We start from the raw sequence: 57,207 nt of genomic DNA, 5'->3' as shown, positions 1-57,207 counted from the left end.
TTAACGCCTCGTTTATTGAGCAGGTAGAAGGTTTTAAAGTAATAGGCTGGGCGAGGAACGGGGAGGAAGCGATTGAAAAGATCAGACGACTGGCGCCGAACCTTGTTATTCTTGATTTATACATGCCAGGCAAAGGCGGACTGGAAACGCTGCGCATTATTCGCCAGGAGGAGTTTGACTTGGACGTTATTGCGGTAACGGCGGCTAACGATCGGGACACTGTGCTGCGTGTCATGCGTCTTGGTGCCGTTGATTATATTTTTAAGCCTTTCCAGTTTTCACGAATCAAGGAAGCGCTTTTGCGTTATAAAGAGCATTTTCTCCGTAATCAGTCAGCCGTATTTTCGCAGACAATATTCGATGGCGCCCGCACATTGGCCATTGCGGGCAAAAAGCAGTCTACAAAAGAAGAAACGAACTATCCAAAAGGGATCCAAGCGTTTACGCTTCAGCAAGTATCCAACTGCCTTCGGGAAGCGGAAACGGATTTGTCTGCAGAAGACATCGGACAGATCATCGGCATGTCCCGCGTCACGGTGCGCCGCTATCTCGAATATCTGGAATCGGTTGGCAAGGCGAAATCGCATATGGTATACGGCACGGTAGGACGCCCGATGAAAATGTATACGTGGGTTGATGAACAAAAAGAACAAAATGTTTAATAAATACGAAAACTTCTTCCTTTCCTTTGCAAACGTTATCATAAAACTATCAGACAAGATAAATAATTAGCAAAGGGAAGGGTTTGATGAAGATTCAAAAAAAACGGACGGTTTCAGTTCTTATTGCAATCGCAACCGTTAACGTTTTTGAACTTCATCACTTCCTTCCTTTCGCTTCAGCGGAGCGTAACCGTGAGTAAATGAAAGGGAGGATAGGATGAAAAAGAAAATGAGGCTAAATTTCAGAAATCTTACCGTGCAGGTAATATGCGCCATTATTTTAGGGATTTTAGTTGGACAATTTTTCCCTGACTTTGGCTCGCAATTGAAGGTTTTGGCGGATATTTTTATTAAGCTGGTTAAAATGGTGATCGCCCCCATCGTGTTCCTTACGATTGTAGTCGGAATTGCAGGGATGGGCGATTTAAAGAAAGTTGGCCGCATTGGGGGAAAAGCGCTCATCTACTTTGAGATCGTAAGTACAATTGCTTTGGCTATCGGAATTATTGTCGTTAATATAATTAAGCCGGGACAAGGTATGGATAAAGCTGCGGCCACAGGCGATATAACGAAATATACGAAACAGGCTGCTGAAACGAGCCACGGTATAATAGACTTTTTAATGAGCATTATTCCAGAGAACATTTTTGGAGCTTTAGCGAACGGCGAACTCCTGCCGATTCTTTTTGTTGCTGTTTTGTTCGGCATATCGCTGACGGCGATGGGAGAACGTGCAAAATCGGTGCTTGATTTATTTGAAAAGTTAACAGAAGGCATGTTTGGTATTGTAAATATGGTCATGAAAGTTTCCCCGATTGCAGCGTTCGGCGCGATGTCTTATACAATTAGCAATTTTGGGATTGAAGTTTTGCACAATTTGGGAAAACTAATGGGTTCCGTTTATATTACAATGTTTTTGTTTATTATTCTTGTACTTGGTTTAATAGCTAGAATATATGGATTTAGCATCTTTGGCTTTCTTAAATACATCAAAGAAGAGATTCTTCTCGTATTAGGTACTTCTTCTTCTGAAGCTGCCTTTCCAAAAATGATAGAAAAGCTGGAAAAGTACGGATGTTCAAAATCTGTTGTTGGACTTGTGCTTCCTACCGGTTATTCATTTAACTTGGATGGTACAGCCATTTACTTATCTATGGCCGCCATCTTTATCGCTCAGGCTTATGGGGTTGATTTGACTCTTACCCAGGAAATCACGCTTCTCGCTATTTTGATGCTCACTTCAAAAGGAGCAGCTGGTGTTACGGGCTCGGGTTTCGTAACTTTGGCGGCAACATTGGCTGTATTCCCGACGATTCCGGTTGAAGGTATGGCGCTTCTTCTCGGTGTGGACCGCTTTATGTCAGAAGCGCGGGCGATTACGAACCTTATTGGTAATGGGGTTGCTACTGTGGTAGTTGCGAAGATGGAAGATGAATTCCGTACAGAGACAGAGAGCAAAAACGGCTCGTATAATGAACAAGTTTCCGCTTAATTGGCGGTTTGTTTTAGCAACAATTTGCGCGTCGGCTAGAATATAGCCGACGCTTTTTTGATGGAAAGAAAAAGGACGAGCGTGCAATATCTGCGAGTTTTTCTTATGCTATGATAGGAATACGAAAGCAGGAAAAGGAGAATGTAACGTGAAATCCCTTGGGTGGTTGATTGTATTTCTGCTTGCAGGATTAGCCATTTCGATTGCTGTCGGTTTCGGCTTCAGCGCGAAAGAGCCTGTACATTATGATGCTGAACAGGAAGGGTTGGACAAAAAAGTTATCATTCGCTTCAGCCATGTGGTAGCAGAAAATACGCCGAAAGGCTTAGCTGTTTCTAGGTTCGCTCAGCTTGTTCGGGAAAAAACGGACGGTATGGTGGAAATCCGAGTGTATCCTAACGCTACACTATTTGATGACGAAAAAGAGTTTCAGGCCTTGCAGACAGGCAAAGTCGAAATGATTGCGCCTGCCACCTCTAAGCTGTCCTCGCGCTATCCGGCTTGGATGATTATGGACTTGCCATATGCGTTCAAAAACGAAAGCGAAGTAAAAGAAGCGATGGACGGGCGGCTTGGCCAATTGTTATTTAAGGCCATCAATGACGAAAATATTAAAGGCCTGGCGCTTTGGGATAATGGCTTTAAGCAGATGACCGCCAATCGGCCGCTCATTGATCCAGAGGATTTTAAGCAGATGAAATTTCGGATTATGGCAAGCCCGATTCTTCAAGCACAATTCAGGGCGCTGGGCGCGAAAGCGGAAAGCTATTCTTTTAATGATTTGTACCGGCAATTGCAGTTCAAAAACGTGGAGGGAGAAGAAAATACGCTATCCAATATTTACAGCAAACGTTTATACCAGGTACAGCGGCATATGACAGTTAGTAATCATGGCTATCTTGGGTATATTGTATTAATAAATAAAACGACGTGGGATAAGTTGTCCCCAAAGCAACGGGCGGCAATTGAATCGGCAATGGCGGAAACGACGGCCTGGATTCGCCAGTACGCGAAAAAAATGAACGACAGGGCGCTCGCGGAAATGAAAGCAAAAAATTTGATTCATATTCATATGCAGACAAATAAGGAGAAAGAAGCATGGAAAAAACGCCTGGCGCCTGTCTATTATCAGTTTAAAGATACCATCGGAACACAAGTTTTGGAAGAATGGAAAAAACTAGGGGCAGACGAGCGGGCTTTACAGAAGAGGAGCGGTGGCTACGAATAAATATGCTAAAAAAAGTGGTAAAGGGCAGGCAGAGTGAGATAAACTTTTGAAAAAGGATGCTTTTGCAAGGAGGAATGTTGAATGGCAAAGGAGGTTTCAGCAGGAGGCGTTGTATATAGGAGAACAAAAGACAACAAGATCGAACTCATGATTATTGAAGACAGGTATTTAAAAGCGTCTCTGCCGAAGGGAAAGCAGGAAGAGGGCGAGACGATGGAGGAGACCGCGCTTAGAGAGATCAAAGAGGAGACAGGAATTGAAGGAAAGGTTGTCCAGCCGCTGGAAACGATTTATTATAACTATTACCATCCGAAAGTTGGGGCCGTGAAAAAAGAAGTTCATTACTATCTTGTGGAAGCGATGTCGGGAACGCTTGCGCCGCAACTTGAAGAAATAAACACAGCAGTATGGATGTCGCCAGAAGCGGCATGGGAGAAACAAACGAAACATGGGTACCAGAATAATATTTCCGTTCTGGCAAAAGCCTATCAACTGTTAGGACTTAGTACGCGAAAGGGGCAAACATCATGACAATGGAACCGGGCAAGCTTGCAACTTATATCGATCATACGTTGCTCAAGCCGGAAACGACAGCTGGGATGATCGATAAACTATGCCAGGAAGCGAAAGAACATCGATTTTTCGCTGTTTGCATTAATCCTTATTGGGTTGAACGCGCAAAGCAGAATCTTGTAGGCAGCGATATAAAAGTCGCCACCGTAATCGGATTTCCACTCGGTGCAAGCATCGCTGAAGTCAAAGCATTTGAAGCAGCGAGAGCGATTAAGGACGGAGCAGACGAGATCGATATGGTTATCAATATCGGCGCGCTGAAATCGGGCGATGATGAAGCGGTGTTACAGGATATCGCAGGGGTTGTGGCGGTAGCTGGTGACGATGCGCTGGTTAAAGTAATTATTGAAACCGGTTTGTTGACGGAAGAGGAAAAAGTGAGGGCTTGCCGCCTGAGTAAAGAGGCGGGCGCGCACTTTGTCAAAACTTCGACTGGATTCTTAGGCGGCGGTGCGACGGTGGAAGATGTGGCATTGATGCGAAAAACGGTTGGCGAAGAGATGGGTGTTAAAGCGTCCGGTGGTGTACGTACCTTTGAAGATGCGGAAGCGATGATTCAAGCCGGCGCGACCCGTATTGGTACGAGTGGTGGCGTCGCTATCGTTCAGGGTGGCACAAACGCTGAGCAATATTAATATGCTAAGGAGCTAGGATAAAAAATATGCCCTTTCTTCCTGCGCTTGTGTTATCTTTCTACAAAGTTACCATTTTATCGTACGTCCATGTCAAAAGCTGCATCCCCAAAACATTTGAGTAAATTCGAAGAGTGGGACACTCGTGTTTGCTGTTTCACCTTTGTATGGTTCGATGTGGAGTGGAAAGTGAAAAGGCGCGAAGGAAGAAGGGGCGTATTATTCATTATCTTACTCTCTTAGTGCAGATAGAGAAAATTCGCGAGGTATAAAATCGTGAGTTTTTCTTATTTTTTAATGAAAAATTGCGCTGCCTTTGCGATCGGATGCGCAAACGGGAGCGCTAGGAGCGAACAAATGACATTGAACAGCGTTTGCGCGTGGGCGATTTGTACCGCGGGATCGCTTGTCAGTAATGATACTAGCGTCCCAAGTTGCGAAATGAACGGCAGAAACAGAAGAACGCCCGCAATATTCAAGAATACGTGAACCCAAGCGACTTGCTTCGCTGCCGCATTGCCGCCGATCGCTGCCAGTACTGCCGTTATGCACGTGCCGATATTGCTGCCGAGAATAATGGCGATTCCCATGCCAAGAGAAAGGATGTTTTCATTCATAAATCCCATGGTAATGGCTGTTACCGCCGAACTGCTGTGCAAAAGCGCCGTGAAGATGGTACCGATGAAAATTCCGTTGAAGTAACTTGCTTCTGGGCGCGCCAGCATTGACAGAAAGAACGGTGTATGTTGCAATGGCACAGCAATCATCTGCATCATCTGGATTCCAAGAAATACGCAACCAAAGCCGGATATGGATATGCCGATCGCCCGTATGATGGGGGAGCGGAACCAGAGAATGGAACAGCCGATGAGGAACATGGGAAGGGCCCATTTTTGTGGATTAAGCGCGATGAGCTGTGTGGTGAAGGTCGTCCCAATATTCGTCCCAAGGATAATTCCTACCGTTTGTGGAAACGAAAGCAGGTTAGCGTTTACAAGTCCGATGGTTACAATGGCTACCGCGCTGCTGCTTTGGATAATCATTGTCACGATGGTTCCTGTGATGAGCCCGCGCGTTGGCGTTTTTGTAAAGCGCGTGAGCCAGCCTTGCAGGCTTTTGCCCGCGAGCGCAAAAAGTCCGAGTCGCATGAGATGCATGCCGCCCATGAAAAGTCCAAGCCCCGCAAGTAGAGGAAACGCGAGAGTGAGCATTTTTTTTCTCCTTCCGTCTGCATCTATCCCATTTGTATGCGGAATACGAGACAGGCATGACAGACCCGGATAAACAAGGATGGACCCGAAGGAGATAACGGGTCTATAGCCATACATATGTCCAGCGGTACAGGCAGGTGCGTATAAAATAGACGCAAACCTAGTATGACGTATCGAAGGGAAAGGAAGATAATATGGAGCAAAAATCAACCTGCAATCTTGATCATTCGCTTGAAGATATACGTAAAAAACTGGAAGTCATCGCACCGCATTTGCCGGATCGCATTGTTGCGGTGCTGCCCACGTACTTGGAAAGTGGACGCACGCAGGAAGAGTTGAATTACGTATTTCATTTGCTGAAAAAATATGATTTGGCAGACGAAATGGAAAGAGTACATCGCAATAAGGAATTTATCCGCTTATTGAAGCTGTAAAGCTGTAACAGCGATTCCCCATTTGTATGATAGACGGGGCCCTTTCTTATTTATGTCGAAAAATGCGACAGAAAAAATATCCTCTCTGCGAAAGTTATGACAGTACAGGCGAAACATCATCATGAAAAGGAGAGAATGGCATGAATAAGAAAATTGTAAGCAGTTTGCTGGCGGCAACTTTGCTTGCGGGAGGGACTTCCGTGTTCGCACAAACGGCGGATGCTACAGCCAAGCCGCAGAAACAGGAATCAACCACGAAGAAAACTGGCCTTGAAAACGCTTTGGAGCACGTAAAAAACGAAACGGCGAGACAGCATATTATGGATAACATTGAAAAGCAATGGAAAGCAACGACAGGAGATTCGGTTACGGTAACGACGGGGGATTCTGTCACGGTCACTCCTGGAAAAGAGGACAAGCCTAAAGAAGAGGCGAAAAAGCCGAGTGTAATCGTAATTAAAATAAATGGCAAAATTATGATTACAAACCAGAAGCCGATTATCATCAATAATCGCACAGTTGTTCCGCTGCGCAGCATCTTCGAAGCACTGGGAGCCGAAATCAAGTGGGATGCCAAGAAACAAACTGTGTATGCGACGAAAGGAAACCGGAAAGTGATGATTAAAATCGGTGACCAAAATGCTGTGGTGAACGGCAAGAAAGTAAAGCTGAACCAAAAAGCTACTATCGTTAACAATCGTACAATGGTGCCGTTGCGTTTCGTAAGCGAAGCGTTAGGTGCAAGTGTGGAATGGGATGCGAAAAACGCGACCGTCCATATCAAGACAACGATTAAAACAAACTAATTTTGGTTTCATGTAAAGGGCGGATGTCCGGCTTTTAACCGGGCACCCGCCCTTCTGTTCATTTTGCCTCGTTTTTCTGGACGATTTTTGGTAATATATTTGGCATCACAGCAAGAAAAAAGGATGGATAGAATGACAGCGTTACCTGAACGTTTTGTGCAACGGATAAAGCAGATGATTGGTGAACAGGAGGCGGCAGCATTTCTCGCGAGTTATACCGGGAGCGCAGCGCATGGATTGCGTCTGAATCCGGCGAAAGTACCGCTGGATGAATTCATCGTAAAGATGCCGTTTTCCTTGACGCCGGTTTCGTGGTGCCCGCTCGGGTTTTATTATCATGAAAAGGATAGACCTGGAAAGCATCCGTACCATGCAGCAGGTCTATATTATATTCAAGAACCAAGCGCAATGGCGGTGGTGGAAGCGCTCAAGCCAGAGCCAGGAGATATTGTGCTTGATTTATGCGCAGCACCAGGTGGAAAATCAACCCATATTTCCAGCTATCTTGGAAATAGCGGCTTGCTGGTAGCGAATGAAATCCACCCAACCCGCGTAAAAGTGCTTTCAGAAAATCTGGAGCGCTGGGGGGCGCGTAATATTTTAGTGGTGAATGAAACGCCGGAACGTATGGCCGAACGGTTCCGCGGTTTCTTTGACAAGATTGTGGTGGATGCCCCGTGCTCGGGCGAGGGGATGTTCCGCAAGCTGCCGGAAGCGTGCGATGATTGGTCGGAAGAGAAGATAGGGCATTGTGCATTCATGCAGGCGGATATTTTGGAATCGGCTTCCATCATGCTGAAGCCAGGCGGCGTGATGGTATATTCCACCTGTACATTTTCGGAAGAAGAAAATGAATGGCAGATTGAAAGGTTTCTTTTATCACACCCTGAATTTTCCCTGGAGCCGGTGGCGCAGGGAGAATGTTTCTTTGAGCGTGGGAAACTGGCGAATACATACCGCCTTTGGCCCCACAAATTGAGCGGAGAGGGACATTTTCTCGCCCGCCTGCGCAAGAGCGCTAGCACTGGGGAGCGATCAGAAAAACCGGGGGCAGGAAAGGTAAAGCCGATTCCCGCAGCTACGCGCAAATTATTTGAAGCATTCTGTCGCGAAACGCTGACATTTATCCCCGAAGGACAGTATGCGTTGTTCGGTGAACAACTCTACCTTTTGGCGGATGGTCTGCCAAGTTTGAAAGGACTCAAGATCGCGCGGGCGGGCTGGCATATGGGAACCGTTAAGAAGGATCGGTTTGAACCTTCACACGCACTGGCGCTGGCACTGAAGCCCGGAGAATGGAAGCGGAATGTCAACTTTTCCACTGACAGCGATGAAGTGTACCGGTATTTAAAAGGGGAAAGCCTGTTTGTGCAGAAGACTGGAAAGGGTTGGGACGTGGTGACGGTGGATGGCTATCCGCTAGGCTGGGGCAAGCTGGTGCAGGGACAGTTAAAGAACCATTATCCCAAAGGATTGCGCTGGGTGTGAGTGTATGAAACATAGTCATAAACCCCTTATTAATTAAGGGGTTTTTCTATATTACAGGTTGTCTTTTATAAGAGGGGAATTGGGGACAATTTGTAGACAAGCGCAGCGTTATATCATCTAACAAGAGCAAATTCTATGAAGTACTGACCAGATGATTGTTGGTTACCTTTTTCATTGCTCAGCATATTTGCCAGTACATCTGAATCTCCTCTTCTCGTACTGCTTGTAGCAGAGCCGTTACCTGTTCTTTGGTGTATACGTTCCTTGCTTCTGTTTTTGTTTTCATTGGCTCGCTGTATCCAAACCTATTGTTTTAATGAAATCCCTAACTCTTTAGCAGCTTGATTGAGATTGTCGCGATTTATTTTAATCATATTTAACGTTTTGGTTTTATCCTTATTCTTAATAGCGTCTTCTAAAGCATCAAATTTACCATGCATATCCTCAGCTAATTTTGCGTTTTTGGCTTTTACTGAAGGGAGTATAGCAGAATGATACTCTTCATGAATTTGGTCAAATAATGTACTAGCGCTTTGGAAATCATTTTTATTAACATTGCTTTCAATGGTAGCGAGTCCTTGTATTTCATCTTTGATTGCTTTCTCTACTTGAGTATTATTAGGACTCGTTGTATCTCCACCTTCATGCTGATGAGGTTGTCCTTCTTCATGATGAACATGATCTTGTGCTGGTTGTTGAGATGAAGAGCTACACCCAGTTAGTCCTAAACCAAATAACAAAACAAGTGAAGCAAATATAACGTTTTTGGTTCTCATTCATCATTTCCCCTTTTTAAACGTGTATCTACAGGTTTCATCTTGCGATCTCCTTTAAACCACATCCATATTCCTGTCATACTTAACACAATCATACAAATCGCTCCTACATCAGTAAGCCATACAATAGACATTTTCCCTATTGTTCCAGAGTGAAGGCCAAATATAAATTTCTGTAGCTTCATTTCCATTTCTGAACTATAGCCAATGAATGATCGATGATTTAGTAACAATCCTGTGATTGCCATAATCAGCATGAGAATGGCCCCGATTATTCCTGCTATGCGATGAATCAGTCTTGTGATACGGTACATGAGTAACTCCTACAGCACACAGTATTTACATCAATGGCATCCTCTATCCAATCCATTGCTTTATTGCCGGCATTCTTTTAATTACGAGCCAATCTAAGGCTAACACAATTAATAGAGATATTTCAACTAACGGAAAAATGACACCAAAAACAATGATAATAAAAGCGGCTCCTTTTTGTATTTTAAAATCTTTTGGCAAGGATGGAGTGCCGAATTTTCCAGTTAGTTTCCGTTTCCACCACATGATCACACCGCTTATTGTAATTCCTATAAGACCAAGACAGATAATTAGATCAAGCAATTGATTAGCTAGCCCAAAATAATGACCTTCGTGTAAAGCAACTCCAATGGAAATAGCTTTCGCTAATGGACCATAATCTTGAAAACGTAAGTCTGCTAGTATTTTTCCGCTATATTAGTCAATATGCAGCATGGAAAACTTCTTCAGCCATTTCAAGTCAGAGTGTTTCAATCTGTACTCTTTCCGCACGGTTGAAGAGGTGAAAGATGCCGTACACAAATATATTCGTTTTTATAACCATCAACATTTCCAAAAGAAATTAAATAACCTGAGTCCTTATGAATATAGGACTCAGGCTGCTTAAAAGTGCTTTTTTATTCCTGTCTACTTGACAGGGGGTCATTCTCTATGGTGCAGCACTTTTTTGTGCTGCATGGATGGCTAACGGGCAGAATAGCGGAATAACTTGCAGAATCTTAGAACTCCTGAAAGGGTGTTTTTTGTCGATGTCATATCCATATTTTGGTTGTGAATGGTTTAATTATTTTTTTTTAAACTGGGAACCTATTTCTGCTTTTTTGCATAATACAGGTGAAAGGATGGTGAGGATAAAATTGGAGCGTGAAAAACGACTAGAAACATGGATGGATTTGTACACTCAGCGTTTAGTTCGCCTTGCGTATACATACGTTCGTGAGTGGGGAACAGCAGAGGATAAGGTACAGGATGCTTTTGTTAAGGTGTACGAAAAAATGGATCAATTCAAGGAAGAGCATGACCCATTCCCTTGGCTTGCTAAAATTGTCATTAACGAGTGTAGAATGGCACAAAGGAAAGGGTGGAGGGAAATCATATCCGCACTATTGCCTGAGCGTGCTGATATTAGCTCGGAAGATACCTTTTTAGCAATGGAGTCTAATCAAAAAATGTACGAGGTTGTTCTAAAACTTCTGGAACCTTATCGTACCCCCATAATTCTGTATTACTTTGAAGAGTTATCGTTAAAACAAATTTCCGAAATACTTGGGATAAATGAAGGAACAGTGAAGTCTAGACTAGCACGAGGCAGAGAACGATTAAGAAAAGTATGGGAGGAGGAATATCATGAGTTTGGACAAGCAAATCAAAGCTGCTAAACTTTATCACGAAAATCATACTGTAAATGTTGAGAATTTCAAAAAACGTGTGTTTCAAAAATTAGAGGAACAAAAAGAATTGAAAACTAGACAATCGTGGCCCATACTCCAAAAATCGGTAACTACTTCTATTGCGTATGGGAGAAGGGAAATTTTCAAAAAAACGGGCGTTCTCATAACAGCTGCCGCAGCGTCGCTAGTGTTGGTAATAGGAGTCGGTGTTACATACCCCGGTTTTGCCCAAACTCTAAAACAGATGCCTCTAATTCAATCGGTATTTAGTATTGTGGGTGGTGACGGACTCAAAAAGGCCCAAGAAAAAGGTTTAGTCACTAATATACAGAAAGTCGCGACTGACAAGGATATCACGGTTACCATCACGGAAGTCTTTTATGACGGCTCACAGGTCTCCGTTGGATATATACTGGAGTCTCCTGATAAATTGCCTGACAGGGTTTATCAAGAAAAAGCTATAAAAATAAATGGAAACTTACCTGAGAAATGGGGGGCTGGCGGGGCGAGCCATCGTATTGATGACCATCATACTGTGGGCGTCATTAACTTTAGCACAAGTGAACCATTACCCGACAAATTTAAGTTCGATCTTGCTATTACACAGATTGGAGATATAAAGGGGGATTGGTCTTTTTCCTTCCCAGTTGTGAAGAATGACACTTCAAATAAACAAATTGTACCAATGTTAACAAAAACGTATAAAGACATGACCGTAATACTTGAAAAGGTCACATTCTCAGTCAACTCAACTGAATTAGTGGGGCAATTGATCCAACCAAGCGGAGCACTTTCGACGATTTTTGAAGTAATTGATGATAAAGGAAATAAAATAGGACTTCTTAGTTCATCAGCTGAGGAAAATAAAATAGATAGGGAGAAAGAAACCGTTCGTTGGAAAGCGATCTACCAACCTTTTCAAGAACCACCCAAATCTTTAACTGTACGTCCTATTACTCAAGATCAAAATGCTCTTCCTTCAGATGTAGTCAAGGGACTAGAGATAACTATTCCCATTCGTTGATCATTTTCTTTGCTTGTAAACCTGAACAATGAAAAGATTTATCAGAATTTGAGCAACTGATGGGAATCAATAGTTGAATAAAAGCAAGAATATTATGGGGACAGCATTGGGGACAATATGGCAACAAAGTTAACACATTTTAAAGCAACAAAACACAACAAAAAACGTTAATCCCCTGATTTAAAAGGATGTAACGCAATAGTACAGAACGCCATAAATGGGGTTAAACCATTATCCCAAAGAATTGCGCTGGGTATGATTGTATGAATTTAGATTGAAGACAAATTCCCCTTGCAGAAAGGGAGTTTGTCTTCAATCTGATGCATCGCAGGACGCGGTGCAGAAGGTGACGGAGCGCTTATTTTCGAATCAGAGCGGTTCATAGACGTGTTCCGAGAAAATCAAAGACTTAAGGCTTCACAGACTGTTACCCTATTAATTTGTCAATAATCTAGTGGTAAGAACCCTTTTTAGCAATTTTTGTTTTTCAATAACCCGATTCCTGAGAGAAGAAGTAAAAAAGCTATGCTTAACCATGCCCAGGTATATCCTTTTACATCCACAATGAATCCAAAAATAGGCGGGGCTGAAATGATAGCGAATTGATTTAAAGTAAGTGCAAAACTGACAGTTACACCAACTGAATCTTCTGATGATTTTTCAGCAACTTCAACGATAAAAAGGCTATACCAACCTATACCGAAGAAACCTAACCAACCGCTAAGCAAAAATAAACTCCAAAGCGGTAAAGTATGTATATTCATTGTGAAGATTAATACGGAAGCAAAAGCTGCTAGAACAGAAAATAAAAGCGGTTTCCTGCGATTTCCTCTGTAAAAATAATCGCTAATCGATGCCAAAATAATCCGCCCTACCATTCCCAAAAACAACGAAACCGAAAAGATTTGTCCCGCCAGCATCGGCGATAATGATTCGGTGTTGGTAAGAAAAATCGTCAAATGTCCAACAATTACCATTTGTAATGAGATCATGCAAATTCCGGTAAAGAAAACAGGATATAAAGCTTTGTTTTTTATGATTTCTTGAAGCTGTTTTTGAAACGGCTTTACCTGTTGTTTAGGTGAAAAGAAAATGCGACTTGAACGGGAAAAATCGTTGCCCAAAGAGCGCCGCCGGAAGATTGAAGAATAGCAAGAGAAGAAATAAGAAGAATGGGGAGACGTGTTTTTGCGAACGCCTCCCTTTTTGTGTTTACTCCCTTTTTCCTTCTATGGATGTCTCAGAGTCCTCATTCGCTTTATCCAGCAGATCGAGCACCCAGCGGCACCAGATAATCTCTTCTTCTTCCTGTCTTAGCTTTCGTTTAAATAATAGATACCGCCCAAAGTGGCGGGATGTAAAATTTGTAATGGTTTCCCCGTACTCTTCCTCCATTTTTTTGATTTCTTCTTTGCGGTGTGTAACTTTTTCTTCAAATGTTGAAATACGTTCCCAAAACAGCTTTTTCGCCGTATTTTTATCTGTCAGCCAGATGGAATATACCTTAATCAAAAATTCATCCCGTATCACTGGAGCGGCCGGTGTTTGAGCAATCCACTTTTGCAGCAATTTTTTTCCCTTATCGGTAATTGAGTAAATCTTCTTATCCGGTTTTCCTGTTTGTTCAACATGTTCAAATGTAACATATTGTTCTTGCTCCAGTTTGGCCAGCAGAGGATACACCTGGCTGTGTTTTGCCCGCCAGAATACTTCGAGCAACTGGGTTAGCTCATATCCAGAACAAGGCTTGCGCATCAGCATACCAAGCAAAGCATATCCTAAAGCGTTCATATGGTTCCCTCCGGTTTATGGTCAGAATATATGTAAAAAATTATATATATAAATATTGACGTCTGCAAATAGATGGCAGTATACTGTTTCATGTCTTTTATATATAAAAAATGACATATAAATTGCTTTTCAAAGCGGCTGTTGGTAAGCTGCTTTGCTACGCATCGCCAGGGGATTGCGTTGTGTGAAAGAATAACATAAAGGAGTGAGAGGATGATGGAAAACAAAAGACGAAGGGCAAGAATCATTACCATGTTTGCCACATTTCTCGCATTTATGGGAATTGGGGTGGTGGATCCGATTCTGCCTTCGATCGCTGAGCAAATCGGGGCTACGCACTGGCAAGTTGAAATGCTGTTTACGTCTTATATTTTTACAATGGCGATTATGATGTTGCCTGCGGGTTTGCTGGCCGGGAAATTCGGAGATAAGCCGATGATGGTAGCCGGTCTTATCATTGTTACTATTTTTGCTTTGCTGTGCGGATTTTCCAATACGATTGCTGAACTGTCAAGCTTTCGGGCCGGCTGGGGTCTTGGCAACTCTTTCTTTTTTGCCACGGCGATGACCTTGTTGATTGCCCTGTCGAAAGAGGTAAGTTCAGCAGTTGGATTGTATGAAGCGGCCATTGGCTTGGGAATGGCCGGTGGTCCCTTGGTTGGTGGTATTTTGGGCGGCTATACGTGGCGTTATCCGTTTATTTCCACAGGTTTACTCATTTTTATTGCCTTTATTTTGGTGTGTTTCTTTGTTAAGGTACCTGGGCAGCGACCAAAAAGAAAAACGGCAGGATTCAAAGAAATGGGGCACCTGTTCTCCTATTCACCGTTTTTGCGCGGAGCGCTTGCAGGTATGTTTTATAACTACGGATTTTTCACTGTGTTGGCGTATTCGCCGCTGGTGATGAATTTACCCACTATTCAATTGGGGCTCATTTTTTTCGGTTGGGGACTTTGCCTTGCCTATGGTTCGGCTGTTTTATCACACAAGCTGGAAAAAAAGTATGATGTAAAAAAACTTTTGCGCTGGGGATTGTTGCTTTTCTCTTTGTTTTTGTTCGCTCTGTATTTTGTTAAACTAACGTGGTTGCAAATCGTATTGGTCATACTGTCCGGTCTTTTCTCAGGATTAAACAACGCCCTGTTTACGACTCATGTGATGGAATCTTCGCCGTATGAGCGCAGCATAACGTCAGGAGTTTACAATTTTGTGCGTTGGCTAGGAGCGGGAGTAGCTCCGATTTTATCCGGGGTGCTTGGCCATAAGCTCTTCCCGCAAGCTCCGTTTGGCATCTCTGGCTTCATCGTACTTGTCGGATTTCTATTGATGCTTCTACCGGTGCGGGAGCCAAGAAGGAGAGAAGAGGAACGGAGAATTCACTTGCATAAAAAAATGGGTATTTATTAAAAAATATAGGGGAATGACAAGGAGGGATGAAAATGGGCGAAAAGAACATACTTGCATATTTTAAAAGTCCGGAAGAAGCTGAAAAAGCGGCATCAGAGTTACAGACGCTTGGTGTGGTAGATATGCAAATCGACCGTATTTCCCGGTTTCCTGGAGATGGAGTAGGGCGTATCATGAATCCAATTACTGGTAATATGTCTTCGCTGGCTGATGTAACGTTAGGCGCTGATGTTTCGAACCGAGATGCAGGGGTGTTATTGGCAGCAGATGTAGGTGCCAGCGGAATGAGCGATGGAGGACAGGACGATACAATAGGACGTGATATACTGTTGACTATAGTAGTTGAAGAGGAAAAACATCATTCGGCACTTCAAATTGTAGAAAAGAACGGTGGAATACAGTAAAGGAAACCTTCCCGGCCAAATGGTTGCTGGGAAGGTTTTTAATATCATACATTAAATGATTGTTTATTCATTTTCATTTTTGTTCATTTCAGTATAAAATTAATATAATTCTAAAAAATAGGGAGGGAAATGATGAACAGGAAAGTAGCGATCGTTACCGGAGGTTCCAGCGGGATGGGGAAGGCGATGGCAAAGAAATTTGCGAAGAAAGGGGCGTTTGTCGTCATTACAGGGCGCAATGCAGACAATTTGGAAAAAACGAGGCAGGAAATTGAGCAGACGGATGGACAAGTGTTATGTGTGCAGATGGATGTGCGCAATCCGGAAGACGTCCAACGCATGGTGGATGAAACAAAACAGACATTCGGCAAAATCGATTTTCTTGTGAATAACGCCGCAGGAAATTTTATTTGTCCGGCCGAGGAGCTTTCGATTAACGGTTGGAATGCGGTAATTAATATTGTACTTAATGGAACATGGTATTGTTCGCAGGCGGTCGGCAAAGAATGGATTGCTACCGGACATAAAGGTAGTATTCTAAACATGTTGGCCACGTACGCCTGGCTGGCGGGGGAAGGTGTTATCCATTCAGCTTCGGCCAAAGCAGGAGTTATGGCTATGACAAGAACGCTTGCTGTCGAATGGGGCAAAAAGTATGGCATTCGTGTCAATGCGATTGCGCCGGGACCGATTGACAATACCGGGGGTGCAGCGCGACTGTGGGAATCGGAAGAAGCTGCGCGCAGAACACTGGAAAGCGTACCGCTCAGACGTCTGGGACAGCCAGAGGAAATTGCGAATCTTGCGTATTTTCTTTTGTCACCGGAAGCAGAATATATAAATGGTGAATGTATCACGATGGATGGCGGCCAGTGGTTGAACCGCCCTCCGTTTTAGGTATAACTGGCTGATTTCGCTCAATAGAGCGAAGTCGGCTTTTTTCATGTGTAAGAAACACTTTAGCCATCATTCCGTTCATGCCCATAGAGAAAATTGTTGTAAGCTTGTGTGCCGTTTGTGGTAAGCTTGATATGAAAACTGCCAGTAAAACAGTAAAGAGGGAAGATGAATGTCAGGAGAAGCAAAACATATCGCAAGTGTTTCACTCGGCGTGATGGCAGCCGGCTTCGCTGCTACGTTGCCGTTTCCGGACGCGCTTTGGTCCAGAATTTTACAAGGTGGATTTGAGGCGGGACTAGTTGGCGGCCTGGCGGACTGGTTCGCGGTCACTGCGCTGTTTCGCCATCCGCTGGGGCTGAAAATTCCGCATACGGCGCTGTTGCCGAGAAACCGCAAACGGATTACAGATGCGCTTGTTCATACCTTGGAAAATGACTGGCTGAACAAAGCAAGCATCGAAGAAAAAATAAAGCAAGTGAATATTACCGAAAAAGTGCTCGATATGCTTGAAAAAGAGCTTGCTTCCCCGCAGGTTAAAAGCGCGCTAAGGGCGGTAAGCGAACAGGTTGTTCGCAATATTGATATAGAACCGGTGTTTCCGATCATTGAGCAAAAACTCAAGGAATATGCCAGAAGCGTGAACATGGCTGATCTATTGCGCCGCTTGATCAATAAGGTACTGGACGGGCGCTATGAAGAGAAAGTGTTTGATTTTTTGCTTGGGAAAGTGGGCGAGTGGACAGTACGAAGCGAGGCGCGTCATAAGCTGGGCTCCTTAGCGTTGCGCGCGCTTGATAACATTGAATTGGACGGATTTATGCAGTTTGCCTTAAAATCGTTTACCGGCATGCTCAACGAGGAAAAATTGGGCGGTGTGTTGCAAAATTTATTGCTGCGCATAAGCGATGATTTGCGCCGGCCAGAAAACAAAAACAGGCAAGCGATTCTGGCCTATGCACGCCGCGAGTTGGAGATAGCACGGGAAAATGAGGAGTTGTTGCACATCGTCGAACAATGGAAGGACAGTTTCATCGAAGAAGCGCGTTTGCGTGAACGTTTGGCGGATATTGCCCAGGATTTACGCGAACAGGCGCTGGCATTCGTAGGCAGCGATGCCTATTCGGCTCAATACGCGGTTCCGTTCCTTTCGCGTTTGCTTGCTACATTGCGCGCGGATAAAGAAATGATGCTTCGATTTGAAAATTGGACACAGCAGCAGATTGCCGTGCTGGTGGATCAGAACCATTCGAAAATCGGTAGTCTTGTTCGTGAAAACTTGGATAAGCTGGATAACGAAACGCTTATTCAAATGATGGAACAAAAAATTGGGAAAGATATTCAGTGGATTCGGGTGAACGGTGCGCTGTGCGGCTTTTTAATCGGGCTTGTGCTTATAACCATTAAAACTGTCGTACAATGAAGCAGGAGAATGGAAGATGGGCTCTGCCTGCGCGGATGCATATGATAGAGGCCCTTGCTTGAGGGGCTTCTTTTCTGTAGAAGGGAAGAGCGCGGTCATGCGTAACAAAGCTTTGATAATCGTTATTATGGTAACGACCACTATGTTATTGGGCGAATTGAAATATCAGCCGTTTCACAGTGATTTTCGCATTAGTTTTGGTAGCGGTATCTTTTTTTTCTGGTTGATATGGTTTCGTGAAATACCGATTTTGTTTGCTTCTCTATTGATGGGAAGCGCAGTGGTTTTATTCCGTATTTGGCTTGATTTCATGGCTCTGGGTGACGGATTTCGGTTATATGAAAGCGCGTTTATTCATGTACCTTCGCTTGCGTTTTACCTGTTTTTTGCTCTCATACTTTGGGTGGGTAGATTCTGGAATTATTTGCAAGCTCTCTTGAAGCTGGGAGCGCTCGGCGTGGTAGCCGATTTTTCTGGAAATATGCTGGAGCTTATCGTGCGTAAAATCCTTATCTCCCATGGCGTTCCGTTTTCTTTTCCGCCGTGGCCACCGTTTTTTCTGCTTATTCTTGCATTTGTACGCAGCTTTTTTATCGTAGGTTTTTTTTCCATTATCCAAATGCGACATTTGCGCGAGATAAGCCGCGAACAACAATTGCGCTTTGAAAAAATGCTAATGATTAGCAGCGACTTGCATGTAGAGGCACTATATCTTAAGAAGGTAATGGGCCACATCGAACAAGCAACGCGGAACAGCTATAATTTATATCGCGAGTTAAAAAAACAGGAGGCCAAAGGAAATCTGCCTGAACTCGACCCGCCGCTTTCCTGCTGCGCGCTCAGCATCGCGGAAGAAGTGCATGAGATTAAAAAAGATTCGCAGCGGATTTTGAGCGGAGTAAGCAAAATCATTCAGCAGGAGCAGATCGTAAAAGAGTTGACCATCGCGGAAATTGTTTGTCTCGTTCTCAACGCCAATCAAAAATATGCGCGTATGCTGGGAAAAGACATTTCATTCCAAAATGAAGTGGAAACGTCCCTTACGACCAGACATGTGTATTCGTTGCTTTCTGTGCTGAACAATTTGCTTTCCAATGCGGTGGAAGCGATTGAGGAGACGGGTACGATAGCTGTCCGCGCATATGAGCGGGACAGGCGTCTTGTATTCCGGATAAGCGATACGGGCACAGGAATTATGCCCGGAGACGAGGCGTTTATTTTTAAGCCCGGCTATACAACGAAATATGACGAACAGGGCAATGCTTCTACGGGTATTGGGCTTGCACACGTGAAAGATGTGGTAGAAAGCTTCGAAGGAACGATAAGGTTGGTGCAAGGACAAATTTCAGAAGTAACCGTATTTGAAGTTTCAATTCCGATACATAGGTTGTGGGGGTGAGCGTGTGAGATTTCGTTTTTTCATTATTGATGATGATCCATCTTCCCGTAAAATGCTTCATAACGCAATTGAATACGAAGATCTGGGCGATGTGGTGGGAGAAGCGGAAGACGGTCTCGGTGCGGAAGCGAGTATTATTTTAAAGAATTGCGATATCGTGCTGATCGATTTGTTGATGCCGAAACAGGATGGCATTGAAACCATTTCCCGTCTGCAGGAGATGGGGTATGAAGGTAAATTTATTATGATTTCGCAGGTGGAGCACAAAGATATGGTAGCGGAGGCATACAGCAAAGGTGCGGAATACTTCATCCATAAGCCGATTAATCGGATTGAAGTAATTTCAGTTATTAAGAAAGTCATGGAACATATTCGGTTAGAACGCTCCCTTGAAGGAATTCGTCATACGCTTTCCCTTTTCGATAAGCTGCCGAAAGAGCCGCCGGAAGATCGGGCCACGCCTTTTATTCGCAGTGTTCTGGCGGATTTTGGTATTCTCGGCGAATCGGGGAGTCAGGATTTGATTCATCTTATCGAATATCTGCTTAAGCGGTATAAAAATGAGCAGGTGCGTGAATTGCCGTCTTTGAAAGAAATCTTTACCGAGTATGCAACATACAGAAATGCTGCTGACGTACAGCGGGAGGTAAGAGCGATGGAGCAGCGAATCCGTCGCACGGTGGCGCGGGCCCTGCAAAATATCGCTTCGCTTGGCTTAGAGGATTACAGCAATCCAAAGTTTGAAATGTATGCCTCCAAATATTTTGATTTTGCTGATGTCAGACAAAAAATGCGGGAGATTGAACAAAATGAAGACGGATCTCGCGTACGATTGAATGTAAAAAAATTTATTTTCACGTTATACATTGAAACAAAAGAACATACATAACAAGTTCACAACATTACAATTCTGCCATTTGGCGAATCGGTTGCTTCAACAAGAGCGGCGGATTGATTTCATGTTTGTTAAGCCTTCGTAAATTGCGAAAATATTAATGCCCTCATGCTCTCGAAAAACTGATATGATAAATACGTTGCACGAAATTTTATTTGTACATAGGATGAAGAAGCGAAAAACGTAGGCAATGGCCTGCTTTTTCAGCACGGGAAATAGGCTGTGCGATAGAGTAATGAAGGAGGACGTTACGGGTGTCAAACAAACGAAAACTAGGCGTGATTTACGGGGGAAAATCAAGCGAGCATGAGGTGTCAATTCACACGGCTCTGTCTGTTATTAATGCGGTAGATAAAACGCATTATGATGTGTTGCCGATTTATGTTAATGTAACTGGCCAATGGGTTCAAGGACCGTGGATCGAAAAGGAACTAGCGCATGTGGATGAGCTTCGTTTTTCTCTTGATTCTCATCAGGCGCCGGATGTTTTTGCTCTTAAAAATATGGTGGATGTGATTTTTCCAGTTATCCACGGGCCGAACGGTGAAGACGGTACGTTGCAGGGATTTTTAGAAATCATCGGTGTACCTTATGTTGGTTGTGGTGTGCTCAGTTCCGCGGTCGGCATGGATAAAGTGGTAATGAAAGAAGTGTTTGCAAGCGCAGGGCTGCGGCAGTGCAAATATCAGAGCTATTTGCGTAGCGAGCTTGAACGGAATATGGCGGCAATTTGCGATAAAATCGAAGCGGAGCTAGGTCTGCCATGCTTTGTTAAGCCGGCGAATATGGGCTCAAGCGTTGGCATTAGCAAAGCGAAGGATCGCGCCGGATTAGAAGAAGCGCTTCGCTTTGCGGCGCGCTTTGACCGGAAAATTATTGTGGAGGCATTTATTTCGGGCCGTGAGCTGGAAATTGGCGTGTTAGGGAATGACGAGCCCGCGACATCGGTTGTCGGAGAAATCACATCAAGCAATGAGTTTTATGACTATGAAGCGAAATATAAAAGCAACGGCACACGTCTTGACATTCCGGCCAATGTGCCGGAAAGTGTAGTGGAGCGAATGAAAGAGATGGCGGTTAAAGCGTTCAAAGCGCTTGATTGCAGTGGCCTGTCCCGCGTGGATTTTTTCTGGGATGAAGCGAACGATGTGGTTTATATTAACGAAATCAATACAGTACCTGGATTTACGGCGTTTAGCATGTATCCGATGCTTTGGAAAGAGGCTGGTGTGTCGTATCCGGCGCTTATCGATCGCTTGATTCAATTTGGCATTGAGCGTTATGAAGAAAAGAAAGCGAATGAGCTTGTCGCGGAACAATTTAATGATTGATACTAGCAAAAAAGCCGGGCCTGCGGGATCATCCCGCAGGCCCGGCTTCGCTTTTTTATTTAGCACAATATATCCAGCAATGTTTCCAGCTGCATTCCACGCGATGCTTTCAGCAACACGGCATAATTGTTGCTTTTGAATCGCTCCAGATAAGCGGCGGCTTCGTCCTTGTCCACGAAATATCTCGCTTCTGGTCCGTAGCCTTTCGCTAGGTGCTTCGCATCTTTGCCGATGGCGACAAGCTCAAATTCTTTGTCCAGTTCTTTTAGCTTCTTACCGACTTCGTGGTGATACGCTTCGCTTTGCGCTCCCAATTCGAACATATCGCCGAGTATCAGCACTTTTTTCCGATCCGGATAGATGGAAAGGAACGTTTCGACAGAAGCGACCATGGAAGACGGGCTAGCATTATATGCGTCATTAATTACCAGCAGTCCGTTCGCTCCTTCCAAGCGTTCAAAGCGCATTGCGGAAATCGTAAGCGTCGCAAGCTGTTTGATGATTTCGTCGCGGGAGATGCCAAGATGCATTGCGATAAAGATCGCGGGGAGCGCGTTGGAAATGTTGTGTTCACCGAACAGCGGCATGAAGCATTCAAATGGTTCACCTCCGTTCATCGTTACCACAAAGCGGCTGCCGTTTTCGTCGAATGAAAGGTTCGAAGCGGTAATGTCAGCTGTACAGGATTTTTCACCTGCGCGCTGTACATGGTAAAAATATGTTTTGCCCGGGTTCAGATGCGCGAGGTTGGCTACCAGTTCATTATCCTGATTTAAACAAGCGAATCCGTCCGGGTCGGTATGGCCGAGAATTTCCCCTTTTGCCTGGGCGATCATTTCCTTGGATTCGAAGAATTCCATGTGCGCATCGTTTACGTTTGTAATTACGCTATACGTTGGACGCACTATTCCGGCGAGAAAATCAATTTCCCCCGCGTGATTCATTCCCAATTCCAGCACCGCCGCTTCGGTGTCGGGCGTAATTTGCAGGAGCGAGAGCGGAACACCAAGATGGTTGTTGAAGTTTTTGTATGTTTTATATACTTTCTTTTGCCCTGACAATAGGTGGGCCAGAATATCCTTGGTGGTGGTTTTGCCGTTACTTCCCGTAATTGCGGCGATCGGTATGGTCAGACGGTTACGGTATATGCGGGCGATTTGCTGGAATGCTTTTTCCGTGTCTTTTACGCAGATGAGCGCAAACGTACTGGGCAATCCGGCGCTCAGCGCTTTCGCGCGGTCTGACACGAAAGCGGCGACGGCTCCGCCTGCTGCGGCGTTCACAAGAAAGTCATGACCGTCTCTTGCCCCGCTGGTCAGCGCCACAAATAGGGCGCCTTCTTTTATTTGGCGGGAATCGAAGTGAACGGATGTAATAACAGTATTCTGATCTCCCGCAAGCAGTTCCCCCGCGGTAATCTCCATAATCTCTTTTACGGTAAACATAAATGATGTCCTCCCGGTTCGTCTTTTTCTTTCCCATCATTATTCATTATAGCGCGATTGTGGGCAAAGAATAGGTTTTGAATAACCTGTCTGAGGAAAAGATAAAAAAGGAGGCTCAAGGTTGACCAGCTTATGCCTGTGTAATATAATATTTTTTGACGGCTTTTGGAGAACCTTTTCTTTCATTGGGTCGTCACTGATGGTTAAGGCGGAGGGAGGGGAAATAAATGGCAGAAGTTCGTGTACGTAAAAATGAGTCGTTAGACCAAGCGCTGCGTCGATTCAAGCGTGACTGCTCCAAGGACGGCGTTCTTGCGGAACTGAAAAAGCGTAGACACTATGAGAAGCCGAGCATCAAACGCAAGAAGAAGTCCGAGGCGGCTCGTAAGCGCAAGTTTTAGGAGGAATAATTAATGAGACTCATCGATCGTCTGACAAATGACATGAAGCAAGCGATGAAAGATAAAGACAAGCTCAAACTTTCCGTCATCCGCCTGGTGAAATCCGCGATTAAAAACGAGGAGATTAATCAGGGCAAAGAACTGTCTGACGATGAAGTGCTTACTGTCTTGACTCGTGAGCTGAAGCAAAGACGCGATTCCCTCCAAGAATTCGAAAAAGCTGGTCGTGACGACCTTGCAACATCCGCGCGTGATGAAATTAAAATATTGATGGAATATATGCCTGAACAATTAAGCGAAGATGAAATTCGTACGCTCGTTAAGGAAGCGATTGAGCAAACCGGTGCTTCTTCGAAGAAAGACATGGGTAAAGTTATGGGCGCACTTATGCCAAAAGTGAAAGGGCGCGCCGACGGAAGCTTGGTCAATAAAATTGTTCAGGAATCTTTATCTTAAATGTAGCGATGGATCATGACCCCGCATGCATTACGCATGCGGGGTTTTTGCGTTTTCCGTCTTCATATTCTTTGTCTTTTACGCATATCGTGAAGGTAGAGACTATGCATCTTTCTTTTAGGTCCGGATGCGGAAAAGGGGGGCCTTTCGGGTGAAAAAATGGAGCGAAAAATGGCGGCGGATTGCTACCGGTGTGCTGGATGTGCCGCAGGACTTAACGATGGAAATGCCGCGCATTACCATGATTGGCCAACTGCAGATGTATATTGAAAACCATCGCGGAGTCCTTTGGTTCAGCAATCAGGAACTCCGCTTGCTTTTAACGAAAGGACAGCTCTTAATCCGGGGGAAGAACTTGATCATTCGCATGATATTGCAGGAGGAAGTGCTTGTAGAAGGAACCATTCACCAAGTCGTGTTTCTTGATGAATAGGGAAAGGGGAGACGGGTATGAATCAAGGGGGAAGCTGGCTTAAAGGATACCTTGTTCTTAAAGTGCGCGGCAAACGCCTTGAGCGTTTTTTGAACCGCATTGTCGGACAAGGCATCTATGTTTGGGATATCCGCCGGAGTGCAGAGGAAGCTTATTTGAGCATTCCTCTCGAAAGTTTCTATCAGCTCAGGCCGTTTTTAAAAGAAACCGGATGCCGGATTTATATTGTCCGACGCGTCGGTTTTCCTTTTTTGTTGCACAAAATGTGGACGCGCTCTATGTTCGTCGCGGGCGTGCTTATTTTCTTTATAGGAATTTACTTCCTGTCTAACGTAGTATGGAGTGTGCAAGTGATTGGCAATGAAAAAATTTCTTCTCAGCAGATAAAGCAGGTGGCCGAACAGTTTGGGATTAAACGCGGCGCGCTAATTTTTCGTCTGCCTTCCGCCGAGCAAATGCAGCGAGAACTAATGAAGAAAATTCCGCAAGCTTCTTGGATCGGTTTTGAAATGAAAGGCACGACAGCGCTTATCCGCGTTGTCGAAAAAGTATTGCCCGAAAAGAAGGAAAATTTCGGGCCGCGTCATATTATCGCTACAAAGAAAGCGATTGTGCATTCTATTTTCGCTGAAAAAGGGCGCCAGATGGTGCGGCCGAATGATTTGGTGAAGCCGGGAGACATTCTTATCTCCGGCGTGTTGGGTGACGGGGAACAAACGGTGCTCGTACCGGCGACAGGTCGGGTGGAAGGGGAGACGTGGTATGAATCGACCGTTATGGTTCCTCTGAAACAAAAGCGCCTCGTATTAACCGGGGAAAGCTATACGAACCGCTATCTTATGTTTGGAAAACATGCCGTCAAAATCCAGGGGTTCACTGCCGAGCCGTATGCCCAATCCACCAAAACGGAAGATACAAGCTGGCTTACAATCGGAAAAGCGGCCTTGCCGCTCGGTGTAAAAAAAGAGATCATTCGGCAACGCCAAATGATTGAAGTGAGCCTGACAGAAAAGGAAGCAATAGAAATCGGAAAAAAATATGCACGCGAGAATTTAGAAAAACGTCTAAAAAAAGGAGGGTATGTCAAGACGGAAAAAGTTTTGCACGAGAAGCAAGACAATGGTAAAGTTTATATGAAGATTTATTTTGTCGTAGTTGAAGATATCGCAGCTGAACAGCCTATTACTTACGAAGGAGAATGAGGTCTTTTGCACGTAGAAGAGACAAGCAAAACGATACGTCTTGAGAGTGCGGAAGAAGCCAGCTTACTATTCGGCCCGCACGATTCGTACTTGAAAGAAATCGAAAATGCCACGCCTGCGCACATTTTCGCTCGAAGTGAGGAAATTACCATCTCCGGCTTGCCGCAGGAAGTGGATCGTAATGTGCGTCTGCTTAAAGTGCTGTCATCCCTATTGCGCCGTGGTGTAAAGCTATCCTTGCAGGATGTGTTGTATGCGATTCAACTGTCTAAGGAAGACGCGCTTGAAGAATTAATGGAGCTATATGATCAACCGATCGCTACGTCGGTAAAGGGAAAGCAAATCCGCGTCAAAACGATTGGACAGCGCCACTACATTACCGCGATCAAGAAAAATGATATCGTGTTTGGCATTGGCCCAGCCGGTACGGGTAAAACGTACCTTGCGGTCGTGATGGCTGTGAATGCGCTCAAGGCCAACAGAGTAAAGCGGATTGTGTTGACCCGCCCGGCTGTGGAGGCGGGAGAAAATCTCGGATTTTTGCCAGGAGATTTACAGGAGAAAGTGGATCCATATTTGCGGCCGCTGTATGATGCGCTCCAGGATTTGCTGGGCACAGAAAATATGATGAAGTATATGGAACGGGGCATTATTGAAGTCGCGCCGCTGGCATATATGCGGGGCCGCACGCTTGACGATTCGTTTATCATTCTCGATGAAGCACAGAACACAACACCCGAACAAATGAAAATGTTTTTGACGCGCCTTGGTTTTGGCTCGAAAATGGTCATTACTGGAGATGTGACTCAGGTGGACTTGCCGCGCGGAAAGAAATCTGGCTTGCAGGACGCGTGTCGAAAGATTGAAGGAATCGACGGGATTTCCTTTGTGCGTTTAACCGGAATGGACGTGGTTCGTCACCCGCTGGTGCAGAAGATTATTACCGCCTATGAACAGGAGGACGAGGAATCTCGCTAAAAGGGGTTGTATGATATGAAATGGAGACTAAGGCGGCTGCATCTTTTTGTTCCCGAATCGTGGAAGACAAGTGCGACCATTCGCCGGTTGCTGTTTGTTCTTCTCGGGTTAATGGTTTATTTCCCCCTTATGGGGGATGTACTGCCCAAAACGTTTGATTTGCGTGTAAATACGGTAAGCGATGTTACGCTGACCGCCCCGGTGACGGTGGAAGACACTGAGGCGACCGAGCAGGCGCGGACCAAGGCGGCTAGCGAAGTGCAACCAGTCTACTCGCGCAACGATAACATTACGACCCATCAGGTAAAACTGGTCACTTATATTTTCAAAAAAGCGGGCGAATTGCAAGCGAAGCAGGAGTTAACACCGGAAGCCCGACTGAAAGAATTCAAAGAAAACGTTCCGTTTGCCCTGTCAGCAGAAACGTTGCAGGCGCTTCTGACGCTGCCGGTTCCGGCATTACATGCAGCGGCCCAAGAAACGAACAAGGTTGTTATTTCAATTATGCAGAAAGGGGTCGATGAAAAAGTTACGTCGAACCCGGAACTTGTACAGCAGCGAGTAAATCAGCAGATCGTACTTGCGGATCTTGATAGCAAGGTGCGTAAAGTAGTGAGAGAGGTCGCGATGGCGAGCATTGTGCCGAACCTGACAATCGATGAGGAGGCGACCAACGCCCTTAAAGAATCCGTTCGCCGTTCCGTAAAGCCAGTCATGATCTATAAGGGAGAAGTGCTGGTAGAAAAGGATCAGTATATCTCTGAGGAAGTGTACCGAAAGCTGGATGCGGCGGGGTTACTGGAGCAAAATGCAAGCAAACGTCCGCTTCTCGGGCTTGCGCTGTTTGTCACGTTTTTCGTTGCTTTTCTTGCGATGTATATGGCACAAGCGCACCGGAATGTGTATAAAAACAATACGCACATTCTAATGTTTTCACTCATTATTTTCTTAAACATTCTGGTTATGAAAATTATAAGTGCGGGCCAGACGGTCGATTTTTTCTCGCCGGGCTACGGGGTGCCGGTTGCGCTCGGCTCCATGCTTATCGCAATTTTGCTGGATACGCAGCTTGCGGTCGTTTGCAGCCTATTATTCGCGTTTGTAGCCGGCATCGTGTTCAATTATGAGAGCTTACTACCTGTGGATTTTCGCTATTTGTTCTACGGATTTTTAAGCGGAGTGGCAGGGGCGTACTCGCTCGGCAAAGCGACGAAGCGGTCGCGGATTTTGCAGGCGGGATTTATCGTTTCGATGGTAAATATAGCGATTATTTCCGCGCTGTACCTGCTCGTCTCTTCCACGGTGACATGGCGTGAACTTGTTAATGCATATGCATTTGGCGCCCTGAGTGGTGTGCTGGCGGCTGTGTTGACGATCGGCTTTCTGCCGTTTTTTGAAGGGATGTTTGGCATTTTATCTCCGATGCGCTTGCTTGAGCTATCCAATCCAAACCAACCGCTTTTGCGTCGTCTGTTAATGGAGACGCCAGGAACGTATCATCATAGTATGATGGTGGCAAACCTGTCGGAAGCGGCATGCGAAGCGGTGGGCGCAAATGGGCTTTTGGCACGTGTCGGAGCGTATTATCACGATGTCGGCAAAATGAAGCGTCCGCACTTCTTCATTGAAAATCAGATGAATCGTGATAATCCGCATGATACGTTATCCCCGGCGCTTAGCAAGCGCATTATTATCGCACATGTGGAGGATGGTGTACGCATGCTTGAGGAGCATAAACTGCCGAAGCAAATTATTGATTTTGCACAGCAACACCATGGTACGACGCTTTTGAAGTATTTCTACCATAAAGCGGCGAAAATGTCTGACGCGTCGGTGCTTGAGTCAGAATACCGGTACCCGGGACCGAAAGCACAGACAAGGGAGACGGCGATTGTCGGCATTTGCGATAGTGTTGAAGCAGCTGTTCGTTCGCTTTCCAGGCCGACACCAGAGCGGATCGAGCAGCTTGTGCGCCGGATTATTGCAGACCGTTTGGAAGATGGGCAGTTTAACGAATGTGATTTGACGATGCAAGAACTGGAGATCATTACGCGCACGATTTGCGAGACATTGCATGGCTTTTTCCACAACCGGATTGAGTATCCGGACGATAAACAGGCGGCGGTGAACCAAGCATGAGTATAGAGATCGAATTTATCCAGGAATATGTTCCGAAAGTACCGGAAAATGTGCTTGATCTTGTGAGCCGGGCGCTTACAGAGGCAGCCCGTGTGGAAGAAGTGGATGGGGAAGTAACCGTCACGTTTGTTGGCAATGAACGCATCCACGAGCTGAACCGGGAATACCGGGGTATTGATCGTCCGACCGACGTACTTTCGTTTGCGATGAACGAGACAGGGGAAGACGAGATGGAGATTTTCCTTGGCGAAGACATGGAAGAGATGCCAAATATGCTTGGAGATATTATTATTTCTGTACCGAAAGCGAAGGAGCAAGCCGAAGAATACGGTCATTCTTTTGAACGGGAAATGGGGTTTCTTGCCGTCCATGGCTTTTTGCACTTGCTTGGCTATGACCACGAGACAAAAGAGCAGGAAAAAGAAATGTTCGGGCGGCAGGAAGAAATTTTGAATCGGGTGCGTCTCACGCGCGACTAGGTGCATGCGGATGAGAAATGAATGGCAGCGATTAAAGCGAAGCTTGGGCCATGCTACCCGTGGAATATGCTATACTGTGAAGACTCAGCGAAACATGCAAATCCATGTTGTCATGGCGTTGCTTGTGCTCTTTTTGGGATGGTTTTTGGCTGTCCCGAAAGGGGATGTTTTGCTGGTCTTTTTTTCTGTTTTTCTTGTGCTAATTTTGGAGACGGTAAATACTGCAATTGAAAAAACCGTCGATTTGGTGGTGGGCGAGAAGCGCCACCCTTTGGCCAAAGTCGCCAAGGATGCGTCTGCGGGCGCCGTGCTGTTCGCCGCCATCCTTTCCATACTTGTAGGAGTATATGTTTTTTTTGAACCTTTGTGGCAGTTTATACAGAATGGGGAAAGGAGAATGATCCATATAAGGGATCGGGATAGCGCTGCGTTTTTTCTCACGGTCGCAGGCATGTATATCTTTGTACTGTGGCTTGTGGCCCAGATTTTTCGCCCGGAAAAAAAGGAGGATGACCGATGATGGATAATCAAGCTCTTGTACAGGAAGCGCTCAAGGCGCGTGAAAAAGCGTATACGCCGTATTCCAATTTTAAAGTTGGGGCCGCGCTTTTGACAAAAGACGGCAAGGTGTATCACGGGTGTAATATTGAGAATGCTGCTTATTCAGTGTGCAATTGCGCGGAAAGAACCGCTTTGTTTGCCGCGTACGCGGAAGGTGACCATGAATTCGAGCGGCTGGCCGTCGTCGCGGATACGCCAGGACCCTGTTCACCCTGTGGGGCATGTCGTCAGGTGATTTTCGAATTGTGCCCGCCGCAGATGGAAGTAATTATGAGTAACATAAAAGGAGAGATAAAAGTCGTAACGGTAGCGGAACTGCTGCCAGGAGCATTTAACCAGGAGGATTTGAATGGATAAAAAAGGATACAAGTCAGGATTTGTTGCTATTGTTGGTCGCCCGAATGTCGGGAAATCAACACTGATGAACTACATCGTTGGACAAAAGGTTGCGATTATGTCAGATAAACCCCAGACGACGAGGAATAAAATCCGCGCCGTCTACACATCGGAAGAAGGGCAGATTATTTTCATCGATACGCCGGGCGTGCACAAACCGAAATCAAAGCTCGGCAACTATATGAACCGTACAGTGGAAAACGCGCTACGTGAAGTGGATATGATTTTGTTTCTCGTCGACGCGTCGGAAACATTCGGGCCGGGCGACGAGTATATTATCGAGAAGCTTAAACAAGTCAAAACTCCTGTATATTTGGTTATCAATAAAATCGACAAAGTGCACCCGGACGAATTGCTTCCGTTTATTGATCAATACAAGGAGAAGTATGAGTTTGTGGAAATCGTGCCGGTTTCCGCGTTGCTTGGCAACAATGTAAACCGCTTAATGGAACAGTTGCTTGAGCGGCTGCCGGAAGGTCCGCAATACTATCCGGCGGATCAAATTACAGATCACCCGGAGCGGTTTGTTGTTGCGGAGCTTATTCGCGAAAAAATCCTGCATTTAACCCGTGAGGAAGTGCCGCATTCCATCGCTGTGGTAATTGAACAAATGAAACCGCGTGAGGATAATGAGAATCTTGTCGACATTTATGCTACAATTTATACGGAAAGACCTTCGCAAAAAGGCATTTTGGTTGGTAAGAAAGGCTCCATGCTAAAAGAAATCGGCATGCGGGCACGTGAGGATATCGAGCGTTTGCTTGGGACAAAAGTATATCTCAATTTGTGGATTAAGGTAAAAAAAGATTGGCGCAATCAGGAGAATCTGTTCAGAAACTTCGGGTTTTATGATGAAGAGTAATCGGTTTTCTGGTAAATGTTCCAACGGATAGCGCATGCGGCACCGGGTTATGATAAGAATAAAGTTTCGTCACTCATGCTTTGCTTATCTTCTCCGAAAGGATGGATACAAATGCTCAAAGACTTTTATTGGCATTATTTTGCCCAGACAGGTAGTATTGATGCCTACTTGCTGTATACGGAGCATGACGATGCTTTATTCCTGGAAGAGCTTACAGAGCCTGAGAACATCGCTGGTGTAGATCAGCCTTCTCTTACGGAAGTATAGAATAGCGCCAGCAGAGGGGAATGAAGGAATGATTGGAAAAGCGGAAGGAATCGTTGTCCGCACCACCGATTATGGGGAAGCGAACAAAATTTTGACTGTTTATACGCGTGAGGCCGGTAAGATTAGCCTGATGGCCCGTGGTGCAAAAAAATCGAAAAGTCGCTTTACAGCCGTATCGCAGCTTTTTACGTACGGCTATTTTCTTTATCAAATCGGCTCAGGCATGGGTTCGCTTCAGCAGGGAGATCTGTTGAATTCGTTCCGTGCCATCCGCGGAGATTTAGTAAAAACGGCGTATGCGGTATACTTAGCGGAATTGCTGGATCGTCTAACCGAGGATAAAGAGCCAAACCAATATTTATTCGAGATGATGCTGTATGCCCTAAAGTGGATGGAGGAAGGCAAAGATCCTGAAATCATCGCACGTCTGTTCGAAATAAAAATGCTCTACGTGACCGGGTGTCGGCCTCAATTTCATGCTTGTATGAATTGCGGAACGAAGGATGCCCCATTTTTCGTCAGCATTCAGGAAGGTGGTTTTATTTGCCAGTCCTGTCAACGAGAAGATGACCCTTCGCTTATCGTTGCCAGCCCTGGCACGGTAAAAATTTTGCGCCTGCTACAGCAAATGAACATGCCGCAGCTTGGTAACGTCCGGGTCAAACTGGAAACGAAGCGACAGTTGCGCCGTATATTGTACGCATTTCTTGAAGACTGCACGGGGCTATATTTGAAATCGCGTCGCTTTCTCGATCAAATAGACCAGCTTGGCTTTGCAGACCAGAATATAGAATGAGAGTTGACAATGACCTCAAAAATGTTTATATTTATCTACAAAATTGATAGCTATAAACGTCGCGCAATGATGGAGAGGAGTAACCAGACAGGGGGCCTCATAGCGAGTCGGGGATGGTGTAAGCCCGGCGGCAAACACTGGTGAACGGCACTTCTGAGCGTGTTTATATGTAAGAGTGGATCGGCTTATATATTCTAACTTTTCTCTTATTCAGCCGATCAAATAGGGTGGAACCGCGGGAGTGACTCCCGTCCCTATGTTGTATGATTTCTCATACTGCATAGAGACGGGAGCTTTTTATTTTGGTATAAGAAAGCATATGTTGCTTTATAGTGATAAAGTAACATATCCTTTCGCTCTATTCGTAAACGAGGAAACACTCGCGAGGTGTGTGCCATACGTTGTTTTTCCATCTTCATGATATCAATTTTTATAGAAGAAAAGAGGTACGAATCATGAATTTCCAGGATATTATTTTGTCATTGCAGAACTTTTGGGCAAAGCAAAATTGTATCATCGTCCAACCGTATGACGTTGAAAAAGGCGCGGGTACGATGAGCCCAATGACATTCCTGCGTTCTATCGGTCCGGAGCCGTGGAACGTAGCATATGTGGAGCCTTCCCGTCGTCCGGCGGACGGACGTTACGGCGAAAACCCGAACCGCCTGTATCAGCACCATCAATTTCAAGTGATTATGAAGCCATCGCCAGATAATATTCAGGAATTGTATCTGGAAAGTCTAAAAGAGCTTGGCATTGATCCTTTGGAGCATGATATCCGTTTTGTGGAGGATAACTGGGAAGCCCCAACGCTGGGCGCCTGGGGGCTTGGCTGGGAAGTATGGCTTGATGGCATGGAAATCACACAATTTACGTATTTTCAGCAAGTAGGCGGCATTGATTGTAACCCGGTGGCGGTCGAGATTACATACGGTCTTGAACGTCTCGCTTCCTACATTCAGGACAAGGAAAACGTGTTTGATTTGGAGTGGGTAAACGGCTACACATACGGTGACGTATTTAAACAAGCCGAATATGAACATTCCAAATATACGTTCGAAGTATCGGATGCAAAAATGTTATTTGATCTATTCAGCACATACGAGGCGGAAGCGAAGCGCTGCATGGAGCAAAAGCTGGTGTTTCCGGCGTATGACTATGTGCTGAAATGTTCGCATACATTCAACTTGCTCGACGCGCGCGGGGCCATTAGTGTAACGGAGCGCACGGGTTATATCGCCCGGGTGCGCAATCTGGCCCGCGAAGTGGCGCAGACGTATTATCATGTGCGGGAAGAGCTCGGGTTCCCGATGTTGAAGAAGGAGGTTTAAGCGAATGAGCAGGACGCTATTGCTTGAGATTGGTACAGAAGAAATGCCGGCCCGCTTTGTTGCCGGCGCGTGCGAACAATTGAAAGAAAAAGTGGAAAAATGGTTGAATCATAACCGTATTTCCTACGGCGAAGTGAAGAGCTTTGAAACTCCGCGCCGCTTCGCGGTGATGATTAAAGACGTGAGCGAACAGCAGGAGGACATCAATGAGGAGTTGCGCGGGCCAGCGAAAAAAATCGCGATGGACGAAAATGGCGAATGGACAAAAGCTGCGCTCGGTTTTGCCCGCGGCAAAGGTTTAACTCCGAACGATCTGTATGTAAAAGAGGTGGGTGGCGCCGAATATGTATTCGCCCGCAGACACCAAGCGGGACAGCCGACGGCGGAACTTTTGCCTCAGCTTGCTGAAATCATTACCGGCCTTTCTTTCCCGAAAAATATGCGCTGGGGTGCATATGACCTGCGTTTTGTCCGCCCGATTCGCTGGATTGTCGCGATGTTCGGTTCCGACGTCATTCCGATGGTTATTGCCGGCATTCGCTCAAGCAATGAAACGCAGGGTCACCGCTTCTTGGGCCAAGCCGTAAAGCTTGAAAAGCCGGAAGATTACGCGAGCGCCCTCGCCGAGCAATATGTGCTAGCCGATCCCGAAGAAAGGAAGCAACGCATTCTTTCGCAAATTAAAGCACTGGAATCCGAAAAAGGCTGGAACGTGCCGATTGACGAGGGGCTGCTGGACGAGGTTATCCATCTTGTGGAATATCCGACCGTTTTGTCGGGAAGCTTTGAGAAAGAGTTCTTGGAAATTCCACAGGAAGTGCTTGTGACATCGATGCGCGAGCATCAGCGGTATTTCCCGGTACAAAATGATAAAGGTGAGCTTTTGCCGCACTTTGTAACTGTTCGCAATGGAGATGAACGCGCGCTTGAGACAGTAGCTCGCGGCAACGAAAAAGTGCTGCGCGCCCGTTTATCTGATGCCCGTTTCTTTTATCAGGAAGACCAAAAGCTGAAAATTGAAGATGCGGTGGTACGCCTAGAAAGTGTTGTATTCCACGAAGAACTAGGCACCATTGGTGATAAAATTCGCCGCATTCAGGAAGCTTCAGACGAAATCGCCACCAAAGTGGAACTATCTGCTGTAGAAAAGGAAAAACTGGCGCGCGCAGCGGCTATCAGCAAGTTTGATCTTGTCACGCAAATGGTATACGAATTTCCGGAACTACAGGGAATTATGGGGGAGCGCTATGCTCGTCTCGCTGGTGAGGACGCGATCGTAGCCCGTGCGATTTTTGAACACTATCTTCCGCGTTTTGCCGGAGACAGTTTGCCGACCACGAACGAAGGAGCTGTGTTGAGTATCGCCGACAAGCTCGATACGATTGTCGGCTGCTTCGCTATTGGAATCGTGCCGACTGGTTCGCAGGATCCGTACGCTTTGCGCCGCCAGGCTGCCGGTATTGTGCAAATTCTGCTTGACAAAGAGCTTCACATTTCGCTTGAGGAACTGTTTGATATAGCGCTGTCGATTCTTGATGGAAAATCGTTGTTAAAGCGCGATAAAGAAGAGATTAAGCAGGATTTGCGTGAATTTTTTGCGCTGCGTCTGAAAAACTTGCTGCAAGAACAGCACGTACGTTATGATGTGATCGACGCGGTGCTCAGCGCCGACTCGACCCGTGTGACTGATGTGGTAGAACGGGCGGAAGCACTGATGGCACAGGTCGATGAAGAAGAATTCAAAGGCATCGTTGAATCGTTTAACCGGGTGAACAACCTTGCACAGAAAGCGGAGACGAAAGAAGTAAATCCGGATCTATTTGAAACGCGCGAAGAACGTGAACTATGGACGGCGTTCCAGACCATCAAGCATGAAGCGGAAGCACTGCTTGACGCGCGTAAGTTTGACAAGGTCTTAAGCCGCATAGGAGAATTAAAAGCTGTTATCGACGCATTCTTTGACCATGTTATGGTTATGGTAGAAGATGAAAAAATAAAAACGAATCGTCTGGCGCTTTTAGCTTCTATCGCGACGTTCGTCTTTGCGTTTGCCGACTTTAGCAAGATTGTTTTTGCGTAAAAATCAAACAAGAAAGAAAGGTGCAGAAGACGTCTCGGTTTTTCATTATGTGAAAAAGCGCCGCGCGCTCTGCGCCTTTTTTGTTCTTAACGAAAAATTACTTGCAGGACGTGTTTAGGATTATATAGTATATACTATATGTAGAGAAGTGTACGATTAGTATGTCATGATTGATCTCCGAAATAGGAGGTGAGCGGTCATAGAACTCACGAAACGTCAGGAACATATTATTGAAATTGTTAAAAATGAAGGGCCGATTACAGGTGAACAAATCGCTGAACGTTTGTCGCTTACGCGTGCTACGTTGCGTCCCGATTTGGCGATTTTGACCATGGCCGGATTTTTGGATGCACGGCCAAGAGTCGGATATTTTTATACCGGAAAAGACAGCAATCAGTTGATTAAAGAAGAAGTCAGTCGTAAAATTGTGAAAGACTATAAAGCCCCGCCTATTATTATTAAAGAATCTAGCTCTGTATATGACGCGATATGCACCTTGTTTCTTGAAGATGTGGGGACCTTGTTTGTTGTAAACGGCAAGGGACATCTGGCGGGAGTTGTCTCCCGCAAGGATTTGCTTAGGGCTGCGCTGGGCAAGCAGAACCTTGAAGATATGCCGGTTAGCATTATTATGACGCGGATGCCTAATATCATTATCTGTACGCCAGAAGATAGCCTGTTGGACGCGGCCAAAAAATTAATTGATTATCAGATTGACTCCCTTCCGGTTGTGCGACCGGCAAAAGACGCGGGAAAAAATGCGTATGAAGTGGTGGGCCGTGTGACGAAAACAACGATTACTCGGGGATTTGTGGAGCTGGGCAATGAAATAAACGTATAGCAAAGGAGGAACCATGTTTCCTACATTTCTACATGATGCAACCGTTTATGTTGTTTCCGATTCCGTCGGTGAAACGGCCGAATTTGTAGTAAGGGCTGCAGCCACCCAATTCGCGGGGCAGTCTGTGCAAATTCGTAAGTTTCCTTACATAGAAGATGAAGGGACATTGAATGAAATTATCCGGGCTGCTGCTGAATCAAAGGCAATTATCGCTTATACACTTGTTATTCCCACGCTCAAAGCACACATTAAGCGGAAGGCGGCCGAAGAAAATGTGGTAGCCGTCGATATTATGAGCCCAATGGTAGACGCGCTACAGATGTATTTGAACAAAGAGCCGAACAATAAGCCCGGACTTGTTCGCCAGCTTGATGAAGATTATTTCCGCAAAGTTGAGGCGATTGAGTTTGCTGTGAAATACGATGATGGTCGTGACCCGCGCGGTATTCTGCGGGCTGATGTTATTCTTATTGGCGTATCCCGCACATCCAAAACACCGTTGTCGATGTATTTAGCCAACAAGAGATTGAAAGTCGCCAACGTTCCGCTCGTGCCGGAAGTCGAACCACCGGAAGAATTATTTCTTGTTCCAAGTGAACGGTGCATCGGTTTGACGATTAATGCGGATCAGCTAAATATGATTCGTACCGAGCGTCTAAAATCGCTTGGTCTTACGCCGGAAGCCAACTATGCAAGCATGGAGCGTATTAAGCAGGAGCTTGAATATTCAAGCAAAATTATAGAGAGAGTTGGTTGTCCCGTCATCGATGTCTCGAACAAAGCCGTTGAAGAAACAGCCAATATTATCATGGAAATCATTCGGCGCAACGGAATAAAAAAATAAAAGCGAAAGCGCAGCCTTCATGCTGCGTTTTTTTGTCGCATAAGAAAGTATATGTTGCTTTACGATGACAAAGCAACATATGCTTTCTCTTCATTTTCTTTACTTTCGACAACTTTCGAAATTGACAAACTATATTTTTTGTGCAGGAAAAAAAACATTCATGTAGAATACTACGGATATGAATAAAATAAAGCCTGAAATATGGGTTGATGCTGATGCCTGTCCGGTGAAAGATGTCATTCTTCAAGAGGCTGAGCAGAAGCAAATCACGGTCATTTTTGTCTCTTCGTATAACCACTATTTGTCGTTGTCACATCCGCTGGCCCGCGTGATTTTCGTGGATGCCAGTTATCAATCCGTTGATATGTATATTATCAATGGTGTGAAAGCAGGCGATCTGATTATTACCGATGACTATGGGTTGGCCTGCCTTGCCTTGGGAAAAGGATGTCTAGCGTTGGGAACAAGAGGAAAAGGGTATACTGGAGATAATATCTCTTTTCTGCTTATGAACCGTCACATTTCGCGGCAAACGGCTAAAGCCGGGAAAAGGCTGAAAGGGCTGCGTCCGTTGACTACTAACGAAGTCGAGTGTTTTCGACAAAATCTACGAAAACTTTTGTGCAACGAAGAAGGAATTTAAGAGGTTTTGACGAATATTATTATTCCGTTGCCTTTTTAGTAACCAAGAAGGCCAAGATAGGAAGTACAGGTGAGGAGCATGGCAGGAAGAATTCCTGAAGATGTCATCGAGCAGGTGCGTGCGCAGAATGACATTATGGATGTTGTTGGGCAATATGTTCATCTAAAGAAGACCGGGCGCAACTACTTTGGGCTTTGCCCGTTTCATTCTGAGAAAAGTCCTTCATTCGCTGTACATCCTGACAAACAGATTTTTCGTTGCTACGGATGCGGTGAGTCCGGCAATGTGTTTTCTTTCATTATGAAAATAGAGGGTCTCGAATTTCCGGAAGCGGTGCACAATCTGGCCCAGCGCGTAGGGATCGATATACCGAGAGAAGAAGGCACATCCGAGAATGAGAAAGCCCGCAAAAGGAAAGAAAGCATGCTGGCCGCTCACGACCTTGTGGCGAAATTATATCATCACCTTTTGCTAAATACGGATCACGGGAGCCGAGCACGAAACTATCTCTTGAACAGACAGATGCAACTTGCTACAATTGAGGAGTTTGGGCTCGGATACAGCCTGGAAAGCTGGGATTTTATCACTCACTTTCTTGAGAAGCGCGGCTTTTCACTGTCTCTGATGGAAGAAGCGGGATTATTGAGCCGAAAAGACAAAAACAGCCGACCATTCGATCGGTTCCGGGGACGGGTCATGTTCCCGATTCATGATTCTCAGGGACGGGTGGTTGCGTTTGGTGCCCGTACGCTGGGGGATGAACAGCCCAAGTATTTAAACAGTCCAGAGACTCCTCTTTTCAACAAAAGCCAATTGCTTTTCAATCTGCATCGTGCCCGGGCGCATATTCGCAGGCAACAGGAAGCCATATTGTTTGAAGGATACGTCGATGTAATTTCTGCCTGGCAAGCCGGAGTGCATAACGGGATCGCTTCGCTTGGCACTTCGCTTACCGAACAGCAGGCGCGGCTGATTCGTCGCAATGCGGAAAGTGTGATTCTCTGCTATGATTCGGATCAGGCTGGAATTGAAGCGGCGTTTAAAGGGGCGGATTTGCTCGTTGCCGCGGGTTGCACCGTAAAAGTGGCGCAGATGCCGAAAGGTATGGATCCGGACGATTATATTCGGCAACACGGCGGAGAGAAATTTAAGCAGGAAATTTTGCTAAATGCTTTTTCGTTACCTTCATACCGTTTGCAGGTTATCCGTTCGCGTTACGCATTGAACGATGAGACGGAGCGGATGAAATTCATTCATGAAGCGCTTGAAGAAATATCCCGTTTGCCGAGCGCGGTGGAAAGGGATCATTACTTGCGTCAATTGGCCGATGAATTTCACCTTTCGCTCGATGCGATAAAACAGGAGCAAAGAAAGATTTTTAAACAGCAAAAAAAGGCAGGAAACAGGGATAATCTCAAAGATGGATGGAATAATAGTATAGATAGTAGTAGATATGTTGCCGAAAAACCGATGCTGCCCGCCTACATTAAATCGGAGCAATATTTGCTTGTACTGATGATGCATAGTGCGGAAATTGCGGAGCAGGTACAGGCGAAAGTCGGCGCTGACTTTGCCATTGAAGACCACGCTGCGCTCGCGGCTCATCTCTATCGCTATTATGCGGAAGGATATGAGCCAGATGTGGCCCGGTTCATTTCGTATCTGCAGGACGAGAAACGGCTGGTGGAGAAGGCCGCTGAGCTTGCCACTATAGATGTGCAGGCGCACCTGATGTCTCCACGCATATTGGAAGATTATATGGAGCATGTGATAAAAAACTCAAAGCGTATGCAAATAGAAAAGCTGGAAAAGGAAAAGCTGAAATACGAACGTATGGGAAACACAGCGGAAGCAGTCCGAATCAGTCTGGAACTCATCCCGTTGAAACGAGCTTTAAAATAAGTAAAGAAAGATAAGAGCGCCGGAAGGAGGGAACACCATGGCCAAGAAAACAGAGAGCAAACCAGAAATGGAACAGAATCTTGAGCAAGTGAAAGAGCAACTTGTTGAACAAGGAAAAAAAAGGGGAGTACTCACCTACAAAGAAATTATGGAACGCTTGGCCACCTTTGATCAGGATTCGGATCAGATCGACGAATTCTTTGAATACCTCAATGATCAAGGGATTGAAGTAATTAACGAATCAGAAGATGATGATCACGATGATATTATACCGCAGGATGACAGTGAAGATCACGAAGACTACAATTTCGACGATTTATCTGTACCGCCAGGGGTAAAAATTAATGATCCTGTTCGTATGTATCTAAAAGAAATTGGCCGAGTGCCGCTTTTGTCAGCGGAAGAAGAAATTGAACTGGCGAAGCGGATTGAACAAGGTGACGAAGAAGCGAAACGCCGTCTTGCAGAAGCTAACCTGCGTCTTGTTGTCAGCATTGCCAAGCGCTACGTGGGAAGAGGCATGCTGTTCCTTGACCTGATCCAAGAAGGAAATATGGGTCTTATTAAAGCGGTTGAAAAATTTGATTACCAGAAAGGTTATAAGTTTAGTACGTACGCCACATGGTGGATCCGACAAGCCATTACACGAGCGATTGCGGATCAAGCGCGTACTATTCGTATTCCGGTTCACATGGTGGAAACCATTAATAAATTAATTCGTGTTTCTCGCCAGCTATTACAGGAACTGGGACGTGAGCCTACCCCTGAGGAAATCGCCGAAAAGATGGATCTTACGCCAGAGAAAGTTCGGGAAATCATGAAAATCGCACAGGAACCTGTTTCGCTGGAAACCCCGATTGGAGAAGAAGATGATTCCCACCTAGGCGACTTTATTGAGGATCAAGATGCTCTGGCGCCGTCCGATGCTGCCGCTTACGAATTGCTGAAAGAGCAATTAGAAGACGTGCTTGACACGCTGACCGAACGGGAAGAAAATGTGCTTCGTTTACGCTTCGGACTAGACGACGGCAGAACTCGCACACTCGAAGAAGTAGGCAAAGTTTTCGGCGTGACAAGAGAAAGGATTCGCCAAATTGAAGCGAAAGCGCTGCGCAAGCTTCGTCATCCAAGCCGTAGCAAACGTTTGAAAGACTTCTTAGAATAATCCTTTGCGCTATTGATTGCAGATAGCCTGCGCCGCATGAACTGCGTAGGCTTTTTCTTTTTTCTTCTCGCAGATACAGATTAGCATGAGAGGTGAAGTTCGATGAATGAGCAGAAAAAGAAAATAATTACGTCCGAAATTGAGTATTGGCGCACAAACAATCTTTTGCCTCGCCAGTATTGCGATTTTTTGCTTAATCTGTATACGGAAGGCGAGGCCGCCGCTAAACATACACGCAACGAGACTACTGTAACTTTCGAAGCGCTTCCGATATTCTCCGTTCCAAAACCGGAGGCAAAATGGGCAGGCATCGCTTTGTTCATTATTGTGTTATTCTATCTTGCTTTTCATTTTACCGATTTTACTTTGACAATGCAAATGGCGCTGATTGGATTTTTGACACTGTTTTTTTATATTTTGGGATTTGTTAAGCGGCAGAAGGTCTCGAGTCATGTATTTCTCGGATTGGCTTCCGTTTTGCTCGCGCTCGGTGGGGTATATGTACTGGGATTTTATGGATACGGAGCGATGGAGATTATTTCATATGTAGCAGCTTCTTGCCTGATTTGGTATATCGTCGGTATTACAGCAGGCAAGCGTTACTTTTCTTTTTGCGCGTTGCTCGGATTTCAGGGAATTTACGGATGGATAACGTATTGCGAAGTATACGATCAATTCACCTGGTGGCGAATGGAAGCATTTTGGATTCCGGTTGCGATGCTGCTTCTTACTTTTGGATTGCTCTGGAAACGCCGTCAACAGCGCACATCGGCCGTCCTTTTTTTTAATGGAATCCTTGCTCTTTTTGGCGCTGAGATCGCCACTTTGTTTATTGCGTCGACTGACAAAGATTTGTTGCTTTCTTTCTTTTACCTCAAAATATTTATTGCCTCTTTCCTTCTCCTCTCGCTTAAAAATTTCTGGTGGCCTTGGTTTGGCGATCGGTATTCTCTTCACTAACCACGTATTTGTCCGGTTTTCTAAAACCGGCTTTTTTTTAACGATTTTCTTAAATAATTGAAAACGTTAGCAGGAAACCTTAGTAAAATGTAGAATAAAAAAATATAATTATAATTATGAAAAATAAGATAAATTAGAAATGTAAACGTTTTTATTTTTAGGTTCACAATTATGAGCTAGCGCTCAATCATAGTTGATGAAAGGTTGGGGAGAGCATGGAATTTAACCTCACTGAGGAACAACGGATGATTAAAAATGTAATCCGCGACTTTGCGGAAGGAGAGGTGGAATCTGGCGCAGATGAAAGAGATAAAACGGGAGAATTTCCACTTGAAGTGTTCAAAAAAATGGCGAAGTTGGATTTGATGGGGCTTCCGTTTCCAGAAGAGTACGGCGGAGCGGGCGCCGATACCATTAGTTTCGCCATCGTCGTAGAAGAATTGAGTCGCGTATGCGCCTCCACAGGCATTACTTACTCAGCCCATATTTCGCTTGGCGGCGCGCCGATTAATATGTTTGGTACCCACGAACAAAAGCAAAAATATTTAACGCCGCTTGCACGAGGTGAATACTTGGGCGCGTTCGGCCTTACTGAGCCGCAAGCAGGCTCTGATGCGGGCGGAACACGGACCATAGCCGTCAGAGATGGCGATGAGTGGGTGCTTAACGGCTCTAAATGCTACATTACCAATGCTAGTTATGCCAAAGCACTTGCGCTCACTGCTGTTACCGATAAAAGCAAAGGCACAAGCGGCATTACTGCCTTTATTGTGCCTACGGACGCCAAAGGCTTTTCTGTTGTGGCGGATTACGAAAAGATGGGCTTACACGCGTCCAATACAACCCAACTGTTTTTAGAAGATGTACGCGTTCCGCACGAAAATATTCTCGGTGTGGAAGGAAACGGTTTCAAACAGTTTCTTGCTGTGCTGGATGGCGGGCGCATTGGCATTGGCGCGATGGCGGTCGGCATTGCGCAGGGAGCGTACGAAAAAGCGCTTGCCTACGCCAAAGAGCGGGTGCAATTCGGACAGACACTGTCCAAGTTTCAGGCGATTCAGTTTAAGTTAGCTGATATGGCGATGAATATTGAGCTAGCGCGCAACATGGTATACAAAGCAGCATGGCTTAAGGATCAAGGGCGTAAATTCACGAAAGAGGCCGCTATGGCGAAGCTGTTCGCCTCGGAGATGTGCATGCGGGTATGTGACCAGGCGATTCAAATCCACGGCGGAAACGGCTATATGAGAGAGTATAAGGTTGAACGCTTCTTCCGCGATGCTAAATTACTTGAAATCGGAGAAGGGACTTCTGAAGTGTTGCGCATGGTTATCTCTCGCGAAATTGGCTGCAGATAATTAAACCAGGGAAATGAAGGAGGAATGAAAGTGAGCGAGCCGGTAACAATCACCATTGGGGAATTGATGGATCAGACGACTGCCAGGTTCCCAGATAAAGAAGCGGTTGTCTATCCCGAATTGGGGCTGAGGTACACATTTTCCGAGTTTCAGGCGCTTTGTAATCAGGTAGCGAAAGGGTTAATCGCGCTGGGCATTAAGCCGGGTGAACATATCGCCATTTGGGCGACCAATGTGCCGGAGTGGGTGATTACTCAGTTCGCTTCCGCGAAAATGGGAGCCGTTTTCGTTACGGTTAACACAAGCTACCGGGTACAAGAGCTTGAATATTTGCTGCGCCAGTCTGACTCCACAACATTATTGCTCATTGACTCTTTCCGGGGGGTTAGCTATACCGATATGATGTACGAAATTTGCCCGGAGCTGAAAGAATGCGAACCTGGACAGCTAAAATCAAAGCGCCTTCCCTGCTTAAAAAATGTGATTTTTATCGGAGACGAACGCAAGCCTGGCATGTTTACATGGGCGGACTTGCTCGAGCGCGCAGCGGAAGTATCAGACGAAGAACTTGCGCGTATACAGGGCAGCTTGGACGCAGATGACGTGATTAACATGCAGTATACATCCGGGACGACTGGCTTCCCGAAAGGCGTGATGCTTTCGCACAAAAACATTGTCAACAATGCTATTAATGTCGCCGCCTGCCAGAACATTACGGAGAAAGATAGGATTTGCATTCCGGTTCCGTTCTTTCATTGCTTTGGTTGCGTGATGGGAACGTTAGCTTGCATGGCCACAGGCGCAACCATGGTGCCGCTCATTTCGTTTGATCCCCTGAAGGTGCTACAGGTGGTACAGGATGAGAAGTGCACGGCCCTTTACGGCGTACCGACGATGTTTATTGCTGAGCTAAACCACCCGGAATTTAGTAAGTTTGATTTGCGTTCGTTGCGCACGGGTATTATGGCCGGCTCCCCGTGTCCGATTGAAGTGATGAAAAAAGTGGTGGGAGTAATGGGCATCAGTGAAATTACCATTGCATACGGACAGACGGAATCCTCACCGGTTATTACACAGACACGTCCGGATGACACTATTGAACAGCGTGTCACCACCGTTGGGCGCGTATTGCCGCACGTGGAAGTGAAAATTATCGACCCGGCCACAGGCGAAGAAGTGCCGCCAGGCGTACAAGGAGAGCTGTGCACGCGCGGCGTGCATGTGATGAAAGGCTACTATAAGATGCCGGAGCAGACGGCAAAAGCGATTGACAGCGAAGGCTGGCTGCATACGGGGGATCTGGCTACTGTTGATAAAAATGGTTATTACAAAATTACCGGCCGACTGAAAGATATGATTATTCGTGGCGGTGAAAATGTATATCCGCGCGAAATCGAGGAATTTCTATACCAGCATCCGAAAATCTTTGATGTTCAGGTTGTCGGCGTGCCAGATGAACTGTACGGCGAGCAAATCCTTGCATGCATTAAAGTAAAAGAGGGCGAGACGATGACGGTAGAAGAAGTAAAAGAATTCTGCAACGGTAAAATTGCCCGCTACAAAATTCCCCATTATGTGCAATTTGTAGATGAATATCCGATGACCGCTTCTGGAAAAATACAGAAGTTTCGCCTGCGGGAAAACGCGATTCAAGCATTTGGATTGAAAACAAACTGAAATGGACAAGAGGCTGCCAGCATCAATTGACAGCCTCTTGTTTTTCTTCAGGCCTACGAATCCAGCGTTCATCCGCGTTGAACCAGTATAACCATTGGGAAGGTGCCTGCAGGATAAGAAATTCAAGCGTTCGGGTCAGAGCTTCCATTGCTTTTTCGCGCTCTTGCGGGGCGTACTGTTCATAAAGAAACAGCGGCGGCAGAAAGACCATACGGTGGGAGAATCCACCGGTACAACATCCGTAAAAAGGAATGATAGGCACCCGGCTTTCCAAGGCCAGCGTCACGCTGCCCGCAGGACAGCGCGTCGGTTTTCCGAACAGGTATGCGGGTGGAAAGTTGGGACGGAAGAAATCGCCTAGCAGCATAACGACCCCGTTCTTTTTCAGATGTTGACGAAGAGTGCGCCACAATTCGCGCGGCGGAGTCGTATCGTAATCCAACCCACGGCAACCCATCTGCCTAAATGTCTCATAAAGAGGGAACAGTTCCGGGCTGCTTGCGGTAGCTACCGTTAAACAGGGATATTTTTTTGAAAGATACATATAGTAAGCGAAAAAGTTGCCTGTATGCGGAGTGAGCAGCACTACGCCGCGTCCGAGCCGCAACGCCTGTTCAAGATGATAGAGTCCCTCCGTTTTTACCGTTACTTTTTGGCGAGAAGGAGTTTGTTGCACATCGATAATTATTTCAAACAAAAAGCGGAATAAATGAAAGAAATAACGATAGCTAAGAAAGGATAAAGAATATTTTTTCCGCTGTGGCAGAATTTCGCTGATATTTTGTTTTATACGGCCGCGCAGGTTCGTGGAGCATATATAAAGCAGAAAAGCGCAAAATGCGCAGAGCAGCCAGGCAAGCCATCCCGGAAGTTTGGTTCCTGCACAGCGTAAAAGGCGCAAGCGAGACGGCGATGTCGTGATTTTTGCAAGCCATTCGTACAAGATGTTACGCCCCTTTCCTATGGAGTTTTTATAAAGTGCCGCTTGTATTTTTGCGCGATGCGTGACGTTTCCAGCACAATGAAAAAATCGGTGGTCTGAAATATCGGGTCGAATGCGGGGGCCCCGGCGATTTCCGCCCCTAATCGTTGGTATCCTTTAATCAAGGGCGGGAGCGTACGCAGAATGTTTTTTTCCTGCCCGGTTATATCCACCGTACGCAATCCTGTAACCCGGTGTGACATTAGCGGTTGTACTTTGAATCGGTCCGTTATCATCTTTTTAGCGCAAAGAAACGTGTACATCCGGTTTAGTTCATGTATGTTCTGGACGGGAATGCTGGCACAGCCGATAAGATGTGAGAATAAACCATCCATGATGTAGCCAGCGATGCCTTCCCACAGGAGTTGAATCGTTTTTCCATCTCGATACTCGGGAGCAACGCAGCTTCGTCCCACTTCAAGTATTTGGGATTTAGGGACAGTGAATCCGGATAGATCGAATTCTGTTTCTGAATAAAACCCTTTATGCATGACAGCGCGTTCGCCTGGGAGCAAACGGTACGTCCCAACCACCTGATTCGTATTTGTATCTTTTACGATAAGATGGTCGCAATGCTCGTCGAAGATGTCGCTTTCCATTCGGCTTTCGTTATACAGCGCCGGATTCGCTTCCTTTTCTGCGAACACTTCATAGCGTAAACGCAACGCCTTTTTCAGTTCGTCCTCACAATCAGCCAGCTTTACTTGGAGAGCAGGCAGCGTATTCAAAATAATCACGCCTTTCCTTGATATCATGCTAAAGACGGGCGACAGATAAATGACACGGATTCGATTTAAGACAAAGATTCCTAATCATAGCGTATCAGCATAAGGTTAAGCGGCTATTGTTCTGTTGTTAAATTTTAACCGAGAATGTTAATCTAGTAGGGAAGGTATGAGTGAGGAGCGAAATAGATGATTGAAATTTCAAAACGACTGCAAACAATCGGAGATATGGTGAAAAAAGGAAGTATAGTGGCGGATATCGGCTCTGATCATGCCTATCTCCCTACATATTTAGTTCAAAAAAGAATTGCACTGCGCTGCATCGCTGGTGAAGTAAACTATGGGCCTTGGCAGGCGGCCGTGCGCCAGGTGCAAGCCGCCGGGCTTACGGACAAAATTGACGTTCGATTGGGCGATGGTCTGGCCGTTGTGGCGCTCGGAGAAGTAGATACCATATGCATCGCCGGCATGGGAGGAAGCCTTATTGCTTCCATTTTGGAAGCAGGAGCGGAGAAGCTCTCCGGTGTATCCCAGCTGTTGCTGCAACCAAATGTGGCGGCGCCTATCGTTAGGCGCTGGCTTCTTGAGCATGGCTTTCAGCTTAGCCGGGAGAAGATTCTTGAAGAAGACGGCATTATTTATGAAATTCTTGAGGCTGTGCCAGGTGATCCTATTTTGCCATACCGTAACAGAGATAAAAAACTTGAAGACTTACTTGAAATTGGACCGTATTTATGGGAGGAAAAATCTCCGGTACTTCGTAAGAAGCTTGTGCAGGAGCAGGAGAAGCTGAAGGCGGTGCAACACCAGCTGCAATATGCCAAAAGCCCGGAAGCGGAGCACAAAAAGCGAGAGGTACAAAAAAAACTGGCATGGATGGAGGAGATGATCGCATGTATGCAAATGGACAGAGAATAATTCAGTATTTCGAGGAATTCGCGCCCAAACATCTTGCAATGGAAGGCGACAAAATTGGCCTTCAAGTCGGGACATTGCAGAAAAATGTAAAAAAAGTGATGATTGCGCTTGACGTGCTTGAGGAGGTGGTGGATGAGGCCATTGCGGAAGGGGTGGATTTAATTATTGCGCACCATGCGGTGATTTTCCGTCCGCTAAAGAATTTGCGTACCGACCTTCCGGCAGGGCGTCTATATGAGAAACTAATTAAGCACGATATCGCGGTGTATGTCGCTCATACTAATCTGGATGTGGCGGAAGGTGGCATCAATGATTTAATGGCCGAAGCGCTCGGTTTGGAAGAAGTCGAGATTCTGGAAAAATGGCATGAACAAAAACTTAAAAAAATCGTGGTTTATGTGCCGCTGTCGCACATCGATATTGTGCGCGACGCGATGTCGCAGACAGGCGCGGGTTGGATCGGGCAGTACAGCCATTGTACGTTCGGTGTACGGGGAACTGGCACATTTATGCCACGTGCAGGTACCAATCCGTATATCGGGGAACAGGGGAAGCTGGAACAGGTCGAAGAAGTGCGCCTGGAGACGATTATGCCGGAAGAGGCGCAGTCGCGCGTATTGAAAGCGATGATAAAAGCCCATCCATATGAAGAAGTTGCTTATGACATTTATCCGGTGGAACAGACAGGAGCGACCTTTGGCATCGGTCGTATCGGCAAACTGAAAGAGCCTGTACCGTTGCGTACGTTTGCTTTGCAGGTCAAAGAAGCTTTCGAAGTTAAAGGATTGCGTGTGGTCGGCGATTTGGAGCGAAAAGTTCAGAAAGTAGCCGTGCTCGGCGGAGATGGCAACAGTTTCGTCCCTAAAGCGATATTTAAGGGAGCCGATGTGCTTGTTACTGGCGATATTTACTATCATACAGCGCATGATGCCATGGCGGGGGGCCTTGCGATTGTTGACCCTGGCCATAACGTTGAAAAAATCATGAAGCAAGGCGTTAAAAATGTGCTGGATAAACGGTTAAAGGAAGAGCATTTAGAAACAGAAATCATTGTATCTAAAGTCAATACTGATCCGTTTACTTTTCTATGATATAGAGGAAAGAACAGATTGTAGACAGACCTTATACCCAGATGTTGTGCGTGCGGATAGCTATCACTTCTTTGCAGAAAATCAACCAAGCCGAGGAAGAAGTATCGGGAAGAAGTGGTAGATTTGTCAACAATCTGAGAAGATGTTGAATCAGGAGAGAGAAAAGAATGGTGGAAGCGAGAAAATTGCTGGAATGGCATCAGGCGAAAGAAAAAATAAAAGCGGTGCAACAAGCGCTTGATCAGCTAAAAGAACGGGAAGCAGAATTAGAAGCCAAACGACGGGAGGTCGAGGCAAAAATCAAACAAATCGGTGAACCGGCCGATGATGATATTGATGGAAAAATCGCGCTTGCGCTTGCCCAACAGGAGTTGTGGCTGGTGAATAAAGATACGGAACGGTTTATGGAAGAGCGCTTTGAAAAGGAGTTTTCCCTGCATGAGAGCAAGCGGGAATGGGAAGACAAAGCGGCTGGACTTGAGGCTTCGCTTAGTCTAAAAGCACTTGAGCTTTACTATAAGGTAAAAGAAAATGTAGAAAATCCTGTAGTCGAAGTTAGACGCCGTTCCTGCATGGGCTGTTTCCTCCCGCTTTCCGTTGCAAAAATGGAAGCATGGCATAAAGGAAAGCCATTAGTTACATGTGATGAATGCGGACGTATCCTTGTATAAAACAAGACGAAACCATAAAAAATTCCCGAAAAGGCTGACATTTCTTTTTCGCGTGGTATAATACCGATAATGAAAGACTAACTGCAAAGCATGTAGGAAAAGAACAGCCGTGAGGAGAAAAGAGGTTTTGTTTTGTTATTAAACAGCCATTTAGACCATCGTTTGGAAAAAAGATTTCGGGAATTATACACAACGCATTTGGAACGATCTCGAAAAATCGATTGGAGTTACCATGAATTTTTGCCATGGGATAGGGGACAGGATTTCAAAAGTGTGCCGTATGAGCCGGGGCAAGGCAACTTGAGCGAAGCGCTTCGCATCGCCGTAGAAACAGCGCTTCTGACAGAAGTAAATTTGCCCTGGTTTACCAGTTATTTGTGCGAGACGTTTAAGGGTTCATTTTCAGTGATGCATGATTTTATCCATACGTGGACAGCGGAAGAGGATCAGCATTCCAGCCTACTGGAGACGTATCTGTTGCTGACCCGTAACGGCGACCCGCGGAAGCTTCATCAGTTACGCAAGCAAACGGTTGAACACGGCTGGGTAGGGAATTTCATGACACCATTGGAAACGCTGGCGTATACGACTTTGCAAGAATTGGCTACCATGGTGTTCTACAATAATGTGGCGCGCGTCGCAAAAGAGCAAGATCCGGTGCTTTCTACGCTCTTGCGCCGTTTGGCAAAAGATGAAGTTTTGCATTATGCTTTTTACCGCGATGCAGTTAAAGCGCATTTGGAAGTTGACGAGAATTATATTTACTATATAGCTGGCGTAATGATTAACTTTACGATGCCTGGCGCTGTTATGCCGGATTATGGAGAAAGAATGAGCGTTATTGCCCGCGAAGCATCCTATGGCCCCGTTGAATATTTTGATCAAGTATTTGACGTATTAGTAGATTACTGGGCCATTCCTTTGCTTCGCCCGAGTATGCCGGAAGCTGAGGACGCGAGGCAGCGTGTGTTAAGGCACCATGAACGATTAAAAAAAGTATGCGCCCGCTTGCGTGCTACAAAAATGCGTGGATAGTGGCAGAAATGAGTAAGCCCGGATATGATCCGGGCTTCAGCTTGCAGACAAACTCCCTTGTTGCCATAGTAGCAGAGGGAGTTTGTTTCGTTTGTATGCATTATCTCCAACCCCAAAGAGGGCGACTGGTTCTACGACAAGCCGGATGATACGCAAAGCTAAACTTTCTTGTTATAACGTACAATAGAGAAAGGTAAAGATGTATTATAATCGTAATATAAAGTTCGTCTAAAAAAGCAGGGAGGGATGGTGTAGAAAATGAGCATGGCGCAAGAAAGATTTGTAAGTATAGAAGAATTTTATGCGATGCGCGGGAAAACGGACAACTTGCTGGAATATGTTGATGGAGTTGTGTTCATGTCACCATCACCTTCTGTAAAACACCAACGAATATCTAGCAGGCTACACGCAAAACTTTTCGCTTTCCTTGAAGGTAAAAAGAGTGACTGTGAAGTATTTCATGCACCGTTTACTCTTCACGCTTTTCTTAGCGTGTAAACTTTATATCTTTTGTACTTTGTTTGCAATCTGACACAGCTTGTTTGAATGGTGAAGTGTGAAGCAAATCCGACCGAAGGGACATAAAGCTGCCATATGGCTTTTCGGAGGAAGAAGGCGAGCGGCAACGCCTGCGAGTTTTTCTCATTGAAAGCGGGGAGGAGAATGAATTCACAGTTTTATGCGTTTGCACAAAAATTAAGAGAATATAGGCTCGATCATAGCATCACCTTGGAAGAAGTGGCGAGAAAAACGGGAATTGCCCAGCAGCGACTGAAGCGGATCGAACAAGGGATTCAACCGATTACCGTTGAAGAGGCGGAGGTGTTGCTTGCGTTTTACGGAATGGATGCCGGTACGCTCATGTCATACCATAATTTAGGTAGTCCGGATGGCTGGAAGCGGAAAAGCGTAAAGGCAGTCATATGGGCAGGGCTTTTGGTCACGATTGGATATGGAGGATATAAAGGTTATTTCTTTCTGCAAGGGACGTATTCTGCGAAAGATGCTGGAAGTTTTGGCGAGCAGATAGCGCAACAGCGGCAAGCAGGAGGCGAGCAAAAAGTAAGCGACTGGCTGGCGGCGCAGGTAGCGAAGCCTTCTATTCCACAGGGAAATGACAAAGAGAAAAAAAAGGCAGTAAATACTTCCGGATTTCGCCTGGTTGTATACGGGGACAGGCCATATCATGGGAAAGACAAGCCTCTGCCTGTTTCTGCCGATTTTCAACTGTTTCCTGTTTACCAGTTTCGCGTTGGGCAGGGAATTCCGGAATGGCTGAAGGAAGCCGCACGGAAGGCGCCGACCGCTATTGATGTGGCGAATGTTGATATTCTTCAAGGCCAGAGTCGGGAACGTATTGCGCAAGAAGCCTCGCAGCTTTTAAAACATAACGTGAAAGTGATGGGATATGGGATGGCAGATGAAGTATTTCGGCCCCATATTATCGAGAAGGATGGAACAAGATACGGAGTCATGGTATATTCCCGTGTCGTTCCTGCAGTGGAGTGGAAAGCGGAAGGCAAGCAAATCGGAGTAGCCGACGCATACGGGTCCCATATTTTTGATGATATCCGGCGGGCGAAACGCCAGGTGGATGTGTTAATTCTCACGATGTATTGGGGGAGGGAAGGGCAGAGTACGCTGGAACGGTATCAGAAGGAATTAGCTAGAGATTTGCTTGATGCCGGAGCTGATATGATTATCGGACACCGCAATCCGGAACCGCAGCCATATGAAATCTATAAAGGAAAATATATTTTTTATAATATTGGAAGCGGGCGGCTCCATGTAGATTTCGATGGTAAAAACGTCAAAGAAGCCGTGCTCGTAAACGAAAAAGAACGCCGCGTCTTTTTTCGCTAATATAAAAAAATAAAGGTGATAGGCAAAATATTTAAGTGCCTTTTTTATGTCTCATTCGTATAATGATTAATTGTCATTAATGATTATACTAAAAGGGAAGCAGATCATTATGGTTCCGGACGGTACGTACGACGAGATTTACAAAAAATATTTTGCGCAAAAATAAGCCGGCGAAAAAGAGAGTCTTCTGATTCTCTTTTTTTTTGTTCCCAAATTCTTTACCTTCCTGTTACAATAGAGAATGTTATACTATGAATTGTATGTACATAAAGAAGAGCTGATTCGGCTCGGCGGGTGATTCGTGCTGCCAAGCAGCAAGAAAGATTCCGCGAACAAAGGAGTTCGACGTAATATGGGAAAAAAATTAAAATTTGGCGCGTTTGCGTTATTCGCGTCGTTGAGCGTACTGACCGGCTGTAATACAAAGGTAATTGAACACGAAAACCAGGCGTTGAAGGCGGAATTGGAGAACGTGAAAAAGCAGCTGAGCGAAAGTCGGCAGCAAACCAAGCAGTTGGCGGAAGCAAAAACAAATCTTGAACAAAAAATAGAATTTTTGAAGAGCGCTGAAGTGGACGAACAAACACTTCCACAGCTGGCATATCTAATGGAACAACAGGCGCGCGCGGCGTTTAAGGGCGCGTATGAAGCAAGTATTTCCTTTATTAATGCTCCAAACGGGGAGAAGGAAAAACAACTGGTTATTACCCAGTTCCAGCATGCGCTTGCTCCACACGCTACCCAGCAATACATCGACGTAGAAACGCGAAGATTGCAGGATGCATGGAACAGTAAAAATCCGATTATATTTCCGACAGATAAAGTAAAGAAGCTTACATTGAAACAAAAGCAGGACAAGCAGGCTGTAGTAGAAGCGTTAATTACGCGTTTTAGTGGCGTTTCGTTTGGTTCGTCTCATCCTCAGGTAAGTCAGGATTTTCTCATGGCCATTACTGTAGAAAAAACGGATTTTGGGTGGAAGTTGAAAAATACGAAAATAAGTCCTGCACCTGCGACACAGCCGACGGAATCTTCAGGTGCATCAGCGCCTGAGCAGGATGAAAACACCCCCTCTTGACCCGTATGGGACAAGAGGGGGATTGTTTTTTGCTCACTTTATCTTTTCGTTTGTGCGACATGGTTCTATAAAGGCTATTAAGACTGCTGTTCGCGCTTGCGTTTGACACCGGTATTATATGTGTGCGGAAGCTGAGAATATAGCATACGGATTTTCTTATGTGCGTCAGCTTGAAACGGCGATATTGGAAAAAAGAATGGAAGGAGCACCATACTGACTATGACCATTTGGCATTGCAAAATCGAAATCGTTTGCTTTTTTTTCGATGTGCGCGAACAGGTCAAAGAAATTATGAGCGATAGTAATCTCTTTGATGGGTGCGGCGATTTTCCCGTTTTCAATGCGAAAACCTTGTGCGGCGAGCGAAAAATCGCCAGAAACAGTATTGGTGCCAGAATGAAGTCCTTGCACATCGGTAATGTAGACCCCGTTGCCCATCTCTGCGAACAGGGTGGAGAGAGCTGTTTCTCCGTTCGGTATTTGCATCCGGTGCGGCGTGATTTGCACCGGGCCTTTATAGCTGCGGATGCCATGACCGGTCGGCGCCTGCCCCATTTCGTTAGCCGTTTGCAGACTATGCAAATAGCTCTCTACTACGCCATCGCGCACGAGATACATTTTCGCAGTATCTACGCCTTCATCGTCGAACATCACCTTTTCATGCCCGGAATGAGGGTCATCCAGTAAATCCAGCGAGCCAAACAGTTTCGCCCCAAGTTGACCTTCTAGGCGGGAAGTCCCTTGCATAACATTGCGCGCCGAGAATACCCCGCTGTAGACCCCCAGCAGGGAGCAGACGACTCGACGATCCAGCACGACTGGATAATGCCCGACCGGTATGGGCTTTCCGCCCAACTTGCGCCGTGCTTTGCTAACGGCTTCTTGAATTAGCTTTGCCCGATCCAATTTGTTTAAGTCGCCCAGATAATAAGCGCTGTCCGTTTCCACCTCATCATCTCTTTTTACGATGACGGAAAGATACGCCATAGTGTAGTTAGAACGGTATGTTTTGTTCAGACCGTATGTATTGGCGACTTGGCGTATCCCCTCCCCTGAACTGACGAGCGCGTAGCTGACGTCAGAAACCTCTTTGGCGGCTCTCGCCTCCGCTTCCAGCATCAGCGCTAGGTTTATTTTTTCTTCCTCTGATATGTCCGGCTGGCTGTCCTGCCAGCTTCCTTTCTGCTTTTCCGCGAGAAGCGGTTCTTTTTCTTTCATTAGGGAGGCGTTATCTTTCACCATATCAAGTACCGTATCGAATTCTCGCAGGTGAAGCCGCTCGGTGTAAGCATAGCCGGTACCGCCTTGATACGTACCACGGACGCCAAGGCCCGCTGTACTCGTTTTCTTATACGATTCGATTTTTCCTTCGTATGCTTGAATGCTGAAGCTGGTCGAGTGATTGATCAGCACTTCAAGCTCAGTGATTTTCTTTTTCTTTGCAAGTTCGAACAATTGTTCAATCATTGGCTGCTCCCCCCAACCGTCAATTGTGATACGCGTAAGGCCGGCTGCCCAACGTTAACCGGAATCGATCCGCTAATGGAACCGCACATGCCCTGACCCGGCAGGAAGTTGTCCCCGACCATGTCCACGTCGTACATTGTTTGCCGTCCATTGCCGATTAGCGTGGCGCCTTTAACTGGATAGGTGAGTTTGCCCTTTTCAATCATATAACCTTCCAATACGGCGAAATTAAAATCGCCTGTGGTGGTATTGACACTGCCGCCCCCCATCGTTTTGGCGTATAAGCCATATTCGGTATTGGTAATCATATCTTCGAGCTTGTCTTTGCCAGGTAGAATGTAGGTATTGGTCATGCGGGAAGTCGGAGCGAAACGGTAAGATTGGCGGCGGGCCGATCCGGTTGGCTCCATTTTCATGCGACGCGCATTCAATTTATCGATGAGATATCCTTTGAGTACACCGTTTTCAATTAGCACATTGCGCCTGGTGGGCGTCCCTTCGTCATCGATGTGAAGCGATCCCCATTCGTTGCCGATGGTTCCGTCGTCTACCGCCGAAATTTTTCGGCTGACCACTTGTTGTCCGATTTTGCCTGCGTATGGGCCTTTGCCCTTGGCGACAGCAGTCGCTTCCATACCGTGCCCGCACGCTTCATGGAAAATGACTCCTCCGAAACCGTTGTCGATTACAACCGGCATCTTTCCGCCTGGACACGGTTTCGCTTCCAGCATACGCACTGCAATATCGGCGGCCGACTCGGCGAGGGCACGCAAATCAAGCTCATTATAAAATTCAAATCCCTTTTGCGCTCCGGGCGCAGCATAGCCGCGCTGCTTTTGGTTGCCTTCAGTCGCAATCGCTTCCACGAATACGCGCGTCCGTACCCGCGTATCTTCCGCCCAGACCCCTTCAGAGTTGGCGACTAGTACTTTTTGAGTTTCGTCAAAGTATCTCGTTCGCACTTGGGTAATGGCTGTATGATAAGCCATAGCATGGTGGTTTAACTCTGCTAACACGTCCCTTTTTTGCCGGATGGAAATGACACGCGGGTCGATTTGTGCAATATGACGGGGAACAATCAGTTGCTTGGTGAATGTAATCGTTCTGTTTTTATGTTCGCTTTTTTTTGCTGTTTGGGAGAGAAGACGGGCGATTTCGATGAGATGGTCTTCGTCTTCATTGTTGGTATACGTATAAAGGTAATCATTTTCATGAAAAATACGGATACCGATTCCGAAATCTTGACCGGAGCGCGCTTTTTCTACTTCGCCTTTTACCATGGAAATATTTTGCTCGATCCTGTTTTCGACAAACACCTCGGCAAAGTCTCCACCATGGGATAAAGCGGCTTGCAGTACCCGCTCAACGGTTGCCTGATTGAGCATGGTGCATCTCCCCTTTCTTTTTTAACCATTTTATATGATTTATTGTATGATGGGACAGAGAAAACAGAAAGGGTTTGTCAGAATTATGTACTATGTTTATATATTGCGTTGTTCCGATCAATCTTTATATACCGGATACACAGCAGATGTAGAAGAAAGAGTAAAAAAACATAATGCAGGTAAAGGAGCTCGCTACACACGCGGGCGAACGCCGGTGGAACTAGTATATGTGGAAACGTTTTTGGATAAAAGCACGGCAATGAAAAGGGAATACATGATTAAACAATACGCTAGATACAAAAAGGAACGTTTAATTGAACTGTGGAAGAATAAGGATGCTTAATTTCTTGCAAAAGGCGCATCTTAAATAGCGGAGGTGAGAATCATGGCTAAACGTTCAAAAGCCGGCACTAACGTTGACCAAGTACGCAAGCAAAATCAAGCTTCTCAAATGGATGCTTCCGACACTGAATTTGCAAGCGAAACAGATGCACAAGCTATTCGCCAAGCGAATCAGCAATCTCAGGCCAAAGCCGCTCAAAATCAAAATCAGCGGTAACAATTCTAAAGGAAGCTTCGGCGAAAGCCGGGGCTTCCTTATATGTGAGGAAGCAATAAAAGTTTTGGCGTGCCATTCTTTGTTTTTTGATACATAAAGTAGTCATATTTTTACAACGAAATAAAGAATGAATGAACATTGTTTTCGCGGGCCTTTCATATATTTATTGTGGTATGAACCAACAAAAAAATTTTAGCTTGAGGGAATAAAGAGTTTAGAAAAAAAGGTATAAAATTCTTCTAAAAAGTGCTTGCACATGTTTTTACAAAGTGATATATTTTTATATGTCGACACTAAATTGAGCGACAAAAATAGAGTTGTACCTTGAAAACTGGATACAGAAGAAACACGCGCAAAACAAGGATTCCATAAAAGAAACCCTTCAATGTGGTTAAGCTACGAAGGGCGCACGGTGGATGCCTTGGCGCCAGGAGCCGATGAAGGACGTGGCAAACGACGAAACGCTTCGGGGAGCTGTAAGCAAGCGTTGATCCGGAGATGTCCGAATGGGGAAACCCACTTCCCGTAATGGGGAAGGACTCCTGCCTGAATCCATAGGGCAGCGAGAGGCACACCAGGGGAACTGAAACATCTAAGTACCCTGAGGAAGAGAAAGCAAATGCGATTCCCTTAGTAGTGGC

General features: G+C 45.7%; 59 protein-coding genes, 1 rRNA gene and 1 pseudogene (1 of these 61 only partly in view). 50 read left to right on the top strand and 11 right to left on the bottom strand.

Going from position 1 to position 57,207, the window contains the following annotated elements:
- The 5 genes from BLR88_RS06870 to deoC all read left to right on the top strand — a co-directional run.
- Nucleotides 1–662: the 3' portion of a response regulator gene (locus BLR88_RS06870; protein ID WP_057898072.1), read on the top strand. It extends 55 nt beyond the left edge of the window; the window shows 662 of its 717 coding nt (coding positions 56–717); its start codon lies beyond the left edge, outside the window; the stop codon is at nucleotides 660–662.
- A gap of 229 nt (nucleotides 663–891) precedes the next feature.
- Nucleotides 892–2,154: a dicarboxylate/amino acid:cation symporter gene (locus BLR88_RS06865; protein ID WP_057900250.1), complete on the top strand. Its 1,263-nt coding sequence runs from the start codon at nucleotides 892–894 to the stop codon at nucleotides 2,152–2,154.
- Between the two features lie 148 nt (nucleotides 2,155–2,302).
- Nucleotides 2,303–3,382, top strand: a complete 1,080-nt coding sequence (locus BLR88_RS06860) for a DctP family TRAP transporter solute-binding subunit (protein WP_175493570.1) — start codon at nucleotides 2,303–2,305, stop codon at nucleotides 3,380–3,382.
- Between the two features lie 81 nt (nucleotides 3,383–3,463).
- Nucleotides 3,464–3,913 carry an NUDIX hydrolase gene (locus tag BLR88_RS06855; RefSeq protein WP_057898074.1) on the top strand — a complete coding sequence of 150 codons (450 nt, stop codon included), beginning with the start codon at nucleotides 3,464–3,466 and terminating at the stop codon, nucleotides 3,911–3,913.
- Complete coding sequence (gene deoC / locus BLR88_RS06850; protein WP_057898075.1) at nucleotides 3,910–4,590, top strand: deoxyribose-phosphate aldolase; 681 nt, start codon at nucleotides 3,910–3,912, stop codon at nucleotides 4,588–4,590. The genes BLR88_RS06855 and deoC overlap by 4 nt, the downstream gene beginning before the upstream one ends.
- A gap of 284 nt (nucleotides 4,591–4,874) precedes the next feature.
- On the opposite strand, the gene BLR88_RS06845 is transcribed toward deoC, so the two are convergent.
- Nucleotides 4,875–5,798 carry a Na/Pi cotransporter family protein gene (locus BLR88_RS06845; RefSeq protein WP_057898076.1) on the bottom strand — a complete coding sequence of 308 codons (924 nt, stop codon included), beginning with the start codon at nucleotides 5,796–5,798 and terminating at the stop codon, nucleotides 4,875–4,877.
- Between the two features lie 194 nt (nucleotides 5,799–5,992).
- Here BLR88_RS06845 and BLR88_RS06840 point away from each other — a divergent pair, with 194 nt between their 5' ends.
- The 3 genes from BLR88_RS06840 to BLR88_RS06830 all read left to right on the top strand — a co-directional run bounded on the left by BLR88_RS06840 (nucleotide 5,993) and on the right by BLR88_RS06830 (nucleotide 8,526).
- Nucleotides 5,993–6,232, top strand: coding sequence for a hypothetical protein (locus tag BLR88_RS06840; protein WP_057898077.1), 240 nt, complete (start codon nucleotides 5,993–5,995; stop codon nucleotides 6,230–6,232).
- Between the two features lie 140 nt (nucleotides 6,233–6,372).
- Entirely contained in the window at nucleotides 6,373–7,038 is a 666-nt protein-coding gene (locus BLR88_RS19930) for a copper amine oxidase N-terminal domain-containing protein (RefSeq protein WP_217639377.1), read from the top strand.
- Between the two features lie 132 nt (nucleotides 7,039–7,170).
- On the top strand, nucleotides 7,171–8,526 hold the full coding sequence (locus tag BLR88_RS06830; RefSeq protein ID WP_057898078.1) for an RsmF rRNA methyltransferase first C-terminal domain-containing protein: 1,356 nt from the start codon (nucleotides 7,171–7,173) through the stop codon (nucleotides 8,524–8,526).
- A 305-nt stretch (nucleotides 8,527–8,831) separates the two neighbouring features.
- Here BLR88_RS06830 and BLR88_RS06825 read toward each other — a convergent pair whose 3' ends face one another.
- The 3 genes from BLR88_RS06825 to BLR88_RS20350 are packed head-to-tail and all read right to left on the bottom strand — an operon-like array spanning nucleotide 8,832 to nucleotide 10,019.
- Entirely contained in the window at nucleotides 8,832–9,302 is a 471-nt protein-coding gene (locus BLR88_RS06825) for a hypothetical protein (RefSeq protein ID WP_091260276.1), read from the bottom strand.
- A complete protein-coding gene (locus BLR88_RS06820; RefSeq protein WP_057898080.1) occupies nucleotides 9,299–9,616 on the bottom strand; it encodes a PepSY domain-containing protein in 318 nt (105 codons plus the stop codon). The genes BLR88_RS06825 and BLR88_RS06820 overlap by 4 nt, the downstream gene beginning before the upstream one ends.
- Before the next feature lie 43 nt (nucleotides 9,617–9,659).
- Nucleotides 9,660–10,019, bottom strand: a complete 360-nt coding sequence (locus BLR88_RS20350; protein WP_257721599.1) for a PepSY domain-containing protein — start codon at nucleotides 10,017–10,019, stop codon at nucleotides 9,660–9,662.
- A 28-nt stretch (nucleotides 10,020–10,047) separates the two neighbouring features.
- Between BLR88_RS20350 and BLR88_RS20540 the strand changes: the two genes are divergently transcribed.
- From BLR88_RS20540 to BLR88_RS06800, 3 genes are all read left to right on the top strand, one after another.
- Entirely contained in the window at nucleotides 10,048–10,221 is a 174-nt protein-coding gene (locus BLR88_RS20540) for an IS3 family transposase (RefSeq protein WP_082705909.1), read from the top strand.
- Between the two features lie 142 nt (nucleotides 10,222–10,363).
- Nucleotides 10,364–10,993, top strand: a complete 630-nt coding sequence (locus BLR88_RS06805) for an RNA polymerase sigma factor (protein WP_057898082.1) — start codon at nucleotides 10,364–10,366, stop codon at nucleotides 10,991–10,993.
- Nucleotides 10,962–12,029, top strand: coding sequence for a DUF4179 domain-containing protein (locus tag BLR88_RS06800; protein WP_091260274.1), 1,068 nt, complete (start codon nucleotides 10,962–10,964; stop codon nucleotides 12,027–12,029). The genes BLR88_RS06805 and BLR88_RS06800 overlap by 32 nt, the downstream gene beginning before the upstream one ends.
- 470 nt (nucleotides 12,030–12,499) lie before the next feature.
- On the opposite strand, the gene BLR88_RS06795 is transcribed toward BLR88_RS06800, so the two are convergent.
- Together BLR88_RS06795 and BLR88_RS06790 are read right to left on the bottom strand one after the other, a co-directional pair.
- The gene (locus BLR88_RS06795; protein WP_057898084.1) at nucleotides 12,500–13,153 is read right to left on the bottom strand and encodes an MFS transporter; all 654 of its coding nucleotides are present in this window, start codon (nucleotides 13,151–13,153) and stop codon (nucleotides 12,500–12,502) included.
- Between the two features lie 88 nt (nucleotides 13,154–13,241).
- On the bottom strand, nucleotides 13,242–13,820 hold the full coding sequence (locus BLR88_RS06790) for a PadR family transcriptional regulator (protein ID WP_057898085.1): 579 nt from the start codon (nucleotides 13,818–13,820) through the stop codon (nucleotides 13,242–13,244).
- A gap of 216 nt (nucleotides 13,821–14,036) precedes the next feature.
- Here BLR88_RS06790 and BLR88_RS06785 point away from each other — a divergent pair, with 216 nt between their 5' ends.
- From BLR88_RS06785 to BLR88_RS06755, 7 genes are all read left to right on the top strand, one after another.
- Entirely contained in the window at nucleotides 14,037–15,227 is a 1,191-nt protein-coding gene (locus tag BLR88_RS06785) for an MFS transporter (protein WP_057900252.1), read from the top strand.
- A gap of 32 nt (nucleotides 15,228–15,259) precedes the next feature.
- Nucleotides 15,260–15,631 (top strand): hypothetical protein, encoded by a 372-nt coding sequence (locus BLR88_RS06780; RefSeq protein WP_091260272.1) that lies wholly within the window; start codon nucleotides 15,260–15,262, stop codon nucleotides 15,629–15,631.
- Nucleotides 15,632–15,763: 132 nt separating this feature from the next.
- Complete coding sequence (gene fadH, locus BLR88_RS06775) at nucleotides 15,764–16,528, top strand: 2,4-dienoyl-CoA reductase (protein ID WP_091260270.1); 765 nt, start codon at nucleotides 15,764–15,766, stop codon at nucleotides 16,526–16,528.
- A 172-nt stretch (nucleotides 16,529–16,700) separates the two neighbouring features.
- The gene (locus BLR88_RS06770) at nucleotides 16,701–17,951 is read left to right on the top strand and encodes a DUF445 domain-containing protein (RefSeq protein WP_091260268.1); all 1,251 of its coding nucleotides are present in this window, start codon (nucleotides 16,701–16,703) and stop codon (nucleotides 17,949–17,951) included.
- 97 nt (nucleotides 17,952–18,048) lie between these two features.
- Complete coding sequence (locus BLR88_RS06765) at nucleotides 18,049–19,350, top strand: ATP-binding protein (RefSeq protein ID WP_175493569.1); 1,302 nt, start codon at nucleotides 18,049–18,051, stop codon at nucleotides 19,348–19,350.
- A 4-nt stretch (nucleotides 19,351–19,354) separates the two neighbouring features.
- Nucleotides 19,355–20,239 carry a response regulator gene (locus BLR88_RS06760; RefSeq protein ID WP_302846662.1) on the top strand — a complete coding sequence of 295 codons (885 nt, stop codon included), beginning with the start codon at nucleotides 19,355–19,357 and terminating at the stop codon, nucleotides 20,237–20,239.
- A 260-nt stretch (nucleotides 20,240–20,499) separates the two neighbouring features.
- A complete protein-coding gene (locus BLR88_RS06755) occupies nucleotides 20,500–21,576 on the top strand; it encodes a D-alanine--D-alanine ligase (protein WP_057898089.1) in 1,077 nt (358 codons plus the stop codon).
- Nucleotides 21,577–21,635: 59 nt separating this feature from the next.
- Here the strand turns inward: BLR88_RS06755 and BLR88_RS06750 are convergent, their stop codons facing one another.
- The gene (locus BLR88_RS06750; RefSeq protein WP_091260265.1) at nucleotides 21,636–23,021 is read right to left on the bottom strand and encodes a UDP-N-acetylmuramoyl-tripeptide--D-alanyl-D-alanine ligase; all 1,386 of its coding nucleotides are present in this window, start codon (nucleotides 23,019–23,021) and stop codon (nucleotides 21,636–21,638) included.
- Between the two features lie 227 nt (nucleotides 23,022–23,248).
- On the opposite strand from BLR88_RS06750, the gene rpsU reads away from it, so the two are divergent.
- From rpsU to BLR88_RS06640, 22 genes are all read left to right on the top strand, one after another.
- Nucleotides 23,249–23,422, top strand: a complete 174-nt coding sequence (gene rpsU / locus BLR88_RS06745) for a 30S ribosomal protein S21 (RefSeq protein WP_057898091.1) — start codon at nucleotides 23,249–23,251, stop codon at nucleotides 23,420–23,422.
- 12 nt (nucleotides 23,423–23,434) lie between these two features.
- Complete coding sequence (locus tag BLR88_RS06740; RefSeq protein WP_057898092.1) at nucleotides 23,435–23,878, top strand: GatB/YqeY domain-containing protein; 444 nt, start codon at nucleotides 23,435–23,437, stop codon at nucleotides 23,876–23,878.
- Between the two features lie 151 nt (nucleotides 23,879–24,029).
- On the top strand, nucleotides 24,030–24,311 hold the full coding sequence (gene yqfC / locus BLR88_RS06735; RefSeq protein ID WP_057898093.1) for a sporulation protein YqfC: 282 nt from the start codon (nucleotides 24,030–24,032) through the stop codon (nucleotides 24,309–24,311).
- 17 nt (nucleotides 24,312–24,328) lie between these two features.
- The gene (gene yqfD / locus BLR88_RS06730; protein ID WP_057898094.1) at nucleotides 24,329–25,513 is read left to right on the top strand and encodes a sporulation protein YqfD; all 1,185 of its coding nucleotides are present in this window, start codon (nucleotides 24,329–24,331) and stop codon (nucleotides 25,511–25,513) included.
- Between the two features lie 6 nt (nucleotides 25,514–25,519).
- The gene (locus BLR88_RS06725; protein WP_057898095.1) at nucleotides 25,520–26,491 is read left to right on the top strand and encodes a PhoH family protein; all 972 of its coding nucleotides are present in this window, start codon (nucleotides 25,520–25,522) and stop codon (nucleotides 26,489–26,491) included.
- Between the two features lie 15 nt (nucleotides 26,492–26,506).
- Nucleotides 26,507–28,630, top strand: coding sequence for an HD family phosphohydrolase (locus BLR88_RS06720; protein WP_057898096.1), 2,124 nt, complete (start codon nucleotides 26,507–26,509; stop codon nucleotides 28,628–28,630).
- Nucleotides 28,627–29,109, top strand: coding sequence for an rRNA maturation RNase YbeY (gene ybeY / locus BLR88_RS06715; RefSeq protein WP_057898097.1), 483 nt, complete (start codon nucleotides 28,627–28,629; stop codon nucleotides 29,107–29,109). Before BLR88_RS06720 ends, ybeY begins: the two co-directional genes overlap by 4 nt.
- A 10-nt stretch (nucleotides 29,110–29,119) precedes the next feature.
- Nucleotides 29,120–29,629 (top strand): diacylglycerol kinase family protein, encoded by a 510-nt coding sequence (locus tag BLR88_RS06710; RefSeq protein WP_091260263.1) that lies wholly within the window; start codon nucleotides 29,120–29,122, stop codon nucleotides 29,627–29,629.
- On the top strand, nucleotides 29,629–30,027 hold the full coding sequence (gene cdd / locus BLR88_RS06705) for a cytidine deaminase (protein WP_057900255.1): 399 nt from the start codon (nucleotides 29,629–29,631) through the stop codon (nucleotides 30,025–30,027). Before BLR88_RS06710 ends, cdd begins: the two co-directional genes overlap by 1 nt.
- Entirely contained in the window at nucleotides 30,020–30,928 is a 909-nt protein-coding gene (gene era / locus BLR88_RS06700; protein ID WP_057898098.1) for a GTPase Era, read from the top strand. Before cdd ends, era begins: the two co-directional genes overlap by 8 nt.
- Nucleotides 30,929–31,039: 111 nt before the next feature.
- A complete protein-coding gene (locus BLR88_RS18955; RefSeq protein WP_139184931.1) occupies nucleotides 31,040–31,195 on the top strand; it encodes a YqzL family protein in 156 nt (51 codons plus the stop codon).
- A gap of 28 nt (nucleotides 31,196–31,223) precedes the next feature.
- Nucleotides 31,224–31,991, top strand: coding sequence for a DNA repair protein RecO (gene recO / locus BLR88_RS06690; RefSeq protein WP_091260260.1), 768 nt, complete (start codon nucleotides 31,224–31,226; stop codon nucleotides 31,989–31,991).
- Between the two features lie 455 nt (nucleotides 31,992–32,446).
- Nucleotides 32,447–33,322: a glycine--tRNA ligase subunit alpha gene (gene glyQ, locus BLR88_RS06685; RefSeq protein ID WP_057898100.1), complete on the top strand. Its 876-nt coding sequence runs from the start codon at nucleotides 32,447–32,449 to the stop codon at nucleotides 33,320–33,322.
- A 4-nt stretch (nucleotides 33,323–33,326) separates the two neighbouring features.
- The gene (glyS, locus tag BLR88_RS06680; protein ID WP_057898101.1) at nucleotides 33,327–35,402 is read left to right on the top strand and encodes a glycine--tRNA ligase subunit beta; all 2,076 of its coding nucleotides are present in this window, start codon (nucleotides 33,327–33,329) and stop codon (nucleotides 35,400–35,402) included.
- A 199-nt stretch (nucleotides 35,403–35,601) separates the two neighbouring features.
- On the top strand, nucleotides 35,602–36,243 hold the full coding sequence (locus BLR88_RS06675) for a helix-turn-helix transcriptional regulator (protein ID WP_057898102.1): 642 nt from the start codon (nucleotides 35,602–35,604) through the stop codon (nucleotides 36,241–36,243).
- A gap of 13 nt (nucleotides 36,244–36,256) precedes the next feature.
- Nucleotides 36,257–37,087 carry a pyruvate, water dikinase regulatory protein gene (locus BLR88_RS06670; protein WP_057898103.1) on the top strand — a complete coding sequence of 277 codons (831 nt, stop codon included), beginning with the start codon at nucleotides 36,257–36,259 and terminating at the stop codon, nucleotides 37,085–37,087.
- A gap of 178 nt (nucleotides 37,088–37,265) precedes the next feature.
- The gene (locus BLR88_RS06665) at nucleotides 37,266–37,730 is read left to right on the top strand and encodes a YaiI/YqxD family protein (RefSeq protein ID WP_057898104.1); all 465 of its coding nucleotides are present in this window, start codon (nucleotides 37,266–37,268) and stop codon (nucleotides 37,728–37,730) included.
- Nucleotides 37,731–37,808: 78 nt separating this feature from the next.
- Entirely contained in the window at nucleotides 37,809–39,632 is a 1,824-nt protein-coding gene (gene dnaG, locus BLR88_RS06660) for a DNA primase (protein WP_091260258.1), read from the top strand.
- Nucleotides 39,633–39,669: 37 nt separating this feature from the next.
- A complete protein-coding gene (gene rpoD, locus BLR88_RS06655) occupies nucleotides 39,670–40,797 on the top strand; it encodes an RNA polymerase sigma factor RpoD (RefSeq protein ID WP_057898106.1) in 1,128 nt (375 codons plus the stop codon).
- Nucleotides 40,798–40,899: 102 nt separating this feature from the next.
- Complete coding sequence (locus BLR88_RS06650; protein ID WP_057898107.1) at nucleotides 40,900–41,757, top strand: hypothetical protein; 858 nt, start codon at nucleotides 40,900–40,902, stop codon at nucleotides 41,755–41,757.
- Nucleotides 41,758–41,972: 215 nt separating this feature from the next.
- Nucleotides 41,973–43,115: an acyl-CoA dehydrogenase gene (locus BLR88_RS06645; protein WP_057898108.1), complete on the top strand. Its 1,143-nt coding sequence runs from the start codon at nucleotides 41,973–41,975 to the stop codon at nucleotides 43,113–43,115.
- A gap of 24 nt (nucleotides 43,116–43,139) precedes the next feature.
- A complete protein-coding gene (locus BLR88_RS06640) occupies nucleotides 43,140–44,792 on the top strand; it encodes an AMP-binding protein (protein WP_091260257.1) in 1,653 nt (550 codons plus the stop codon).
- 22 nt (nucleotides 44,793–44,814) lie between these two features.
- Here the strand turns inward: BLR88_RS06640 and BLR88_RS06635 are convergent, their stop codons facing one another.
- Both BLR88_RS06635 and BLR88_RS06630 read right to left on the bottom strand, forming a co-directional pair.
- Nucleotides 44,815–45,735, bottom strand: coding sequence for a lysophospholipid acyltransferase family protein (locus tag BLR88_RS06635; RefSeq protein WP_057898110.1), 921 nt, complete (start codon nucleotides 45,733–45,735; stop codon nucleotides 44,815–44,817).
- 17 nt (nucleotides 45,736–45,752) lie between these two features.
- Nucleotides 45,753–46,529, bottom strand: a complete 777-nt coding sequence (locus BLR88_RS06630; RefSeq protein ID WP_091260256.1) for a GNAT family N-acetyltransferase — start codon at nucleotides 46,527–46,529, stop codon at nucleotides 45,753–45,755.
- Between the two features lie 159 nt (nucleotides 46,530–46,688).
- Between BLR88_RS06630 and BLR88_RS06625 the strand changes: the two genes are divergently transcribed.
- From BLR88_RS06625 to BLR88_RS06595, 7 genes and pseudogenes are all read left to right on the top strand, one after another.
- Nucleotides 46,689–47,417 carry a tRNA (adenine(22)-N(1))-methyltransferase gene (locus BLR88_RS06625; protein ID WP_057898112.1) on the top strand — a complete coding sequence of 243 codons (729 nt, stop codon included), beginning with the start codon at nucleotides 46,689–46,691 and terminating at the stop codon, nucleotides 47,415–47,417.
- Entirely contained in the window at nucleotides 47,393–48,508 is a 1,116-nt protein-coding gene (locus tag BLR88_RS06620) for a Nif3-like dinuclear metal center hexameric protein (RefSeq protein WP_057898113.1), read from the top strand. Before BLR88_RS06625 ends, BLR88_RS06620 begins: the two co-directional genes overlap by 25 nt.
- 167 nt (nucleotides 48,509–48,675) lie before the next feature.
- Nucleotides 48,676–49,179 carry a C4-type zinc ribbon domain-containing protein gene (locus BLR88_RS06615; protein ID WP_057898114.1) on the top strand — a complete coding sequence of 168 codons (504 nt, stop codon included), beginning with the start codon at nucleotides 48,676–48,678 and terminating at the stop codon, nucleotides 49,177–49,179.
- Nucleotides 49,180–49,311: 132 nt separating this feature from the next.
- Entirely contained in the window at nucleotides 49,312–50,214 is a 903-nt protein-coding gene (locus BLR88_RS06610) for an acyl-ACP desaturase (RefSeq protein ID WP_057898115.1), read from the top strand.
- Between the two features lie 258 nt (nucleotides 50,215–50,472).
- Nucleotides 50,473–50,691, top strand: a pseudogene (locus tag BLR88_RS06605) (Uma2 family endonuclease); the annotation flags it as partial.
- 186 nt (nucleotides 50,692–50,877) lie between these two features.
- Nucleotides 50,878–52,077, top strand: a complete 1,200-nt coding sequence (locus BLR88_RS06600) for a CapA family protein (protein WP_057898117.1) — start codon at nucleotides 50,878–50,880, stop codon at nucleotides 52,075–52,077.
- 352 nt (nucleotides 52,078–52,429) lie between these two features.
- Nucleotides 52,430–53,155: a hypothetical protein gene (locus BLR88_RS06595; protein WP_057898118.1), complete on the top strand. Its 726-nt coding sequence runs from the start codon at nucleotides 52,430–52,432 to the stop codon at nucleotides 53,153–53,155.
- A gap of 165 nt (nucleotides 53,156–53,320) precedes the next feature.
- On the opposite strand, the gene BLR88_RS06590 is transcribed toward BLR88_RS06595, so the two are convergent.
- Nucleotides 53,321–54,622: a TldD/PmbA family protein gene (locus BLR88_RS06590; RefSeq protein WP_057898119.1), complete on the bottom strand. Its 1,302-nt coding sequence runs from the start codon at nucleotides 54,620–54,622 to the stop codon at nucleotides 53,321–53,323.
- Nucleotides 54,619–56,007 (bottom strand): TldD/PmbA family protein, encoded by a 1,389-nt coding sequence (locus BLR88_RS06585; RefSeq protein WP_057898120.1) that lies wholly within the window; start codon nucleotides 56,005–56,007, stop codon nucleotides 54,619–54,621. Before BLR88_RS06585 ends, BLR88_RS06590 begins: the two co-directional genes overlap by 4 nt.
- Before the next feature lie 85 nt (nucleotides 56,008–56,092).
- On the opposite strand from BLR88_RS06585, the gene BLR88_RS06580 reads away from it, so the two are divergent.
- From BLR88_RS06580 to BLR88_RS06570, 3 genes are all read left to right on the top strand, one after another.
- Complete coding sequence (locus tag BLR88_RS06580; RefSeq protein WP_057898121.1) at nucleotides 56,093–56,350, top strand: GIY-YIG nuclease family protein; 258 nt, start codon at nucleotides 56,093–56,095, stop codon at nucleotides 56,348–56,350.
- Nucleotides 56,351–56,392: 42 nt separating this feature from the next.
- Entirely contained in the window at nucleotides 56,393–56,566 is a 174-nt protein-coding gene (locus BLR88_RS06575) for a gamma-type small acid-soluble spore protein (RefSeq protein ID WP_062731149.1), read from the top strand.
- Nucleotides 56,567–56,955: 389 nt separating this feature from the next.
- Nucleotides 56,956–57,207, top strand: a 23S ribosomal RNA gene (locus BLR88_RS06570); the annotation flags it as partial.

The organism is Aneurinibacillus thermoaerophilus, assembly GCF_900099925.1.
Classification (GTDB): Bacteria; Bacillota; Bacilli; order Aneurinibacillales; family Aneurinibacillaceae; genus Aneurinibacillus; species Aneurinibacillus thermoaerophilus.
This window is presented reverse-complemented; position numbering and strand designations above follow the sequence as displayed.

Bases quoted from the DNA above. Each gene is read 5' to 3' on its own strand.
- BLR88_RS06865 (WP_057900250.1), top strand. From the start codon at position 892: ATGAGGCTAAATTTCAGAAATCTTACCGTGCAGGTAATATGCGCCATT.
- BLR88_RS06855 (WP_057898074.1), top strand. From the start codon at position 3,464: ATGGCAAAGGAGGTTTCAGCAGGAGGCGTTGTATATAGGAGAACAAAA.
- deoC (WP_057898075.1), top strand. From the start codon at position 3,910: ATGACAATGGAACCGGGCAAGCTTGCAACTTATATCGATCATACGTTG.
- BLR88_RS06845 (WP_057898076.1), bottom strand. From the start codon at position 5,798: ATGCTCACTCTCGCGTTTCCTCTACTTGCGGGGCTTGGACTTTTCATG.
- BLR88_RS06840 (WP_057898077.1), top strand. From the start codon at position 5,993: ATGGAGCAAAAATCAACCTGCAATCTTGATCATTCGCTTGAAGATATA.
- BLR88_RS19930 (WP_217639377.1), top strand. From the start codon at position 6,373: ATGAATAAGAAAATTGTAAGCAGTTTGCTGGCGGCAACTTTGCTTGCG.
- BLR88_RS06830 (WP_057898078.1), top strand. From the start codon at position 7,171: ATGACAGCGTTACCTGAACGTTTTGTGCAACGGATAAAGCAGATGATT.
- BLR88_RS06825 (WP_091260276.1), bottom strand. From the start codon at position 9,302: ATGAGAACCAAAAACGTTATATTTGCTTCACTTGTTTTGTTATTTGGT.
- BLR88_RS06820 (WP_057898080.1), bottom strand. From the start codon at position 9,616: ATGTACCGTATCACAAGACTGATTCATCGCATAGCAGGAATAATCGGG.
- BLR88_RS20540 (WP_082705909.1), top strand. From the start codon at position 10,048: ATGGAAAACTTCTTCAGCCATTTCAAGTCAGAGTGTTTCAATCTGTAC.
- BLR88_RS06805 (WP_057898082.1), top strand. From the start codon at position 10,364: ATGTCATATCCATATTTTGGTTGTGAATGGTTTAATTATTTTTTTTTA.
- BLR88_RS06800 (WP_091260274.1), top strand. From the start codon at position 10,962: ATGAGTTTGGACAAGCAAATCAAAGCTGCTAAACTTTATCACGAAAAT.
- BLR88_RS06790 (WP_057898085.1), bottom strand. From the start codon at position 13,820: ATGAACGCTTTAGGATATGCTTTGCTTGGTATGCTGATGCGCAAGCCT.
- BLR88_RS06785 (WP_057900252.1), top strand. From the start codon at position 14,037: ATGGAAAACAAAAGACGAAGGGCAAGAATCATTACCATGTTTGCCACA.
- BLR88_RS06780 (WP_091260272.1), top strand. From the start codon at position 15,260: ATGGGCGAAAAGAACATACTTGCATATTTTAAAAGTCCGGAAGAAGCT.
- fadH (WP_091260270.1), top strand. From the start codon at position 15,764: ATGAACAGGAAAGTAGCGATCGTTACCGGAGGTTCCAGCGGGATGGGG.
- BLR88_RS06770 (WP_091260268.1), top strand. From the start codon at position 16,701: ATGTCAGGAGAAGCAAAACATATCGCAAGTGTTTCACTCGGCGTGATG.
- BLR88_RS06765 (WP_175493569.1), top strand. From the start codon at position 18,049: ATGCGTAACAAAGCTTTGATAATCGTTATTATGGTAACGACCACTATG.
- BLR88_RS06750 (WP_091260265.1), bottom strand. From the start codon at position 23,021: ATGTTTACCGTAAAAGAGATTATGGAGATTACCGCGGGGGAACTGCTT.
- rpsU (WP_057898091.1), top strand. From the start codon at position 23,249: ATGGCAGAAGTTCGTGTACGTAAAAATGAGTCGTTAGACCAAGCGCTG.
- BLR88_RS06740 (WP_057898092.1), top strand. From the start codon at position 23,435: ATGAGACTCATCGATCGTCTGACAAATGACATGAAGCAAGCGATGAAA.
- yqfD (WP_057898094.1), top strand. From the start codon at position 24,329: ATGAATCAAGGGGGAAGCTGGCTTAAAGGATACCTTGTTCTTAAAGTG.
- BLR88_RS06720 (WP_057898096.1), top strand. From the start codon at position 26,507: ATGAAATGGAGACTAAGGCGGCTGCATCTTTTTGTTCCCGAATCGTGG.
- ybeY (WP_057898097.1), top strand. From the start codon at position 28,627: ATGAGTATAGAGATCGAATTTATCCAGGAATATGTTCCGAAAGTACCG.
- BLR88_RS06710 (WP_091260263.1), top strand. From the start codon at position 29,120: ATGAGAAATGAATGGCAGCGATTAAAGCGAAGCTTGGGCCATGCTACC.
- cdd (WP_057900255.1), top strand. From the start codon at position 29,629: ATGGATAATCAAGCTCTTGTACAGGAAGCGCTCAAGGCGCGTGAAAAA.
- era (WP_057898098.1), top strand. From the start codon at position 30,020: ATGGATAAAAAAGGATACAAGTCAGGATTTGTTGCTATTGTTGGTCGC.
- BLR88_RS18955 (WP_139184931.1), top strand. From the start codon at position 31,040: ATGCTCAAAGACTTTTATTGGCATTATTTTGCCCAGACAGGTAGTATT.
- recO (WP_091260260.1), top strand. From the start codon at position 31,224: ATGATTGGAAAAGCGGAAGGAATCGTTGTCCGCACCACCGATTATGGG.
- glyQ (WP_057898100.1), top strand. From the start codon at position 32,447: ATGAATTTCCAGGATATTATTTTGTCATTGCAGAACTTTTGGGCAAAG.
- glyS (WP_057898101.1), top strand. From the start codon at position 33,327: ATGAGCAGGACGCTATTGCTTGAGATTGGTACAGAAGAAATGCCGGCC.
- BLR88_RS06670 (WP_057898103.1), top strand. From the start codon at position 36,257: ATGTTTCCTACATTTCTACATGATGCAACCGTTTATGTTGTTTCCGAT.
- BLR88_RS06665 (WP_057898104.1), top strand. From the start codon at position 37,266: ATGAATAAAATAAAGCCTGAAATATGGGTTGATGCTGATGCCTGTCCG.
- dnaG (WP_091260258.1), top strand. From the start codon at position 37,809: ATGGCAGGAAGAATTCCTGAAGATGTCATCGAGCAGGTGCGTGCGCAG.
- rpoD (WP_057898106.1), top strand. From the start codon at position 39,670: ATGGCCAAGAAAACAGAGAGCAAACCAGAAATGGAACAGAATCTTGAG.
- BLR88_RS06650 (WP_057898107.1), top strand. From the start codon at position 40,900: ATGAATGAGCAGAAAAAGAAAATAATTACGTCCGAAATTGAGTATTGG.
- BLR88_RS06645 (WP_057898108.1), top strand. From the start codon at position 41,973: ATGGAATTTAACCTCACTGAGGAACAACGGATGATTAAAAATGTAATC.
- BLR88_RS06640 (WP_091260257.1), top strand. From the start codon at position 43,140: ATGAAAGTGAGCGAGCCGGTAACAATCACCATTGGGGAATTGATGGAT.
- BLR88_RS06630 (WP_091260256.1), bottom strand. From the start codon at position 46,529: ATGATATCAAGGAAAGGCGTGATTATTTTGAATACGCTGCCTGCTCTC.
- BLR88_RS06625 (WP_057898112.1), top strand. From the start codon at position 46,689: ATGATTGAAATTTCAAAACGACTGCAAACAATCGGAGATATGGTGAAA.
- BLR88_RS06620 (WP_057898113.1), top strand. From the start codon at position 47,393: ATGTATGCAAATGGACAGAGAATAATTCAGTATTTCGAGGAATTCGCG.
- BLR88_RS06615 (WP_057898114.1), top strand. From the start codon at position 48,676: ATGGTGGAAGCGAGAAAATTGCTGGAATGGCATCAGGCGAAAGAAAAA.
- BLR88_RS06600 (WP_057898117.1), top strand. From the start codon at position 50,878: ATGAATTCACAGTTTTATGCGTTTGCACAAAAATTAAGAGAATATAGG.
- BLR88_RS06595 (WP_057898118.1), top strand. From the start codon at position 52,430: ATGGGAAAAAAATTAAAATTTGGCGCGTTTGCGTTATTCGCGTCGTTG.
- BLR88_RS06590 (WP_057898119.1), bottom strand. From the start codon at position 54,622: ATGATTGAACAATTGTTCGAACTTGCAAAGAAAAAGAAAATCACTGAG.
- BLR88_RS06585 (WP_057898120.1), bottom strand. From the start codon at position 56,007: ATGCTCAATCAGGCAACCGTTGAGCGGGTACTGCAAGCCGCTTTATCC.
- BLR88_RS06580 (WP_057898121.1), top strand. From the start codon at position 56,093: ATGTACTATGTTTATATATTGCGTTGTTCCGATCAATCTTTATATACC.
- BLR88_RS06575 (WP_062731149.1), top strand. From the start codon at position 56,393: ATGGCTAAACGTTCAAAAGCCGGCACTAACGTTGACCAAGTACGCAAG.